This is a genomic window from Aliiglaciecola sp. LCG003, assembly GCF_030316135.1.
In the GTDB taxonomy this organism is placed as follows: Bacteria; Pseudomonadota; Gammaproteobacteria; order Enterobacterales; family Alteromonadaceae; genus Aliiglaciecola.
Genome location: NZ_CP128185.1, coordinates 1,614,803 through 1,672,473, shown reverse-complemented (window position 1 = coordinate 1,672,473; position 57,671 = coordinate 1,614,803). Strand labels below are relative to the sequence as shown.

Below are 57,671 nucleotides of genomic sequence, written 5' to 3'. Positions count from 1 at the left end.
GCGACGCTGGAAGTAGCTCAAATGACCGACCAAATTGTTGGTTTGATTTGGCCCATCCATTCACCAGATGATGGATTAATCCACGGGCTTTGTACTGAGTGACAACACCGATTTGCTTCAGACCAGAGTTAATACAGTTCGATAATGGAAAGTCAATAATTCTGTAATTACCGCCAAACTCTAATCCAGGTTTAGCTCTTGAATGGGTAAGTTCATGCAAACGGCTTCCTTGGCCCCCGGCGAGGATTAGCACCAATGTATCATTGCAAATTTGGCGCATTGAATCGGATAACATATTAGTCATGGGAATTCTCTTTGGCTGAAAAAGATAAGGCAATCCTTGGCAAGTTTTTGTCACTACGATACGAGTCGTTGACTGTTCATTATTTAATCAAGTATATAGATTTGAAACATTGATCTCGGTCAATATCCGGTCAATCAAAATACCCCCCAGTGCAAATAAACTGTCAACTTCCCCTATTAATAGTATGGATGTTAAAAAATAACTCGCCAAAATAAATACTCGGCAAAACAGTGTTTTTTGCCCCTGATTGAGATAGATAAAGCGGCATTTAATTGGGAAAAAAGAAATTATGTTCAAGATTAACTAGTTATCGGCGCAGCCAATTAGGCAACATATTTTGCAAAGTATTGTCCCCCCTAAAATAATGATGATAAAAAGCAGCTAATGTATGCAAGCCAATTAAGTAATAACCAACCGTTCCTACTGTTTGGTGAATTTCTTCGATTGTATGCCCAAGATCTTTATCTGGAGCGATCAAAGTAGGTAATTCTAATCCATAAAATGGCACTACTTTCCCTTCTGCGCTAAGAATTAACCAGCCACCGAGAGGCATACCTATCATTATCAAATAGAAAGCGATGTACATGGTGCTGGCAAGATAGCGTTGCCAGACAGGGGGAGCAGGTATAATTTGCGGTTTAGCAAAAACTAACCGCGCCAATAATCGCAACCATACTAATACAAATACGCTAAGCCCCAACATAAAGTGCCAGGTTTTCAGTAGCTCCCGCGGATCACTGCCCTTTGGATACATTTCTCTTAGTTCTATACAGCCATAAACTGCAGCAAGCAACAAGGCCATCAACCAATGTAATGCAAGCGAGTAACGATTGAATCCATTGAATGCTATTTTATCCATCTTTGAACCTCTGCATAAGCCTTTTGCAGCAGTCTAAAACTTAATGCTTATTGGTTACTTGATTGACATCAAAGTTTAGCTATTAAATCCAACTATGAACAACACCTAACTAATACTTGCCGCTTGTTTGACCTATATCAATTCACCATAGCTGCTGTGGCCTATTCTCATTGTTCTGGGAAAATTAGGAGCAAGCACATGAAAATAAAATTATTGGCGGCGGTTGGCATAGCAATAACGGTGGGAATTGTTGGCTGTGATTCCAGCCCCTCTTCTCCCCGAGGTTTCAGCCTCCCCGAAGGCAATGCTGACATGGGCAAAACGGTATTCCTCAAGCATCAATGCACTTCATGCCATTCGATTGAAGGAATAAATAGCGCAGAGTTAGATCAAGAGCTATCGGCTCCATTGGCACTGGGCGGCGAGTCAACTCGCGTAACTACCTATGCAGAATTGGTCACATCTATTATCAATCCTTCTCATAAAGTTGCTCGTGGATTTAAAGTAAATGGCGTTGACTCTGAAGGGCAAAGTAAAATGCGTAACGTCAATGATGTCATGACAGTGGCTGAGCTCATCGATTTAGTGGCGTTTTTACAACCTCATTATAAAGTCAAACCTGCTACCTACACTCACTATGGTCAATACCGCAAGCTCTAATATCTAGTTGCATGCGTGCTTTTATATAGAAAGGAAACCATTTGGTGCAAGACATCAGCTTAGCGTTACCGCAATTTTTTGTGGGGATTGGCGGCATTTTATTAGTTGGTGCAGCGGTAGATTTTATTGGGCGTCGCAGTATCTTCCCCAGAGTTACCTTATTACTGGTGATGGGGATTTTAATTGGCGATCGCGGACTGGCAATTATACCGCCTTTGCTGACCGAAAATTTTGAATTAGCCGCTAATATCGCCTTGATGGTAGTTGGTTTTTTACTTGGTGCACAATTTGAATTACAAGCATTGAAACTAAGCAGCAAAGATATACTGTGGATTTCGATTATTGCCGCGTTATTTACTCTATTGTTTGTCTCATTTGGCCTGTTATTCACCCATTTGGATTTTGCCTTAATTATTCTGCTGGCCAGCATCGCATCGGCCACCGCCCCGGCTCCCATTGTTGACATCATTTTAGAGAAACAGAAGCCGAGTATATTCTCGAGCTTATTGCTGAAAATCGTCGCCTTGGATGATATATGGGCACTGCTATTATTTAGTATTGGCTTGGCGACTATGACCATGTTTTATCGGGAAGGTAGCGGTTTGGATGCATTATTCCATGCCAGCTATCATTTACTCGGGGCATTATTATTGGGCACCTTGATTGGTATCCCTGCGGCCTATTTAACCGGTCGGATAAGACCGGGGCAACCCACCTTGGTCGAGGCTTTGGGCTTGGTGTTTACCTGTGGTGGTTTGGCGAATTGGCTTGATGTGTCGTTCTTGATAGCAGTAATGACCATGGGCGCGATGATCACCAATATGGCAACACATCATGAATATCCATTCCATGAAATTGAAAATATCGAATGGCCCTTTATGGTTATTTTTTTCGTACTAGCAGGGGCGTCTCTAGACGTTAGTGCCTTGAAAGACGTTACCTGGGTGGCGGTCATTTATGTGGCGTTTCGTTCAGTAGGTAAATATCTTGGTGCTTGGCTGGGCGCAAAAATTAGTGGAGCACCAAAGGTCGTTCGCAATTGGATCGGTTTGGCTATGCTGCCACAAGCAGGAGTTGAAATAGGTATGGCGTTAATTGCGGCTAACCAGTTTGCCGAATATGCGCAAACGATTTTATCTTTGGTGATTAGTTCAACTATCTTCTTTGAGCTAATCGGACCTATATTGACCCGTATAGCTATAGGCAAAGCTGACAACGCATTGGAGCCGCCGAAATAGTCCCATACCTTTTAGCTCAAACCATTAGGATGACAGGCTTGTTTGTCAGTCGTTTGGGTAATTATCCAAATGAAGCTTGGCAATTTGATCTAGGTCAAATTGGTCATCATTTTTAGCCTGATAATACTAGCCTTAACACTAAGGCAGGCTAGATGACCAACCCAACTAACCCACAGAGTGACAAACTGCCCTCGCCAGCATTGGCAGCCCATCAGTTAACCAAAGTGTATAAGAGTGGCGAGCTGCAAATTAATGCCTTAAGAGGCGTAGATTTTGAGCTTTACCCCAACGAAATGGTGGTATTACTTGGAGCCTCAGGCAGTGGCAAATCTACCTTACTCAACATTTTAGGCGGATTGGACACCCCTACCTCCGGACGGGTTATTTATCAAGGACACGATTTAAGTAAAGCCAGTGATAACCAGTTAACCCGCTTCAGGCGGGACCATGTTGGTTTCGTGTTTCAATTCTATAACCTTATCCCCAGTCTAACTGCGTTGGAAAATGTTGCTTTGGTTACCGAAATTGCTCAGCACCCTATTAGTCCGCTGGATGCGCTAGCGCTGGTCAATATGGCTGACCGCAAAGATCACTTTCCTGCACAGCTATCCGGTGGAGAGCAACAGCGGGTGGCGATAGCACGGGCCATTGCCAAACAACCCGATATACTATTGTGTGATGAGCCAACTGGTGCACTTGATCAGCAAACTGGTATCTTGGTCCTCGAAGCCATTGAAAATATTAATCGCCAACTGGGCACGGCCACAGCCGTTATTACTCACAATACAGTGGTGGGTGATATGGCCCATCGTATTGTGTATATTTCAGATGGCTTAATCTCTGGTAGCACAGTCAATACACAGCCTCGCCCGGCCAGTGAATTGGTTTGGTAGTCTTGTGAACGCGCTAAATAAAAAACTATTCCGAGATCTTTGGCGCTTGCGCGGCCAAGTGCTCGCCGTCGCCTTGGTCATCGGTTCAGGCGTAGCAACACTAGTGATGTCGCTAAGTACCATTTCAGCGTTAGAAATAACCACAGAAACCTATTATCAACGATATCGTTTTGCTGACGTCTTTGCCTATGCTAAACGGGTTCCAGAGCGTCTTAGTCATCAAATTGCTGCAATAGAAGGCGTGCAGTCACTGCAAACACGTATCACCACCCTTGCGACCTTAGATATTCAAGGATTTAACCAGCCCACCATTGGTCAACTTGTGTCTATTCCGGCACACGGCCAACCGCTACTCAACCAAATTGTTCTACGACAAGGAAGGTGGATCACTCAAGGAAACAGCGATGAAGTCATTGTGAGTGAGCCCTTTGCCCAAGCGCATAATCTGCAAATTGGGGTGACATTAGGAGTAATAATGAATGGCGCTAAGCGTCAGTTTAGTGTCGTAGGAATAGCACTGAGCCCAGAATTTATCTATAGCATAGGTCCGGGGGCGCTGTTACCTGATGACAAAAGGTTCGGCGTATTATGGCTAAGTCGTGACATTTTAGCCGGCGCATATGATCTAAAAGAATCTTTTAACAATGTGGTACTTAGCCTTTCATTAAACACACCTGAGCAGCCTATATTAGATAAATTGGACGGGATTTTAGAGCCCTATGGAGGGAGCAGTGCGATCCCTCGAAAAGACCAAATATCCAACTGGTTCGTGATGAATGAGATTGCTCAACAGCGCACCATGGCGACTATTCTTCCGACTATTTTCATCGCCGTTTCTATGTTTTTAACTAACATGGTATTGGCCAGATTAATCGCCACTGAACGAGCCGAAATTGGCTTATTGAAGGCCTTTGGCTACGGTAGTCTGCGCATAGGTTGGCACTATACCAAAATGGTATTGGTTATCAGCATCATTGGCATCATTCTAGGCTCGGCGCTGGGCACTTATTTTGGCCACTTAAATACCACGATGTACGCGCAGATGTTTCGCTTTCCATTGCTCATTTACCAACCGGGATTTGATTCGCTGTTAATGGGAGCTGGGGTGAGTATCACCGCAGCAATACTAGGGGCGTTGAGCGCTGTGCGCACTGCGGTGCAACTACCCCCTGCAGCGGCGATGGCTCCCCCGTCACCTCCGATATATCGACACTCACGACTCTCGAGTCAAAGGTGGTTTGCATGGTTAGATCAACCTACCCGGATCGCCCTGCGCCAGATTGGACGTTGGCCATTGCGTTCAGCATTAACCAGTCTTGGTGTTGCCATGGCGATTGGCCTGATCATTTTAAGCATGCAGTGGAGTGATTCATTGAACCATCTTGCCAAGGTTTATTTCTTTGACGCCCAACGGCAAGACGCCATGGTAGGCGTTTACGAGCCTGTAGCCATGCGCAGTATACATGACTTTGCCAAGCTACCTGGCGTACTTAGAGCCGAACCGATGCGTTTTGTCAGTGCCGATTTTAAAGCCTCATCTATTACCCATCGCGGAATGATAAAAGCAATTTTGCCCACTGGAGAATTACAACCTATCTATGACGACAAGCAAGGCAAAATAGTAAATGTACCCAAAGGAGGCTTGGTTATAGCAGCTCGCTTAGCACAAAAACTCAATGTTGCCGTTGGCGATAAGATCTGGGTTGAAGTACTCGAAGGACGCCGTCCTAAAATACACTTACCCATAGTGCACATTTTTGAAGCCTACATAGGCCTTCCTGTCTATATGGACTTAGACAGTTTAAACCGATATTTAGTTGAACCACCAAGTTTTACCTATGCCAATCTTTTACTTGATAAAAGTCAGCAACCGGCCTTGTTTAGTCAATTGAAAGACACCCCGAAAGTGAGCGCTGTTATGTTAAGAGAATCGGCCCTAGATTCTTTCAATCAAACGTTAATAGAGCATTTAATGGTGTTTATCTCAATGTTTACCGGCTTAGCTATACTATTGGCGTTTGGCGTGACCTATAACAGCACTCGAATCGCCTTGTCCGAACGAGGAAGAGAGTTAGCCACCTTGCGTGTGTTAGGATTTTCCAAATCCGAAATATCCTATGTATTGCTCGGGGAAGTGCTGTTTTTGGTCGTGCTGAGTATTCCTTTTGGCTGTTTGTTTGGTTTTGGCCTTGTTTGGTCGATGGCACAATCTTTCGATACCGAGATGTATCGCGTACCGCTGGTGATACATCAATCTACCTATGCCTACGCCATTTTGTTTGTATTAGCAGCCGCTGCGGTATCGGCTGCACTTGTGCGTCGGCGGCTGGATAAATTGGACTTAATTAGAGTTTTGAAAACCCGGGAGTAATTATGCCAAGTCGTCAGTCACGCAGTATTTTATGGCTAAGTATCCTGGTGGTACTTGCCATCTTTATAACATATATGCTTTGGCCGAAAGCGATAGTCGCAGACATAGCGACCCTATCTAAAAATGAATTAAGCATCTCTGTCTCTGATGAGGGCAAAACTCGGGTACGGGATATTTTTTTGCTGTCGGCGCCAGTAACCGGTTATTTGCGCCGCATTAAGGCAGAGGTAGGTGACCCCGTGCTCAAAGGGCAAACGATTATTGCCGAGATTGAACCTCTTGATCCAAGTTTGCTTGACCCGAGAAGCGAATTACAAGCTCAGGCTGATATTGAAACAGCAAAATCATCTAGACAACTGGCATTGGCACAAGTCACTCAGGCCGAAGCTGAGCTTGAGTTCGCAGCATCAGAGCTTGAACGAATGCGCAAACTCAAACAGCAAAATAGTGTTTCTGAGCGAGAGTTAGATGAAGCCAACCGTACCTATAAAACACTGCAAGCAGCGCTAGCCACAGCTAATGCGGCATTACAGATGCGCACCTTTGAATTAAAGCGTGTGGAAGCCCAACTGCTATCCCCTGCTATCACCCAAGCTCAACACGGCAGTTGCAGTTGCCTGTATATTTTTGCGCCAGTAGATGGACGAGTCTTAAAAATAATCAATAAAAGTGAAGGCGTAGTGCAGCAAGGCACTTCATTAATTGAAATCGGCGATCCTAAAGAATTAGAAATTGTGGTTGAATTGCTCTCTTTCGATGCGGTCAAAGTTGAACCTGGGCAACAGGTAAATCTAACCAATTGGGGAGGCGACAAACCACTCAAAGGTATTGTAAATCGCATCGAGCCTATCGGTTTTAAAAAAGTATCGGCCTTGGGAATTGAAGAACAACGGGTGAACGTCATCATTGATTTTGTTCAAGATGACGGATCCTGGTCTAAACTTGGCCATGGTTATCAATTGGATGTTGACATTATTTTATGGCAAGGCACGAATTTGCTAACGGTGCCCATCACTGCCCTCTTTAGAGATAACAAAGACTGGGCTTTGTATGCAGTCGTCAATGACAGAGTCGAAAAACGCTCAGTGGTGATTGGACAGCAAAATGCCTATTTTGCCGAAATTCGCCAAGGCCTGAAACAAGGAGAAAAATTCATTAAATACCCGAATAATCAAATTATAGACGGAGTTAAGGTTATTCCAATCCAAACACTTGAAACCAATACACTGTAACCATGATATAAGCCAGTTTATCACTCACTTTTAGGATGATTTTATGGAGTTTAAAGACTATTACAAAATACTTGGTGTTGCAGAAGATGCTGATATCAAAGAAATAAAAAAAGCCTATCGGAAGCTGGCATTAAAATACCATCCTGACATGAACCCAGAGGCTGGTGGTGATGAACAATTTAAACAAGTATCTGAGGCTTATGAGGTTCTCAAAGACAGCCAAAAGCGGGCCGAATTTGATCAATTAAGAAGTTATTCAAACTCTCAATCAGGTGGATTCGAACCGCCTCCAGGTTGGAGACCTAGAGGAGACGGCAGAGGCGGTGACGGCCATTATTCTTCACAGGATTTTTCCGACTTTTTCCGCTCAGTTTTTGGCGGTGATGGGGGTTATGGTCCGTCCACACAAACCGATGCTGATTTTTTTAAAGGACAAGATCTGAGTCTCGAAGTACCTATATTTTTAGAAGATACCCTGAGTATTGAATCTAAACAAATTGAGTACAGCATCCCGGTTATTGAGCAGGGGCAAACACGACACTTAAAACAAAAATTGAAAGTAAAAATACCCGCAGGGATCACCGACGGTGAACGGATCAGGATTAGAGGCAAAGGAGCGCCCGGCAGAAATAATGCGCCCCCAGGTGATCTCTACTTGCATATTCGATTTGTTCCACACCCATTATTTGATATTGACGGACAAAACGTAGTGTTGACTGTACCTGTTGCACCTTGGGAAGCAGCGTTAGGTACCAAAATTACGGTACCAACGTTAACAGGAAAAATATCACTCAACATACCGCCCAATAGCCAATCTGGACAAAAACTCAGGATAAAAGGTAAGGGCTTGCGTAGCAAAAGTGGATTTGGTGACATGTTAGCTATCCTAAAAGTAGTTATGCCAACTCAAACCTCAACTGAAAGCAAAGCACTATGGGAAAAACTACAACAACAACAAAAGTTTGATCCCCGTACACAATGGAGTTAACCAAAATGACTGACATTACCCTATATATTTCGATTCAAGACCTGTGTGACTCGGAGCGCATTGAACAAGCCGTTGTGGTAGATATAGTTGAATATGGCATTGCTAGCCCTATTCGAGCGGATGAAGACGAAGCCTATGTGTTTGATGTAGAAAACGCTTATTGGTTGAAAAAAGCACTTCAACTTAAAAAAGAACTTGAAATTGATTGGGTAGCAACCGCCCTGGCAATTGAATTAATGAAACAAAACGAAGTATTACGCAGAGAAAATCAAAGCTTGCAGCAAAAACTGCAGCGATTTATCTGAAGTATCACCAACCATTATTGGCTGCGTAATTTTCACGTTACCCTGGTCGTTGTGCGGCTTAATTTAAATAGTTATCCAAGATAAATATTTGTTAACTATTAACTTTGTGTGTTTCCTAGGGGAAGCTTGATCTGTATCAAAATAACTCTCAGCAAAACACATAGAGTTAAGCTATTAATCCATACAGAGAGCACGACAGTGAATACACCTAAAAATATACTCGTTGTTATAAGTGGCAAGAGAAGACGGCACGCGGCATTAGAAAGAGCTCTGGCCTTTGCCAAACATAACGATATCCATATCCATCTTTTTAACTCAATCTATGAACCAGTCATGGAGCTGACGGATGTATTGTCTAGTGAACATCGCAAAGAGATGAAAAGAGAGTATTTAGCTGATCGTCAACTGTATATGGAGTCGGTGGCAAAAGATATCACCGACCAAGGGATTGCCTGTACTATTCATGTAACTTGGCATCGTGACCTTGAAGAAGCAATAGAAACTGCGGCAACAGAACTTGCACCAGATCTAGTAATTAAACGGATCACAGATGACATTAATACCCTCAATCCTTTTGCTATGCCGATTGACCGTCATTTGTTGCGCTTCTGCCCTGCGCCTTTATTATTAGTTAAAAAATCCGTTTGGGACAATGGACCTGTATTGGCTGCAATTGACCCTACAACTTCCGATAGCGAGCATATTCAACTCAATAATAAGGTAATTGCAAGCGCGAAGATGTTGGCTAAGTTAGGCAATAGCAGTGTTCATGTGGTCAATACCTTCGAAACACCCACCCAAGTATATCCAGACGGCTTACCCGACTTTGATTACCCACAAATGAGACAGGCTACCGAGGATTTCCATAAAGATAAAATGACCACATTTTTAGCCACACATGATATTCCCAAGCAGAATATCCACCTATTGGAAACATCAGCCGAAACGGGTATAAATAAGCTGGCAGAAGAGTTGGAAGCACAGCTAGTGGTACTGGGAACTGTGGGCAGAAGTGGTATCTCAGGCGCATTTTTTGGCAATACAGTGGAGAAAGTGTTATCTCATTTGACATGCGAAGTGTTCGCCATAAAACCGGATAAGAGCAAAAAATCTTAGTAAATGAAAATAGATCGTAAAAGCAAGTGTGAAAGAAGCAATGGGTTTTCTCAGAGATCATCTACATCTGGATCCTTTCAACACAGCCTGAATGTTTGTGATCTCGGTGCCTAGTTTAATTAATTGCGCCGTTTACTTTGAAATGAAGGTAAACGGCAAGACACCCTCATTCCTGATCTATTGCTTATTTTTAGGTTCAATATGCACCATCACATCTTTGGCTGCAAAACGCTCGGCTAACAACTCCTCGATTTTATCAGCGATAACATGGGACTCTATAGTACTTGTTGTTGGGTCGACGGTTACGGTTATATCGGCCAGTATCTTTTTCCCATCAAACCGCGATCTAACTCGCAAAACACTACTAACTTCATGAATTTTAACAATTTCATCTGTGACTGCTTGGGTATCAAGCCGCTGTTGATCGACTAAAATGGGGATCGCTCTTCGAAATAAATTGAAAGCAAGATAAAAGATCACCGCGGCAATGGCGACGGCAAATACCGTGTCCAGCCAGTAATATCCATAATAAGCAAGCTGCCATCCAACAATCACTACTAACGTAGTTAGTACATCACTAAAAGTATGACTGGCATCTGCATTTAATATATCTGAATCCAGTTTTTTCGCCCAATGTTGCTCCCACAGGGTTAAGCCGATGTTAGCCACCAAAGTGAATATCATAATAAATAAACCTACAAAGCTTTGCTCAACCGGCTCACCAAAGCGTTTGATGGCATGTAGCAGTAATTCAAATGCCACTATGGTTAACAGTGAGGCGAGAAAAAAAACCGCTAACTGTTCAAACTTTCGATGGCCATATGGATGTTCGTTGTCTGGGGCCTGTTCAGCGATATTATTTGCTAACCAGGCAATACCATTATTAGCTACATCCGTTAACGAGTGCATTGCATCGGCAATGATAGCCGCAGAATTACTTATCACCCCCACGGCAAGTTTGCATAGGGTCATCAGAAGGTTAACCGCCCCTTCAATGAGCAAAACCTGCTTAACGTTCATATTAAATACAGCCTGATAAATAAAATAATAGCACCTTCCATATTGTTAAATACAATATACCACTCTGCATCTTGCGCTTTGTGAGGACAAAGATTCTCATCTCAGAGATAGTAATGTAATCCAAATCGGATTTAATCTGTATCAATTGTTGATTAAATCATGTACGACCAAAGGCTTAGCATTTAATTCTATATTAGCATTGCACACTGAACCCCCTTGTATATAATTGTACTCGAAGTTAAAAATGCAGCGGATGAAAAAGTGCGTTGCGCGTCTTAGGGATAGATTGAATATGCATGGATTGAAAGCTTTCGTTATTTCCCCTTCCAAAGCTGATATTGCAAAAAATAGACACTGTAGTTTAAGCCATTTCATCGATCTAGTAGATGCTTGCGGATTTGATTTACAAATCGGTCAATATCCCCTTTCCCCAGAAAACACCTCTGAATATGATGTGGTCTTTATTGATTCTGATGGGATGGATAAAAACACCTTTTACAAGTTGCCCATTATAAAGCATATCCACAGCACCAAAGTGGTGTTTTTTAACGCCTCGGACGACACCGAGCTGGAAATAAATGCCATAAAACTTGGTGCCTACGGACTATTCTATGCTGCCGATAAACTCGATATAGTGCTGAAGGGTATTTCGAAGATAAAAGCCGCGCAAAAATGGTTTCGCCGTTCCACTATGGAATTAGTCATCAATGAGTTGCTGAAAGATAGCAGCACTGCAGCCGAACAGGTCGACACCCGTAAAAGTGAATTTTGGCGACAATCTTTAACTAAACGTGAACAGACCATTGTCACTTATATCAGTCAAGGTGCGCAAAACAGAGAAATTGCAGATCAATTACATATCAGTGTGAATACTGTCAAAACTCACATTTACAGTATTTTCAGAAAGACCAATTGCAGAAATAGAGTAGAACTGATGTCTTGGTCACAACAGACCGCTAAAACGGCCTGTTAGATGGTGATTTAAAATGGAAAACTCGATTAAGCCCGAGCTTTCCAAACTCCTTTCTCTATGCCTTTTTCAATCAGTTCGGCAATCGCTTTTTCAATACTTTGCTGCACACATGCAAACATAGGTTCATTAGTGGTGTAGCCAGCTTCGATTTCTGCTAATCGTTTGAAACTAATATAGCGAAATAATCCAGCCCTAATTTCTTTGCTAAGCACCTTTTTACTGGTAGAAACCGATACCAGAACTTGCCCGGTTCTAACGTCTATTGCCCGCATATAAACCGATATTTGATCTTCTCGGAACAGCTCAGACGCATTAATACCAAAGTATTCAGCGCCAAAACCACCGGTTTTGATGTTGGAATCATAGCTAATGATCCCGCCTTCCAAAATAATTTTAGCTGTGGTAAGTGGCGGTAGTTCGGGACTTTCCTCCCCTTCACTATCGGCTTGATTAGCCGCCCTGACAATTTTACGCTCGGTTAAAATATTTTGTAAACCTTCACGTTCAACCGGCAAAAACCAATCTGTCTCACTCAATGTCTGCATTAATATAGAAGTGGCACCTTGGGTGACGGCGGTTGAAAACGAACTTGCACCACTACTTGGTTTATACTGACCCGTTTGATCACGAAATGCATAGACAGAAACTGGGATTTTCCCCATTGGTTTAGGTAAGGCTTTTAATTCCCTTAGTGTTGCAGAATCTTCAATTACGATAGCGGCTTCTTCAAATGGGGGGATCACGTTCGATAAAGCGCTACATCCAGATAAAACAACTAAACAAAGTATTACGGCTACTGACTTCATACTTATCCAAACCTTGGAATTTCGACGATTGTGACTTCATCGGTTATTAAATTGGTTATTTCAATCACGATACTATCTGGGTTACTGGTAATTAACCCGACTTGAAAGTCTCCGCTGACAAAGGTTGAATCATCGGCAAAAATACTTTCGATGGGATCACCGTTTTCATCATATTCAACCTCGCCAAATGCTAAATTTGTGACTTCTCGCACAATTCGATTTATATAGGCGCGCTCAAGGGATTCTTGCAGACGCTCTGCATAGGTACGGTCACTGGTAGAGGCTGTATGGGTGTTTTGACTATTCGCTTTATTTAATAAAAAGCTACCGTTGAGGGGATTACCGCCGAAACTTGGATTGATTGGCTCGTAGACTAGTTCAGTTGACTGAGCGCCGACACCAAACAGTCCAAGCGCGATGGCTAGACCCACTCTTGTTATTATTTTTTTTCTCATTTATTTACCACTCATCATCGGCTAAATCTGGATTGTTCAGCTCGATATCTGCTTGTGAAATAGCTTCAATTAGCAAAACGACTGCATTCTCAACCCGCTGTTTAATCGGTGTCTGCCTGCGCCCCATGTAGGTTTGGTAGACGATTCGATTATCGAAGTGAACTGAAAGTTTGGTGCCCGCTTTAGGAACGATTATTTCTTTGATTTGTACATTTTGACCAACTGAGCTCGGAATTTCCCGCCAATATTTACCAAACTGGTTGGCAAATTCATGCCCTTGTCGGCTAATGGTATTGTCCAGTAACAAGCCACTTAAAACGAGTTCTTCTGCATGGACTGGCGTGATTAGTAGGTAGCTAAAAAGCCAAATTATAATCTTATATTTTACTCGCATAACTCACTTCAAAAACACAATATTGAGTTATAAAAGGGGAACGCTCCCCTTTTATAACTGCCTACTTACTATTGCTGTGTAATATCAGCTACGTTGTAATCACCAATTTGTGAAACAGATATACTGCCATCAGAGCCAGTCATACTGCCTGTAACCAAATTGTCATTACCAACTTGTGACACCATTAAGCTCATGTTGTCACCGGTGATGGTCATCGCGAATTCATCTTCACCAACAACCCAGTTACCCATACCTTCTTGCGCAATGTTAATCATATTGTCTGAACCATCAATTAACAAATCAAGAATATTCAGATCACCATCCTGAACCACGTCTAAGGTATTTCTAAAGCTATCAACAGAGCCACCAACACGCACTACTATGTCGTTTTGATCACCGTCTTGGCTCATACTAATAGTATTTTCATCAGTGTAAGTACCACTTGGGCCCTCTTCACCTACACCAAGTTCAGCCAAAAGAATATTATCATCACCGTCTTGCGACAACGAAACCTCATTCTCATAACCATCAAAAATGACGGTGCTGGCAAGGTTGAAGTCCCCGTCTTGCTGTACATCTAAATCATTGTCTCCACCGACGGCACCCGCATAGGCTTCATTGAAGTCACCATTTTGGTCGATTTCAATATAGTTATCGTCACCTATCACATCAATGGTAGCTATGTTGTAGTCACCGTCTTGAGTAATTTCGGCGTTATTTCCGTCACCTTCGAAAATACCAAAACTTGCATTATTATAGTTACCCGTCAATTCAAAATCGACATCGTTGTCAGAGCCTACCATAGCGACACCGATAATATTTCTGTCGCCGTCTGATTCCAAATTAATTTCATTGTCATCACCTTCAACGAAGGAAACATTGGTAACGTTATAATAGCCTTGTTGTTCTACATCTATTTCGTTGCCATCACCATATAGGTCTCTGACGTATGACTCGTGCCATTCACCACTTTGAATAACCTCAATGGCATTGTCGTTACCTTCAATACTATTGTTAGCCCAATGGCCACCATCACCTTGATCAATTACGATAGAGTTTGCATCACCTATCACATCATTTAGTGAACGATTAGTAATGCCAAACGAGCCACCATCTCCGAGTTGGGAAATATCGACTTCATTTAGATTACCTTCAATAATTGCTTCGGCTTCGTTACCATCCCCATCTTGATAAACAGTCAGGCTGTTCTCATCACCTAAGATATTGCCTAATAAGGTATTCTCTTCACCAAATTGTTGGGTATCGGTAACGTTGCCATCACCCACAATAGTAATATCAATACCGTTTAAATCGCCTTCTTGACTAATTGAAGACACATTACCAACGGCATTTCCTTCAGGAGCAGATTGAACCAAGTTAGCTACATTACCTACCGCAGCTATCATAAAATCAGAATTTACAGCTGGATTATCGCCTTTCAGATCTGTGGTCTGTGCGGCATATGCTTGACCAGTCAAAGCTGCAAGTAGTATTGAACTGGCTATCATTGTTTTCTTAAACTTCATGCTTTTCTCCATTGAAGATCATAAATATCTTACTTCTTATATTGGGTAATATTTACAACCATTTCGTTACCAATTTGATGAACGATAAAACTTTGCTCACCTAGTTGATGAATGTTCGCCGAATTAAAATCTCCCTGTTGCATAATCTCAAAGTTATTGCTGCTACCATCTTGAACAAGATCAACGATATTACCAATACCAAGTTGAGATATGGATGCATAGTTGTCATTACCCGATTGGGTGATATTAACCAGGTTTGTTGAATTGGCTGATTGAATTACTAGTGTTGTGTTGTGTATACCGTACTGGTCGATAGTAACCACACTGGAATCAGTATTTATATCGAGAGTTCGGGCTAGACTCAAAGTCAAAGGGGAATCTACTAGGTCCGGAGATGAATCAGCGGCAAAGGCAGGAAGCGCAACAATACTCAACGAACCACTCAGCATTAATACCCTAAATAAGTTGCTACATTTTGATGTAGCTGAACTAAGTATAGGCAAAAGCTGAAAGTGGTAGTGAGTCATAATTTACTGTTCCTTAGTGCACGAAAAACAATCTCCGTAACCTCAACCAAACTGTAAACCTATTCGCCACCTAGCTGCTATAGCCCTAAAGTAGTATTTAAAAATTTCAATTTTATCAATACCTTGCACTTATGAAGTCGAAAACCTCGGCTAGACTGGTACTTTAGTACCACAAGTCGATTCAGGCTAAAAAACAAACAGGGCAAAGTCGGTCGCCAGCCTCACCCTTTAGTACCAATTTTAACCAACAGTCACTTCCGAGTTACCAAAATAGTAGTATTTTTACCCTTTTTGATAGTCAAGGGAGGTCAACATAGGGTAGGTTAATTGTGTTGTGTAAATGTTAGAAAAAAGTCTAGTTGTATCGGAGGATCTCAAACCATTGCTTAACCGTTGGTTAAGTTTACTTGTGTTTATTTAGGATTCTTAAATTATGAAAGCCAAACTTTCTGCAATAACTTTGGCGTTATTGCCTGCTCTTGCCGCGACTCATGCGGTAGCTGCTGATGCGCCTACGTATAAATCAGATTCTGTAATTGTTGTCTACAAAGATAATGCTACGCCCCGTGACCGTGTGTCTGCTCGAAGTGCTGTTAATGCACGTATAACAGATGCAAATCGAGATGAGGTGGATGATCGCTTCAAACATCTATTAAACGGGCGTATGGCTAAATTAAGTTTACGCACTACCTCTGTAAAAGACGCGTTAGAAGCCCTCAATCGCCATCCGGCAGTGCTATATGCAGAACCAAACTATATTGTAAAAGCCGATTTGATCCCAGATGATCCCCAATTTGGTAGTTTATGGGGCTTGAATAACACTGGCCAAAGTGGTGGTGTTGAGGATGCTGATATAGATGCTCCTGAAGCATGGGAAATTAGTACAGGTGATAGCAGTATTGTTGTTGGAGTAATAGATACGGGTATAGACTACACCCACGAGGATTTATCTGCCAACATGTGGATGAACCCCGGTGAAACGCCGAATGATGGCATCGATAATGATAACAATGGCTACATTGATGATATTTATGGTATCGATTCAGTCAACGGTGATTCAGATCCTATGGATGACCAATCCCATGGTTCTCACGTATCAGGTACTATAGGTGCGACGGGTAATAACGGCATCGGTGTGGTGGGCGTTAACCATCAAGTTTCTTTAGCTGGTTGTAAATTCCTTGCCGCAGATGGATTTGGTTCAACGGATGGCGCCATCGAGTGTATCAACTACTTTGTAGCCCTGAAAAATGCTGGTGTAAACATCAGAGCGCTTAACAACAGTTGGGGCGGAGGCGGCTTCAGCCAAGCACTAGAAGATTCCATAGCAGCTGCGGCAGCAGCGGATATCCTCTTTGTTGCAGCAGCAGGTAATAGCGGCGTGGATAATGACGTATCTCCTCACTATCCCTCAAGTTACGAAACTGAAAACGTATTCGCCGTCGCCAGTGTTAATCGCACTGACGGTGACTCTGGTTATTCCTATGGACTAACCTCGGTTGATATGGCTGCACCAGGTTCGGCAATCCTGTCGACTACACCGGGTAATTCCTATGCGTCCTATTCTGGAACGTCCATGGCAACCCCTCACGTTGCAGGAGCGGCAGCCTTGGTTTGGTCAATCAATCCAGATCTAACTGCTGTTGAGATGAAAGAATTGCTGATGAACTCAGGTGATGACAATGCCGTAATGTTAGGCAGAACCGTCTCGGGTAAACGTCTGAACGTCAATCAAGCCATGCTTGACGCCGATCCTACTCCAAGCTTCAGATTCTCAGTTACTCCGACGAATACTGAAATCACGGCGGGTGAATCTGCGGTTTACACCTTTGAAGTTGGTGCAATTTCAGATTGGGAAGGTGAAGTAACTTTATCATTAACCGATGCGTCTGGATTAGGTGAGTTATCCGCTACAACAGTAATGCCGGGTGATACCTTCACTCTAACGGTTAACACCGCAGATGACACACCTTACGGTGACTATGACTTTACCGTGACAGGCACTAGTGGTGAGTTGGTGAAAGAAAAATCCTTAGGTTTATATGTGTTCCCACAAGGGTTAGCTGACTTCACTTATAGCAATAACGAATCTATTCCAACCCTGCCCAATGAAGATGATCCAGATAACATAGGGATTGATTCAATTATCAACGTCCCAGATGCCTTGACCGTATTTGGTACTAGTGCATTTGTGAATATCACCCATACTTATCGTGGTGACTTAATTGTATCTCTTACCTCGCCAGCAGGTACTACAACCATACTAACTGCTAATTCTGGTGGATCTGAAGACGATATTGTTGAAACCTTTGCAACCGGCGCCTTTAATGGCCAAGTAGCAACGGGTGATTGGACCCTAAATGTTGTTGATACTTTCAATGGTGACAATGGCACGCTTAACGGTTGGGATTTAATCATTAACGGCATCGGCGATGTGCTTCCTGCAGCCCCAGTAGCTGCATTTAGCTATGAGTCTGATGGTCTGCAAGTAACCTTCACTAATGAAAGTACAGACGTGAATGGCGACATTGTAAGTCATATGTGGGACTTTGGTGATGGAACAACATCTACCGATACAAACCCAATGCATACTTTCGCCGCCACTGGTAGTTACAATGTGTCGTTAACCACTACTGATGCTGAAGGAATGTCAGATACGGTCACTGTGACAATTGATGTTTCCAGTGTTGATATTGATTTAGTGGTGGATAGAGCCTATCAATCCCGTTTCGGTAACTTACGCATTGATTTGTCTTGGTCTGGATCATCGTCTGAGACCGTAGATATTTATCGCAACGGTGTGTTACTTGAAACGGTAGAGAATAATGGTGTGTATCGCGATAGAGAGCGCCGTGTATCAGGCTCGTCATTTACCTATATGGTATGTGATGAAACTACAGCCTGTTCAGAAGAAGTAACGGTGTCGTTTTAATCGCTAAAATGATTAAGCAACATCAACCCAGTTAGTCTGATTGTCGTACTATATAAATTGATAATCGGCTAAGTGGGTAATCAAAAATAAGCGGTCCTTAAAAGGACCGCTTTTTATTGTGTCTCACGGCAGGTTGATTAGTGATAGGCTGAAGAAGCGTGGTGCCCCCACCAAATCATAGGCTGATCGTTTAAATCGCTGTGGAGCCGCCATCAACGGGTAATGCTACTCCAGTGGAAAAGCTAGCTGAATCAGAACATAGGTACATAACGGCTGCAACCACTTCATCTACCGAACCAACCCGACCGATAGGATGCATAGCGGAAATAGCCTGCTCTTTTCTAGGATCTCCGGCTAAGGCACGACGATACATGTTGGTATCAATAACGGCTGGGCACACCGCATTCACTCTAATACCTTTCTTGGCATACTCAATCGCTGCAGATTTGGTCAGCCCAATAACAGCATGCTTACTGGCACTGTAAATACTCATTTTAGGTGCCGCCCCTAAACCCGCAATAGAGGCAGTATTCACAATGGCTCCCCTGCCCGATTTGAGCATACTTTTTATCTCGTGCTGCATACACAGCCATACACCCTTTACATTAATATTCATAATATTATCAAAGTCAGCTTCAGTGCCATCGGCAAGCTTAGTGGTTTCGATATCAATGCCGGCGTTATTAAAAGCCATATCAATTGCACCAAAATTTTCACTAATAAATGTAAATAAGCGTGCGGTAGAGCCCGTATCAGTTAGATCACAACGCTGAAATACCCCTTGGCCACCTTTAGCTCGAATTTGTTCTGCAACAGTTTCACCTAGGGGATCTATGTCCGCCAGGATTACCTTTGCGCCTTGTTCGGCAAAAGCCAGTGCAGTTGCAGCGCCGATTCCGGCGGCTGCGCCGGTGATCACTACCACTTTATTATCAAATTGATGCTGTTGTTTCATTTAATCTAACCCTTGAATGCTATTTGTAATCTGCTAAATAGCGCATTAGCCTAGCAAATTGACTTTTTTAACAATACTTTTGACAGTGGATGAGGGCCCATAAGTTAAATGAATACCATTGACATAGGATCGTATTAAACGATGCGGCTTTAGAGGATGACTTACTCGATTAAGTTTAGCAACTCTGTGCAGAGCAACTATAATCATTAAGAGCCTAACAGGATAGAGCGATATTTACGCTGCAAGCACACTTATTCCTACTCAATACCTTGACCTCATAGGGTCACCCGTAGGCCAAATAACCATGAGAACATTGAACAAAGACCGCTTACTGGCATTCAATCAAGTGGCAATTTGTAAAAACTTTCACCGCGCTGCCGATAATTTATTTATCACTCAATCAGCATTGTCTCAACGTATTATCAAACTTGAGCAAGAAATTGAAACAACGTTACTGATCCGCGGTGACAAAGAGGTCACACTCACAACTGCAGGAAATATATTGCTCGGCTACGTGCGGGATATGCTCAAAATGGAAGAGGACGTGCTGGAACGTATCTCTGGCCGCCAAGATACAAAAAGCCATGGCATTATCCGCATCGCAACTTACAGCTCAATTTTGCGCTCCGCCATCATACCCGCTCTGCAAGAGCTCATTGCTAAATGTCCTGATTTGCAGGTGGAGTTTTTTTGTCGAGAAATGAGAGATCTACCAGCGATGCTACGATCCGGTGAGGCGGACTTTATTCTATTGGATTATATAAGTGATATCCCCAATTTAGTTAAAATACAGGTCGCAGAAGAAACCATTGTTCACATTCAACACACAGATCACCAGGGCCAAGACCAGCCTTTTCTAGATCATGATGAGAAGGACATGACCACCTATCATTTCTTTCAGCAACAGGCACAACCGAATGTGTGTCTACATCGCTGCTTTTATGACAATATTTACGGCATCATTGACGGAGTTAAAATGCAGTTAGGTCAAGCGGTGGTATCTCATCATCTGATATCAGACATCCCTGAAATAGCCATTATCGAACATCCTAATCAGGTTACCAATCCAGTTGTTATCTATTATCTCGAAGGACAGTACCTCAGTCATCTGCAACAAAAAGTACTTAAATCGATAGTTTCCAATACTCAACACTTCCTCAACAAATCCTCTGTATGCGCTGATTTATAATGCAAAATTGTACCCATAAATAAATTATGTTGCTTTGCATAACATCTCATCACAACGGCTGATTAATTTAGCTAATGGGCTGATTAAATTATTCCATTTCACAAGCGTACTTCGGCAGCGTTAATGTACATCTGTGGTTTACAGACGGAGTCTTGAACCACTACTGAGAAATTGGATCTCAGTATAATATTTGAGCAAGGATAATTATTATGAGTTTATTTAGTAAAATTAAAAGGATAGCTAATAAAGCTAAACATACCGCAACTGGCATTGGTCGAACAGCGGCAAGACGGGCATCTAGCACGGCTCAAAAACACGGAAGAAAACTCCTAAAAAGAGCAGTCATCGCTGGCGTCGCTTCCGGGGGAACGGCCTTTGGCGGACCTATAGCAGGCGCGACTTTGGCCAAGCTAACCCGAGGAGTATTGTGATGACTGATCTTACCAATAATGAAATTGACGAAGTAATGACAGGTATTGGCATGCGTGTCGCAAATCAAGTGGTTGGCAAATCATTGCAGGATGACGATGTGGATGATTTACTTGTCAGTGCCTTACAAAAAGCCAGTGAACCGCAACTTTACGAAGCAGTCGACAACATGATTGATTTGTTGTCAATCTCAGAAATCTTAAACCAAGCTCTGTCTAACGATAGAAAGCTGGACGATCAAGAGCTAGCAGAATTTAAGGAATACCTCTGCGAGCTTGAAAGTGATACCAAATCGCTGATGAAGTCACTTTTAAATTAGTCCCTATCAGGCAATAATTTTGTTGGCTAATCGCAAAAGGTAAGACATTTTTGTAAAGGTGTCAGGCCTTGACTTAGCCAACTTATTCAACGGTTTTTAGTCAAGAAAGGAAGCTTATTATGAGTCATATATTTAGCCAAGATGCCGTAATCGAACTCGGAAAGCAATATCAAACCCAAGTTGCCCCGACCTCCAGAGGGGGATGCATGAAAGCAGTATATATTGGGTTAGGCGCGCTTTTCGGTGAAGATTTTGGATTTAAAGGGCCATTCCATAAATCATTTTTTAGACGGGCAAGACGAAAGGAAATCCAAAGAGGTATAAAAGAAGGTCATCTTAACACCATCGACCGAGTATTTAGAGCACTTGTCCATGAAGGCGTTGTCTTCCAAGAGATGATATTCCGACCAACAAAACACGGGCAGTGGCAAACGGAAGATGGCTCGCAAGTGGATGGAATTGAGCAGGCTCTGCAGCAAAAGGTCAAGAGTTTAGCCGATGGCTCTCACTTCTTTGGAGGAGCAATTAGCGGTGCCATCCATTCTATTTTGCTCAGAGTGGATAAATCAGGCGATGAGGTCTGTATCTATTGGATGGATCAGTTTTCCGACGGATACACTGCCGTCAGACGTCGGGCATTCGTCGATAACCCTAACGTAACTGGGAAATTGGACAGGACCATACGAAAATTCGGCAAAAATAGTACACGGCTCTGGTTATTAAACCCGCTAGGGGCTATCGATGTGGGAGTCGAAATTGATACCGATGGTGATGGTGTCAACGACATGTCTGTACCAGCAGTTGAAAAATCCTAATAGCTCGGCTATTCAAGCAGTTGCATTAAAATATCGCTCGACATCATTTGCCCCATTCAAATGAACGAGCCAAAAACAAAAAAGCCGATAAGGTAACTTATCGGCTTAATCGTATATGGTTGCGGGAGCAGGATTTGAACCTACGACCTAAGATCGAAGAGGTCAAGCAATTAAATGACGTAAGCTATCTGGTGTCTATTATAAGCCGTGTCAACAAGGTCTTTAATCGCACTAATGCAGCTTGCATGGAGCAAATCTTAATTAGACTTACGCAAGATCATTTAGCCGGTCGCTTAGTATAAACTGTGCTTACAGCAGGCAGATAAAATGTGACTAGAAAATCAGGCCCCTGATTTTCGAATCCAAGTGATCCGTTATATTTAGTCGCGATGGCATTCACAATCGACAAACCCAACCCCGCACCTTGCCTCTCTCCTTTGCGCCAGAAGCGGGAAGTCAAATGGGGTATATCTTCTTGATTAACGTTTCCAGTATTTCTCACCTCTATTTTGAGTCCCTGCAATGTGGACTGAGCCGATAAGGTGACCACAGAGTCTGGAACACTGTATTTCAACGCGTTCTCCAGTACATTTCGACAAACAATTGCGATCAAAGGTTTAGGGACGAACTTTATTTCACAATCTGCAGTGACCTGATAGCTTATCTGATGTGTTTCTACACATACTTCCCGTTCCAAATCAATAATCATTTTCCCCAGTGACCAAGATGTAGCAGGTATTAAAACCTGATCTGAATCGACTCTTGCCAACGCCAATAGATTATCTAAGATGCTATGCAGACGATGAGCACTTTTGTGAGCTTGTTTCAGGGCCTTTGCCTGCGCAGTGCCCGTTGATAGTTCTGCTAGCTGGATTTGAGATAAGATCCCAGCTAGCGGAGTTCTAAGTTCGTGGGCTGCACTATTGGTAAACTGTTGTTCTCGTTGCATTCCTTCAGACAAACGCTTCAGTAAAGCGTTCTGGCTGGCAACTAATGGTTGCAATTCTGGCGAAGGTTTATCCAGTTCCACAGGAGACAAGTCATCACTTCCGCGTCTTTCCACTGCAAAAACCAGATTTTTAATCGGCAACAGCCCCCGTCCAACCGCGATCCAAAGTAGCGCTAAAGATGCCAATAGGGCAATAACCGGAGGTAAAAGTGTACTTTTTAACAAATTAAAATGGAGGGACTCTCTCTCACTAATGCTATCTGCGATGGTAATAATGAATTTGTCAGTCTGTAGAGCAAAAGTACGCCATTGAGAATTCTCAGAACTTATCAATGAAAAGCCTTCGTTAATCTCTGTGGTTGCCAGCCGCATTTCGGTATTACTGCTGGCTAAAACGGAGCCGTAGAGGGAACTGATTTGACAAGACAACCCCTTAGCATTGCCGAATTCATTCCCCTGCAATAAGGACGGAATAGTTTTTCCTAATGCATTTTCTGGGACTGTCGCTAATAGATTACTGAGCATAGAAGCCGTAGATTGCAAACGTTGGTCTAATGCGGTGTCCAACTCGCTACGTAAGCCGGCCACCAACCAAATACTCGATACCAACCAAAAGCCAAGAAAAACCGCGGCGACCAAAAGGGTAAGACGTAAACGTAAACTCATAGGGGAGCCGATTCCATTTTACCCAATCGAAATCCAATCCCTCTTATGGTTTCAACTGCTTGGGATCCTAACTTTCTACGCAAATTATAAATGTGCACGTTCAAAGCATTACTCGCTACATCGTCTGAGACGCCATACAACACATCTTTAAGTTGACCTTCGGTAAGAATTCGCTGGGGATTATTCAAAAAAGTAGCAAGTAGTAAATCTTCGTTGCGGGATAAGGAGACCTGGATGCCGTTGAACATGGCGCTGTGTTTTTCCACATCGTAATTTAGCAAACCATGCTGAATAGAATTTGACAAACGATTTGCTGCTCGGCGCTGCAAACTAATTAAGCGCGCAAATAATTCTCGAAGATCAAAGGGTTTTAACAGGTAGTCATCAGCACCTTTTTGTAAGCCGGCTACCTTAGATTCGATTGAGTCCCTAGCGGTAAGTATTAACACAGGTAACGAATATTTTTGCTTACGTAACCACAGCAGCCAATCTATCCCATCGCCATCGGGTAGATAAAGGTCGAGTATGCACATATCAAAATGACTGCTTTTTATAAAGGTCCCTGCCGCATTCAAGGTACTTACGTGATCAACTGCCATTCCCTCAGTGGTTAAATATGTAACAATTGCATCGGCAATTACCTCATCGTCTTCGACTAACAAAATATGCACAGGCTGAACTCTTTTTATACTAGGTTACGCTGCCCAAAGGATACCTTGGGTTGCGCCCTTTGAACAAGGGCTAATCGGCCACATAGGGAAGCCGTAAAAATTTTTTCTATTCTTCATATAGACTTAATCTGATTACTTCAAACTGCGCCAATCAATTGCATAGAAAAGATAAAAGTCAGTCATGTTAAGTATTTCATTCGGGCCAATTGCGGTGTCAGTATCGCTGTTAATAACCACTGTCGGTATCATCATATTCTGGATCTTGTCTCACTGGTTACTACACAACAAACCACCGCACGCACAGGCACTGAATGGAATTTTCAAAGCAGTAGTGGCTGGTTTTATAATTGCTCGAATTGGGTTCATAATTAAGTTGTGGCCAGCTTATCAAGAGCAGTGGTGGCAGATTGTGAATGTTCGCGACGGCGGATTTATACCCTACTACGGTTGGCTTGCAGGAATAGTGGTATTAATTGCCTCGTCCCGGGGTAAAAAAGCCATATCCAAAACCTATCTGCAAGCTAGCATTAGTGCGTTGTGTGTGATCCTTCCATTAAAAATTGCCGTGCATTGGTATAGCTCTGACGTAACAATCCCACAGATCCCAGTGCGTGAAAAAAACGGCACTTTAGTCAATTTACAAACTTATATCGGTAAACCAATAGTAATTAACTATTGGGCGTCTTGGTGTCCTCCTTGCCGCAGGGAAATGCCGGTTTTGCAGGCTGCACAGAAACACCATTCATCTATGTCGTTTTTGTTCATTAATCAGGGCGAAGATCACATAGCGGCCGAGCGCTTTCTTGCGTCAGAAGACTTGCATTTGAACAATATTTTTTATGACCCAGCTAGTCAGTTGAGTCGCGCATCCGGCGCGGCTGGTTTGCCAACGACTCTGTTCTTCGACGCTTCAGGGAAGTTGATAGCCAGCCACATGGGCGAGTTATCGAATGCTAGCCTTTCCCATTATCTACAGCTATTCAAAGCAAATGAGAGCCTAACAAAGGAAAAGCCATGAAATATTTACGATTAGTTACCCTTATACTATTTACTAATACCGCGATCGCAGGAATAGATGATTTACCTGCCCCCCTTAAATTACTGACTCAGCAAGGCGTTGAAATCGTTGATCAGTTCGATGCCCCGTCCGGTGTAATGGGCTATATAGCAGACTTTAGAGGTCAAGCTATGACCCTTTACGTCACTGCTGATAAGAAATATTTATTCACAGGTGCGATGCTTGATGCAACGGGCATTAATCTAGGTGAGCAGGCACTACAAGCCTACATTACTGGCCCTAAGAGTGACAAAGAGTGGAAACAGCTTGAGTCCAGTCACTGGATTGCAGATGGCTCAGAAGCGGCAGAGCGCATAGTTTACACATTTACCGATCCTAACTGTCCCTACTGCAAAAAATTCTGGCAAAGCGCCCGTCCTTGGGTCGCCTCAGGTCAAGTTCAAATCCGCCATATTCTGGTCGGTATCTTGTCCGCAGACAGTCATGGGAAAGCGGCCGCGATATTCACTGCCGACGATCCCTCTGCCATATTGGGCCAGCATGAAGCTGGAAATTTAGACCCTGAGCTTAAACCTTTGCAGAATGCTTCTGCCGAGGTACTCAATAAGTTAACGGAAAATAGGCAAACTATGCAGGATTTCGGTGTCAGCGCCACACCCGCCACCTTTTACCGTAGCGCCTCAGGTGCCGTCAAGCAACAGATGGGCCTCCCTACACAATCTGTATTAAGCCAAATATTTGGGCCTGTGATGCAACGCTAACATGCCATACAGTTAAACTAACTTGGAAATACTCGGATCCTTAATCTGAACTTAATCTAGGTTAGATATCTTTCACTTTGAATTGTTTACGTAACCATTCAATGTTGGTGGACGTAAGTTTGTCCCTTGTCGTCATTTAAAAGGTGTGGATTCCGTGTGGGTTGTTAAATTTGCTTTACGTCAACGTTATACCATTGGCGCTTTAGTTTTGTTGCTGTTGCTAATTGGTGGGCGTTCAATGCAACAGGTCTCGATTGATGTACTGCCGTCTATAGACATACCTTACGTAAATGTCATGTGGACCTATCCTGGGCTCAGTGCTAAAGACATGGCGGCAAAAATTTCTTCATTCAGTGAAATCGCCATCATGAATAATGTTGACGATGTTAAGCAAATATCTTCAGAAAACGGTAATGGTTTTTCCTTGATCCGGGTAGAATTTCATCCTGATGCAAAACTCGAAATGGCATTAACGCAGATTACAGGTGTGTCGCAAACCATATTAAAGCGCTTACCATCTGGCATGACACCACCATTGGTTGTGAATTACACCACCTCCAGTGTCCCAATCTTACAATTAGCCCTATCGTCATCCAATATGACTCAATCTCAATTGTACGACTATGCACGCTTGTCACTTAGACGTCAGATACAATCTATCCCTGGGCTACGTTTAAGTTTGCCGTTTGGAGGGGCACCGCGACAGTTAATGATAGATATAGACCCCCTTCGCTTGCAAGCCTATGGGGTTACGGCTCAAGATGTGGCCCAAGCCATCCATCAACAAAATGTAACTTTACCTTCTGGGGTTTTACGACAAGGGAAGTTGGAATTCACGGTTTCAACCAACGCCAGCCCTAGCGATGAGAGTGAGTTCGCGGACATTCCAGTGAAGTATACCAAAAGCGGTTTAATTCAATTGCGAGATGTAGCACAAATCCGCGATGGAGGAGCTGTCGCAACAAGTATGGCCAGAGTGGATGGGCAAGCCGGTGTCATCGTCTCCGTACTTAAACTAGGTCAAGCATCAACTGTTGATATCATCAATGAAATCAAGCACCGATTGCCACAGATCCGAAAAGACACACCACAGGGCTTAACGATTACTCCCATTTTTGATCAGTCTAAATTCGTGTTGGCATCTCGAGACGCTGTTCTTACCGAGGCGTTGCTGGTGGCCGGGCTAGTCGCAGCAGTCGTATTATTATTTTTGGGCAGTCTACGCAGTACTGTCATCGTTTTGATCTCTATTCCACTGGCATTATTAACGTCTGTAATTGGATTGACTGCATTGGGTCATACTCTCAATCTCATGACTCTCGGCGGACTGGGGTTGGCAATTGGTATTTTGGTCGATAATGCCCTAGTAGAAATTGAGAATATTAACCGTAATATTGACTCCGGCAAGTCTGTTAGAAAGGCCGTAATCGATAGTGCCAGCCAGATAGTATTTCCTGAACTCGTCTCTACTTTAAGTATTTGTATCGTGCTCATCCCTATTTTTTTACTGGGAGGGACAAGCTCGTATATATTTGAACCTTTAGCTTTGGCTGTGCTGTTATCCATGCTTGCCTCATTTATTCTGTCACGAACGCTGGTGCCTACGCTTGCATTTATGCTGTTGCCAGCAGAACGTGAGCTACGAGCAATCCGAACCTCACCGTTACAGCGATTTCATCATCAAATCGAAGAAAAGTTAGATCGTATCATTGACAGGCATACTGCAAATATACGAAAGCTAATGGACTACCGAGGTCGGATTCTACTGCTGACATTATTACTAGTCGCTGTGACCATGGTCGCTGCAGTATCTTCCTTAGGTAAGGATTATTTCCCTAAATCAGATGCGGGTGCTATTCGACTGCACTTGCGCGTGGGTAGTGGTAATCGGCTCGAGGAGACGGCCAAGAAATTTGCTAATGTCCAACGCCTAATTCGTGAAGTGATTCCGGTCCATGAACTTCACACTATTGTGGAGAACATCGGCCCACCAGATCCGATAAACAGAACCTGGATTAACTCAATGATCAGTGCCTCGTCCGAAGGTGAACTACTCATTCAACTGAATCCAGACCATTCACCAACCGAGGAGTACATTCGTAAAATAAGGCAGCAACTTAATATTCGATACCCAACATATGACGTTTTGTTTCGACCTGCAGATATTATCTCGCAAACCCTTAATGGCACGGCAGATTCTGCAATTGAAATTAATATTAAGGGTAGAAACATACCAGAAAATACTCAGCTCGCGAGCAAACTAATAAATGAATTGCTCTCTGTAGACGGCGCAGTCGATGTCATGCTTGGCCAAATTATGGCTTGGCCCGATTTAAATATCAGTGTAGATCGTATCCGTGCGGCACAGTTGGGGGTGAGCGTGACTGATATTAGTCGTGCGATTTTGGTCAGTTTGAGTTCAAGTGCATCGTATTTCCCTAATAGTTGGGCTAATAATGGTATCAGCTATATCGTTGCAGCACAGATCCCCCCTCACCGCTTAGATTCGTTAAATTCACTATTAAATATTCCGTTAAAAACTTTTGCTGATGACATTGTGTTACTACGAAATGTTGTAACGGTAGAGGAGCGTACCCAGCCAGCTATGTTTGAGCGGCAAATGCTCGCGCCTGTTGTGAGTATTTTAGTCAATGTTGAGCAACGGGATTTGGGAGGAGTTTATGATGACGTTGTTGCATTGACTGACAAATTTAGCGCCGAGCTGAAACTAGGAAATTCTATCTCAGTTGATGGTCAGGCGAAAGATATGCTGAATGCATATGGAGAACTGGCCGCAGGTATGATTATAGCCGCACTGCTTGTTTATCTACTCATGACAATCAATTTCCAATCCTGGGCGCTGCCACTAGTGGCACTCAGTGCAATGCCACTTGCTATTACCGGGGCACTTATTTCACTTCTTGTGTCGCAGACCCCTCTTAGTGTGTCTGCGTTTATGGGCATGATTATGGTTATGGGAGTGACCACTGCAAACAGTGTGTTGGTGGTCAGTTTCGCACGCAGTGAAATGTTGCTGAAAAAGTCAGCGAAAATGGCGGTAATAGGTGCCCTACGAACTCGTTTTAAACCGGTGATAATGACTGCGATAGCCATGCTAATGGGAATGATCCCTATGGCATTGGCATTAGGTGAAGGCGCTGAGCAGAATGCGCCATTAGCCAGAGCGGTTATTGGGGGGCTGCTTTTAGGAACCCCTGCAACTTTAACCCTAGTTCCGCTAATACTTAGTATGCGTACTAAATCTCTATTCAATGACGCTGAGGAAAGTTCCCTTGTTTAATTCACATAAAAAAATGCGCCTAAAGCTATATTGTTTTATTCTATTATTGACAGTCAGTATGCACTCTTTGGCGGGCGCTCGAGAGGCTGGCCAGAAAAAAATTGCATCTACATTACGGTCACAAATACAGAATATACAAACAGTGAGTCTTGAAGTCGCTGCTACCGGACAAATAGTAAACCTTCCAACATTGTCGCTACCAATGCACTCTGCAAAATTATTCTCCAGATCCTCCGGATTTATCACCGCAATATTTGCTGATATAGGAGATAAAGTTGGCAAAGGCGAGTTATTGGCCATAATCGATAATCCGCAAATTATGGCTCAGGAAAAAAAAATTCTAGCTGATATAAACGCAGCAAAGGCCGAATTAGAACTTAACCAACTAAATTTCCAGCGAGCTGAGCAATTGATAGCGGATAATTTGATTAGTGGTTCAGATCGAGATCGATTGCGCCTCCAAGTCGCAAAGACGCAAGCCAGTATTACTGGTTTAGAAGCTCAATTGGAAGAAAATCTATCACATCAAACTTTGCTTGAGATCCGCGCGCCGTTTGCAGGCTATATAGTTGCAAAGGGTCTCGAGGTAGGTGATCTTGCTAGTGCAGATAGCTCACAAAACGACAGATACTTTTTTGAAATTGCCAATACCCAACGGCTACGTTTAAGCATTCGTGTCCCCAAAAATGAACTAGGAAACATAGTGGTAGGCAATGAGGTGTTTGCCAATTTCATTGGTTATCAGAGCGTCACTGCTAAGGGGCGTATTATGCGGTTGTCTCAGTTTATAGATGAAAAATCGGGAACTATGTTAGTGGAAGCTGAAATCGATAACCGTGACTATAAATTACCAGCGGGATTGCGCGGGACTGTTGCTATCAACACCAATTCAGATGCAAAGACTAATCCTGTTTGGAGCGCCCCACTTTCAGCTATCAGTTACCATGAAGGTCACGACGCGGTAATTGGCATTAGCAATGGAGAAATAAAATTCCATAAAGTTGAGATCATCTCCAAATCAAGCAACCGTGTCACATTACGGGGTAGTTTGGATCATGTTGATAAAGTGGTTTTGAATCCCAATGCGTTTTTGATGGAATAAAATAGACTCATTCGCTAGTTATGGTAATTTTATATTGTATGCACATCGGTCTTTACTAAAAAGATACATTAAAGGAAGAGATTAAGGCCGTAACCTGCGTAGATATCTAGAGCCGCTTGTGTGGCTAATTAGCTCATGAAACGCTAGGTATTTTCGGCATTCCGGCCAGCTTAGTTTACACCAATCGCATAGGCAACTTATTCATGTCTATTGTACCTCGCGAGGTTCGCAACACCATCGATAGGACGCCCTTCCTTTTTACATGGGCCACTTCTGTGGACCAGACAATATTTACGTCAGTTTCGCTATTTGCAGTGCAGTCCAAAGTTTCTTTATGATGTCTTACGGTGTTAATTTGCATCACAGACCCGTTTGTAATTCAAAATATACTTAGCTACCTTAATAAAAAGTACCCTGCATCAGGGCAGACAAAGACTTTACTGATGTCCAATTTTTTGGCCAGTAACCATGAAAAGTATAAGTTAAATCAGATGAATCGTAGTCGCCCTGTACCCATTCGATGATAAGTATCATCCACATGGCATCAACCCTAAGTTCAGTGCCAAGCCATCTTCAATTTTATCTATGATCTCTTGTATGAGTTCACTTTCGAAACCGGCTAGTAAAGCGGGTTCGCAATGCGGTTATCGCCCAAGTCATTTGCCGGAGCACTGTTTTTAAAGCCAAAGATGAGCATAATCTAAATAGTGGGGTACGAAAAGGGCAATTAGGTCTGCTATGCGATAGCGTGAACCTCATTTCTTGCTAAACCGGCCCAGTGCCAATATCAATAGATGTGAGCTTACACTTGCAGCAAAGGGATTTATAAATTATGCACCGTAAATCAAATGAACGAGCCAAAAACAAAAAAGCCGATAAGGTAACTTATCGGCTTAATCGTATATGGTTGCGGGAGCAGGATTTGAACCTACGACCTTCGGGTTATGAGCCCGACGAGCTACCAGACTGCTCCATCCCGCGTCTGAAATCTTCTCAACGAAAGAGTGCTAAATGTCACTATCCCCTCGTTAGGCAGCGCATTATACATACTCAAGAATATGGTGCAAGGATGATTCGAAAATAATTACCTTTGTGGTGGAAATATATCGGTAATAACCAGAACTATTCAACTCAACAATGGGATAGCAAGAGCACAAGCTAATTGGCTAGCAATTTAGTTCAGGTTGCTTTTCAACCAGGCATTAACCTCTTCCAGATTTATTTCTTTTGAAAAGTGCTTACTAAACACTAAAAATGTAGGTAAAGCATATCCATCATATGTATCTACAGATACACTATTTTCTACTCCCGTCTGTTCCAACAAATATTTACCAGAAGCAGAATTTGTCACAAAGGCATCGAGACGTCCTTTTAACAACATACCCAGTAGGACTTCATTACTGGGGAATTCGCTCACATTGGCACTCGCTAAATGCATTGATAATGACATTGATTCAGGAACCCGAATACCTCGAACTATGCCCAGGTTGTTGATATTTTTCGGTGCAAAATCTTTTCTGTAGAAGAGTCCATATCGGCTGACATGCAGAGGATAGTCGGTGTAATTGATTAGCTCTCGACGATAGGGAAAATCCCCCAAAGAAAAATAACAGTCGTAGGTTGAGGTGCCAAGCATCAACTTAAGACGGCTCCATGGGACATTATCAATTTTCATATTCCAGTTAAAATCGATAGCCAGTTTACGCAGTTTTGTCACATCGCTACCGCGTACCTCATGACCCGGTGTCTCGAAGATAGCGAAAGGCGGATAATGCGTGGTGGCACACCTAATCTTTTTCTCGGTAGTAACTTCCCCCACGTCCTGTGATTGTGCTAAATCTGCAAAGATCAAACATAGAAAAACAGAAAATGATTTTGAGTAGATGTTCATATGTATCGACCTAAAATTATCATCACGTTAATCCCTTTGGAGCAGATTAAAGGATTGAATATTTTTATCTATTACACTTTAGTATAGCCGAGGATCATCCAACGCCCTGAATAACAGCCTATTGCTATTGATCTGTCCTTTGCTTAGCGCCGTATAATTGCGACTCAAATAGTGCTAAATCTGGCGGTTCAGTAAACATCACGGGGGGAATTTGTGGTATAGACTGAATCATTCACCATAGCTTGCAGCTGCCGCGAGCTTATTTTATTAACTGAGCACCTAACGCTGGATATTTATGCATAGTTTACGCCTCATTTTGGGTGACCAATTAAGTCACAGCATATCGAGTTTAGCCGACACGGATAAAAGCACAGATGTGATTTTAATGTGCGAAGTGTGGGATGAAGCAACTTATGTTAAACATCACAAAAAGAAAATCGCTTTTATCTTCTCAGCTATGCGGCATTTTGCCCAAGAGCTGCGAGCAAAAGGCTATCAGGTACATTACACCCAGCTTGATGATGTTGATAATACAGGTTCATTTTCTGGTGAAGTTACACGGGCTATCGAACGCTTTGCCCCCACAGAGCTAATAGTCACAGAGCCTGGGGAATACCGAGTACTGAATGACATCAAGTCTTGGAATTGCAGCGTTCCAGTGCAGATCCGTGCTGATCAGCGTTTTTTGTGCTCACATCAAGGCTTTACGGATTGGGCCAAGGGCCGTAAACAGCTGAGAATGGAATACTTTTATCGGGAGATGCGCAAACAATATGGCATCTTAATGAATGGCCGTGAGCCTGAAGGAGGTGAATGGAACTATGATAACCAAAACCGAAAACCGCCTAAAAACGGTCTCACTATCCCGCCAACCTTTAGCTCCACGCCAGACCCGATCACACAAGAGGTTATGGCCCTTGTAGAGAAACACTTTTCTGATCACTTTGGTGATCTAGAGCCCTTTCATTTCGCTGTGACAAGGCAACAGGCCTTGCAAGCGCTGGATAAATTTATCCAACAACGTTTGTGTAATTTTGGTGACTACCAAGATGCCATGATTCAGGGAGAAGCATGGATGTATCACAGTCATCTAAGCTTTTATATCAATTGTGGACTGCTACTTCCGCTGGAATGTGTAAAAGCGGCGGAACAAGCTTACCGGTGCGGTAATGCGCCGTTGAATGCAGTGGAGGGATTTGTTCGGCAGATCATTGGCTGGCGGGAATATGTACGGGGAATTTATTGGTTGAAAATGCCCGACTACCAATCAGTGAACGTGTTAGAAGCCAAACGTAAGCTGCCTGCGCTGTATTGGGGCGCTAAAACAAGAATGAACTGTCTTAGCCAATGTGTCAAAGAGACTAAGCAAAATGCCTATGCTCATCATATTCAACGACTTATGGTGCTTGGAACCTTTGCACTAATCGCTGGCCTACATCCAGATGAGGTAAATGAATGGTATATGATTGTTTTTGCCGATGCTTATCAGTGGGTGGAATTACCCAATGTAAGCGGCATGATTTTATTCGCTGATGGGGGTCTTTTGGCCTCGAAACCCTACGCAGCAAGCGGCTCCTACATAAATAAAATGTCGGATTACTGTAAAGGTTGTAAGTATAAGGTTAGCAAAAAAATCGGGCCAGATGCCTGCCCTTTTAATTACCTTTACTGGGATTTTTTAATCCGTAATCAAGCTAAACTGCGGGGAAATCATCGGCTAGCAATGATTTACCAAACGCTAGAACGTATGGACAAAGAAAAAATTCTGGCAATACAAAATGATAGCCAACTATTTTTACGAGCTTTAGGGAACAATGAAGGAGTGTGATTTCAGCCAGCTGTCAACAGCTATTCCACTGGCTAAGGTTTGGGTCGATGTAAAAATTTGCACCAGCCAATACAGAGTGCAAACGTACATGAAGCCATTACATCTTTAGAAGACCAAGCAATTCACAACTTGCTTTTTAACGACTCAGCAAGGTAATGCGCGCTTAAGAAAGCGGACTCAACCTGACCTTGCAAACACCAATCACCACATACCCCAAGCTGGAGTTTTTCGTCGATGAAAAAGCCGTCTCCTTTTTCTGCATTCTGATCAATGAGAGTATTGGCATAGCGCCAACGATGCAGGCTTTGGTAGGCGGCATCATGCATATCCCGTCCTAACAACTTTTCTAACTCAGTAAGTAAAACCTCACGGACCTGGCCCTGCTCATCTTCTAGATGAGCCTCGCTCCACTGATTGGTTGTTTGGACAAGCAATGAATAGTCTGGATTACGATCGGGTTTTGATGAGTTGACTGAGATCCATTCTATGGGTGAGTTTTTAACCTTGGCGGCCTGCCAATTTAAGGCCAAGTCATGGTTGAAACCCAACATAAGGCTATAGCAACCTTGCATTTTTGTATTTGCTATTAGTGCATGACCGGAGAACTCCGAGGGCATAAGATTGGCAGCCTGTGGCGATGGCGCAGTGCTGATCACCCAATCAAAGGGGCCATGAGATAAATTTTCACTATCGATTAAATACCAGCCGTGGGCTTCTTGGCTTAGTCGCTCAATCTGGGTTCTGAGGTTAACATTATGCGAAGTGGCTATAGCACGGCATAAGGAATTCATGTTTGGCGAGCCGCTATAGTGCGGTTCAAACCAGTCACGCTTATAATATTTTTTACCATGCTCTAAGGTCATCACTTTGGGCGTCCATTCTTGCACAACCCTTTGTTCAATAAAGGGTTGTAAAAAGTGCTTAAAACCCTTTGAGCGTGCAGTGAAAAATTGTGCCCCATGGTCGAATCGGTATTCGTCAGCGTAACGGGTAGACATACGTCCGGCCACCCCACGGGCTTTCTCGAATAAAGAGATAGTTGCATAATCTTTCATACTTTCGGCAAGGGTTAAGCCTGTTAAACCCGCACCTATGATGGCAATATTTTTAGTCATTAAGATCCGTTAAGCTGCACAAGTTAGATTTCGATATGGGTGACTGAAATTTATATTTAGCCGGTGAGCATGAATACAAAGATTGATCGAACAGTGCAAGGTAGTTGCCTGTCCATAATGTTCAGGCCCTATGTAACAGAATCATCTTAGCACTTTTAGCTATTTACCTTGCTGCCTATCACTAATATGGCAAAGAGAGTTAGAAAGATCATGATTTATAAACACAAAAAAGCCGATAAGGTAACTTATCGGCTTAATCGTTTATGGTTGCGGGAGCAGGATTTGAACCTACGACCTTCGGGTTATGAGCCCGACGAGCTACCAGACTGCTCCATCCCGCGTCTGAAATCTTTATTGAGTGGCTGGTGAATTGCTTACCTGCCTTCTCAAGAGGAGCGTATTATACATAGCGAAACCTACTACGCAATAGCGATATGCATAAAAACACAATAAAACTTCAACATTACTGACCGACTGGTCAATAGATAAGCAGTACGGTCAATTAACGAACCAGCCCCCTTGCCTTAACTAAACAAATCCATTTTGTTTGCCAGTTTAAAGTCCAAATCACTTAGGCCATTCACATCATGAGTGGTGAGTACAACGTCTACCTTATTGTATACATTGAACCATTCTGGGTGGTGGTTAAGCTTTTCTGCCCAAATCGCAATTTGAGACATCCAGCCAAATGCTCTGATAAAACTTTTGAATTTATACGTCTTCACCAGTTTCGCACCATTAACTTGCCACTTCTGCTCGTCGCTTTTACCATTATTAAGCTCAAGTAGTGCGTCCATTATTTGCTGTTGGGTGTATTTTTCTGCCATTAACAAGTGTCCTTTTAGATTGATTAATATCAGTGTGGAAAAAAGCCCTGTGGATTGAAAGCTTTCAGTGAAAAAATGCCTTTGACTATTCGGAAGTGAATCTTTACAAAAAAATCCCCGAACTAAGTCGGGGATTGTTTGATTACTAAATAATAGTATTAGAACTCTACTGCTAATCTCGCGTAGATTTGTCTGCCACGTGGATCGTGTACTTTAGAATCAAAACCACTGTTAGTGAACAGTTGAGGAGGCTCTTCATCCATCAGGTTGATACCACCCACTGATAAAACATATTTCATATCAGTTTCAAGTACCGCACCTAAGTCTAGGTTGTATTGGGCATCGACAGTTACATGGCTGTCGACCTCATAGTAACCCACTGAACACACACCACCAGTAGCTAAGCTTCCATCACTACAGTTTTGATCATCATCATAACCACTTATATAGCGTATAAAAATGTTAGCGGCATGGGCATCTTTCTTCCAATTAAAACCAAGATTCATCCGAAGCTCAGGGGACGATACACCAATGTTAGTAAAGTTACGTCTGCCTGCACCATCAATAACGGCATCGGACTGAGGATCAGCCAACTCGTACTTAGTAATGTAAGTCGCGTTGATAGATGGCGTAAAAGTACCCGCGTCATCTGTCTCAATTTTATAGCTACTGACAAAATCCAAACCAGAAGTTTCTAATGAATTCGCATTCACGTAGGTACTGTTAATCTGCAGAACAGGTCCGGTTAATGGATCACCTGCACGGATAACTCGGTCAGTATTAGTCGGATCACTGTTAAGTATAGCCTGAGCATTTTCTTGTATAATCAGGTCTTTGAACTCAAAGCTCCAATAATCTACTTCAATTGATAGGTTATCAACGGGCTCAAAGGAGAATCCAAGGTTGTAAGCTTTCGATTTTTCAGGGGTAAGGTTTTCATTACCCTCCGCTCTTACGGCCACAAATGCCTGAGCCGCTTGAACAGGATCAACCAATTGCTGTAGCGATGTTGCTCCACCATTACGCAAAAATACCGTCGGTGCTCGGAAAGACGTTGAGATCGAGCCACGGAAAGATAGATCTTCGCTTGCGCGATACGAGAACGCCAATTTCGGATCTAAGGTATCACCCACTACACCGCCGTAGTCTTCGTAACGCAATGCAATTTGCACATCCAAGTCTTCAGTGACCGGCAATGCTAACTCACCAAACGCCGCCCATACATCGATAGCACCTTCAAAATCAGGGTTACCTATAACAAAGGTAAAGCTGTCTTGGTTAGCAAGAGAATCATAATCTTGTGAAAGTTTCTCTTCTCGGTATTGCATCCCTAAAGCAACAGACGCCATGCCACTACCCATTTCAAATGCTTCAAATGAGGCAAAGCCTTCGAACACTTCTAAATCGGACCTTGAATCTATGACTTCTTCACCGGTAAATGAGTCAACAACATATTGTGAATTTGGCGCAGTCGTAAATGAATTAGCAAACGGATTGAAATATTCACAATCCCCTTCACCTGGTGTACCTGTTAATGGATTACATTGTCCGCCACCTAAACCGTTTAAGGCTAGGTTAAACTCAGTATTTAACACATCAGGCACTTTAAATAGGAAGTCATTCACTGCACGAGTGTAGCTAATTTCCCAAAATCCGTTATCCATCTCACCTTGTAAGGCGGTATTAAAGCGGAAAGTATCTGATTCTGTATTGGCTGGGTCGCCCTCAAAACCATTCCCTTCTGCCCGTCCGAAAAATGCAACAGGCGCACCGAACGGATTTTGTGGATGATCAGCAGGTACGATTGGAGAGGTCAAGATTGGAAAACTAGGCGCACCGCCGCGTTCGGCACGATTTCGTGCATAGCCAAACTCGGTTGTCCAAGTTAACTCATCGGTAATTTCAAAAGTCGCTTGGGCGTAGATATTCGTCCGCGACTCATCTGCTACATATGAATAGTAGGGGCCAAAATCAAATCCACAAAGTCCAATTTCGAGTCCCGGTATAGTCCCACTTGGTGCTCTTAAGTCAGGATATCCACCAAACTCTTCACAACCATAAGGGTCAATAATAGGCAATGTACCTACCCCTGGAATCGTTAGAAAGTATGAACCTGGGTTACCTAAAGCACTAGTGTCATCTTGTGGACGACTAAGGCGACGATCACTTATAAATAAGGGCGAGCGATTGGTATAGCTAACCGCAGCCATTACATTACTTTTCTCGCCATCTGCTCCCCAAAGGCCCTGAATGACATATTCTTTGTTATCGCCATGAGCACCGTCTTGGTAATCAAAGCTCATCATCGCGCCGTCATAATTGCGTTTAGTGATAAAGTTAACTACACCTGCAACGGCATCAGAACCATACAATGCTGATGCACCATCTTTAACAACTTCCATACGATTGATAGCGATCATAGGAACTAAGGAGCTGGTATCAACGAAATTTAGACCATCATTGGTAGGTTGAGCATTCACAACCTGACGTCGGTTGTTTAGAAGCACCAATGTAGATGCAACCCCCAAACCGCGTAAGTTAATGTTAGATGTACCAGCGGTTGCATTTTGCGTGAATGCATCTGGGTTATTTTGTGAGCCTGAATTAATCGTCAGGGTTTGGGTAATATCTGCTATGTTTTTCGCACCGATAGCATCAATCGCTACGCTATCTATTACTGCTAGAGGAGAGGGTGATTCAAAATTTTCAGAACGGCGCACGAAGCTACCGGTTACCATAATGAGCTCTATCTCACTATTACCGTCCTGTTCTTGTTCTTGAGCTACCGCGTACTGGGGTATAGCAAGTAACTGCGACGATACAATAGCTGCAATCGCACTTACGCGTGTCTTTAGTTTCATTGTGTGTCCCCTAATCATAATGGCTAACACAACCTCTTGGACATTTGATCCGAACCCATCCAGTCAGGTCATATCTGCATTCGATAAGTTTTAGTTTTATGTTTTGTGCTTTATGCTTTGCGCTGACAAATCAGCGCAGCATGCAGATAAATGGTAGGGGTTGAACAACCATATGTAAATATACTGTTACTTATATGTGAACATTTATTTTTAAGATGGACCGACCAGTTAAATTTTATTCCCCAGAAATCAGCAGCATAAGAAACTTTCCGACCATTGCAGGCTTCTCTCTATTCTCTATTTCTACTTGGCAATCAAAGCGATACAAGATACCGCTGTTTTTTACTTCTGTGCTATCTAACTTCACATGATAGCGAATCCGGTCGTCTACTCTAACTGACTCAAGAAAACGCAATGAGTCCATTCCATAATTCAACAAGGTTTGCTGCTTGGCATCTAATTGGATTAGCTTGTAGAATACTTTGGGCATAAGGGACGTAGATAATAAGCCATGGGCAATAGTTTTTTTAAACGGACTTTGTTCAGCGCATCTTTGAGGATCCACATGGATCCATTGATGATCGCCTGTTGCATCAGCAAATTCATTTATCATCTGCTGTGATATCGTTAGCCAATCAGTGCTACCCAAGTCTTCGCCATCTTCTAGTTGTGATAAATTCTTACCCATACCCTGCCCCTTTGATTAGTTTTATTAACATTTTTTAACATCTTAGCAATCTACATACTATTAACGAAATGAATGTTATGTATAATAAACTATCAAAATATCTAATAGAAATTAACTCGATTTCGTCACTAAAGGCGGCTCAAGTAGCCTATATAGCATAAAAGGGTAACCATGAACCTCAATCGAATAGACTTAAATTTGTTTGCTGTTTTCGATGCAATATATACTGCGGGAAGTTTAACCAAAGCTGCTGATGTGTTGTGTATCACTCAGCCCGCTGTGAGCAATTCTCTGGCTAGATTACGGGAAATGCTGAATGATCCGTTGTTCGTTAGAACCGGACACAGTATGACACCCACACCGGTAGCTCAAAATATCATTGGCCCGGCTCGAAATGCCCTTGGTTTGCTACGCAAAAGCGTACAAGACAGCCATACCTTTGATCCGGAAACCGCGGAAAAATCTTTCCATTTCGCCACCCGGGACTTACTTGAAGCCAGCGTCATGCCGCGTCTTCTAGCCAACCTACAAAGTCGCTCCCCACGTATCACTATTACCAATTATGAAGTGGCCCGCAATACGGTTGTTTCAGCCATGGCCAGTGGTAGTTTAGACTTCTATGCTGATGCCTCAACCTTTACTGATCCACATTTATGCAAGCAAAAAATAGCGGAAGATAGATTTGTGGTGATGGCACGAAAAAACCACCCCGACTTGAAGCAAGGGTTAGACTTAGACACCTTTTTACGTTTAGGTCACATCAATGTGTCCCATAGACGCAGCGGCGCTGGACCGATTGATATCGCGCTGGATAAGATAGGTAAACGTCGAAAAATCGTTATGCGTGGGCAGCATTTCTTAACCGTCCCAAGTACTATTGTAAAAACCGACTTGATCTCTTGTATTCCTTATCACCTAGCTAAACACTACGAGCTATCTATCTATGAGATGCCGTTTCACGTGTCTCCGCTCGAGTATTTTTTATATTGGCATGTTAGTGCCGACCATGATCATGCTCATATATGGATGCGCGAACAAATATCTGAAGTAGCAAACGTTTTTCTCCATCCCCACTGACTTATCAAACTTATTTGGCAAACAGAACTACCTTTCTGTTTGCCTATTGCCCCAGTTATAAGCAACCAGCCGAATAGCGAAGATCTATCACATTTTTCTATTACCTTTAAGGTATAGCTACTAATACTTTAGTATTGATACATAGATTTTAATCCTTTCCTCAATAGTCTTTAATTAATCCCGTTGAAACGCAACCCCTAACATTTAACTTATTCGAGGAATTTAACCATGTTGAAAATTGTTAAAACTTCTATCGCTATCGCAGCAACATCTTTATTGTTCACCACTACCGCTCAAGCTGATATTAATGATGCTTTGCAAAATATCTGCACCATCGTGAAAACCGATGACAAAGGTGAGCTTCGTAAGAAAATGAAAAAAGTTGAGTCTGACTTCAGATTGAAACTTAAAGATTACTATACCGGTGTAAGTTGTGGCGGTAACAGCCTGATTCGCACCGCTATGCTAAATGATGCCGTTGAGACCGGTACCTTGCTAGTCAAGAAAATGCCTAAGTCAGATTTATCAGCACCTGAGCAAGACGGCAAAACCCTGCAAGCCTGGGTAGCAGAAAACGGCCTTGATGGCTCAGCCATTAACGCTGTGATCAATGACCGAATCTAATTATCGATTAACATGAACTCTACCAGTTCAACATGGTAAGTAGACATGCGTTGTCTACGTCCTCGGAAAACAGCCTCTTTTGAGGCTGTTTTTCGTTGTACCTGCCAATTCCTTTAACACTCATCTAGCCCACCTTCCCTGTTCATTATGCTTGGCCCCACAGCGACTCCCATTAACCTTAGCAAAGGTAGATCATTAGGATAAACAGGTTAAATCAAGATTTTTACCCTAGTCATAAATACACCTTAACCCATTGTAATACATAAACTAAATACTATAACGCGGTCAAAATCAGGCGCTATTGGTATAAGAACTCATCCCTAAGTATCAGCTATTAGATTTTAGTTAACCTGAGTTTGGGGTTTAATTGATCTCGTTGAAACGCAACCCCTAACATTTAACTTATTCGAGGAATTTAACCATGTTGAAAATTGTTAAAACTTCTATCGCTATCGCAGCAACATCTTTATTGTTCACCACTACCGCTCAAGCTGATATTAATGATGCTTTGCAAAATATCTGCACCATCGTGAAAACCGATGACAAAGGTGAGCTTCGTAAGAAAATGAAAAAAGTTGAGTCTGACTTCAGATTGAAACTTAAAGATTACTATACCGGTGTAAGTTGTGGCGGTAACAGCCTGATTCGCACCGCTATGCTAAATGATGCCGTTGAGACCGGTACCTTGCTAGTCAAGAAAATGCCTAAGTCAGATTTATCAGCACCTGAGCAAGACGGCAAAACCCTGCAAGCCTGGGTAGCAGAGAACGGCCTTGATGGCTCAGCCATTAACGCTGTGATCAATGACCGTATCTAATTATCGATTAACATGAACTCTACCAGTTCAACATGGTAAGTAGACATGCGTTGTCTACGTCCTCGGAAAACAGCCTCTTTTGAGGCTGTTTTTCGTTGTGTCGACACTGGTCAATCTATGTGGATTCGATAAATGTTAATATATGTTGATTCACTAAGTCGGGAAACTGATGGTGCAGCCAATGATTTGCCTCAGCAAATTTTTCAATTTGAACATCCTTCACATACTCTTCTAAGCCATCCAACAATTGCGGCACAAAAGCCAAATCTTTCTCGCCCCACAACACAAGGGTCTTAGTCGTTATACGAATATTCGGCACTTTCATCTTGCTTAGCTCCACCACAGGACCATTGGTGTTGATATCCTGTTGACTCGGCGCTAACTGCGGCATAGCCTGATAGTATTTCAACATTGAGATCAACACTGCAGGTCTCGCCCAACTTTTTCTATACTCATTTAACTCGTTGTCAGTCAAAACCGAGTTTTGCTGTTCATCGACAAACATATTTGTAAGCAAACTATAGCTATTCTGTACTATGACGGTCTCGGCATCATCAGCAATCAACTGGTGAATATAACCACTTTTTTGCCGTTGCACAGGATTACAGATCATCTCACGGGTAAAGGTGCTCGGGTGAGCCGCATTTAATATAATCAGGTGACTAAAAAGTTCAGGGTTAAACGCGACTAAAGGCCAAGCGATAGCGCCTCCCCAATCGTGGGCGACCAATATTATTTTTTGCTGACTGTGTTGCACAGTCTCAATGAACTGCCTTATTACTTCAATTAAATTAGGTACCGCATAGAACGCCAAATTTTCAGGTTTAGAAGATTGGTTGTAGCCGGGTAAATCAGGAGCGATAACACGATATTCAGCACTAAAAAAAGCAATTTGTTTGCGCCAGGTTTGCCAATTCTCTGGAAACCCATGTAGAAAGACTATGCAACCTTTCGAAGGCCTTTTCGGCAGCGCCTCCATATAATGTATTCGGCATCCATTGACGTGGATGTGTTTGCTTTCCATGTACTTCTCCCCAAAAAAAAGGCGGATGCATTTGCATCCGCCTTTAATATTTTATCGAAAACCGGTATTACCCAACTAAGAAATGGTCTTCTGGCATCGTCATCAGGTTATCAGCACCAGATTCCATCGCCGAAACCAATGAACGAGTACGAGATAGCAAACGGTCAAAGTAGAAGCCAGCAGTCTGTAACTTAGCCTGATAGAAGGCTTCATCAGATGTGCCTTCATCTAGCCTTTGCTGCGCTACAACAGCCATTTTAAGCCACATGTAGCCAACAATAATGTAACCAGAATACATCAGGTAATCGACCGAAGCTGCGCCCACTTCATCAGGATTGCCTGCAGCACGTTTAGAGACTTCTTGAGTGATCTGCACCCACTCATCAATATGAGTTTCAATTGCATTGGACCAAGCATTAAACTGTGCTTTGTCACGCATGCTGACGCAATACTCCTGCACTTCTTTGACAAATACTTTGAGCAATTCACCCTTAGAGCCCATGATTTTACGCCCTAATAGATCAATGGCTTGGATACCTGTTGTACCTTCATACATAGTACAAATACGGGTATCACGAGCCAACTGCTCCATGCCCCACTCTTTGATATAACCATGTCCGCCATAGATTTGCATACCATAGCTGGTTGTCTCTTGAGCAGTCTCAGTTAAAAACGCTTTAACAATAGGCGTCAACAGCGCAAGTTTTGCTTCAGCGATCTGCTTTTCTTGTTCGTTATCGCTGTACAAGGTGTTATCGACCATTTGCATACAATAAATGGCAAGAGCTCGATTTCCTTCTCTGAAGGCTTTCTGGGTTAACAGCATTCTGCGCACATCTGGATGAACAATAATGGGATCAGCTGGACCGTCTGGATTGACCGCTCCTTTAGCCGCGCGAAATTGTAAACGATCTTTTGCATATGCAAGCGCACCTTGGAATGCCGCTTCCGTGCCTGCTAAACCTTCTAAACCCGTTCCGATACGTGCCGAGTTCATGAAAGTGAACATGCAGTTGAGGCCACGATTAGGTTGACCAATCAAAAACGCTTTTGCTGAATCAAAATTAATCACACAGGTCGCGCTGGCTTTGATACCCATCTTATGTTCAATGGAACCACAGCTAACGCCGTTACTAGCAGCGGCTTCGCCATCTTCGCCCACATTAAATTTAGGGATAACGAACAACGAAATACCACGGGTACCCGCAGGAGCATCAGGCAGGCGCGCAAGTACGATATGCACGATATTGTCAGCAAAATCATGTTCACCAGCAGAGATGAATATTTTAGTTCCTGTTACGCTATATGAACCATCATCATTAGGCTCGGCTTTGGTTTTCAGCATGCCTAAATCTGATCCGCAATGGGATTCGGTAAGGCACATAGTGCCTGTCCAGCTACCTTCAATTAATTTAGGTAAGAAACGCTGTTTTAACTCATCAGAACCATGCTCTTTGATTGTGGCGATGCAGCCTTGACTCAAGCCTGGATACATTGCCCAAGAGTGATTTGCACCGGAAAACCATTCGGCAATGGATGAAGCAAGAGAGTAAGGTAAACCTTGACCACCATAACTCTTCTGGATGAGTCAGATTCATCCGAAGCTCAGGGGACGATACACCAATGTTAGTAAAGTTACGTCTGCCTGCACCATCAATAACGGCATCGGACTGAGGATCAGCCAACTCGTACTTAGTAATGTAAGTCGCGTTGATAGATGGCGTAAAAGTACCCGCGTCATCTGTCTCAATTTTATAGCTACTGACAAAATCCAAACCAGAAGTTTCTAATGAATTCGCATTCACGTAGGTACTGTTAATCTGCAGAACAGGTCCGGTTAATGGATCACCTGCACGGATAACTCGGTCAGTATTAGTCGGATCACTGTTAAGTATAGCCTGAGCATTTTCTTGTATAATCAGGTCTTTGAACTCAAAGCTCCAATAATCTACTTCAATTGATAGGTTATCAACGGGCTCAAAGGAGAATCCAAGGTTGTAAGCTTTCGATTTTTCAGGGGTAAGGTTTTCATTACCCTCCGCTCTTACGGCCACAAATGCCTGAGCCGCTTGAACAGGATCAACCAATTGCTGTAGCGATGTTGCTCCACCATTACGCAAAAATACCGTCGGTGCTCGGAAAGACGTTGAGATCGAGCCACGGAAAGATAGATCTTCGCTTGCGCGATACGAGAACGCCAATTTCGGATCTAAGGTATCACCCACTACACCGCCGTAGTCTTCGTAACGCAATGCAATTTGCACATCCAAGTCTTCAGTGACCGGCAATGCTAACTCACCAAACGCCGCCCATACATCGATAGCACCTTCAAAATCAGGGTTACCTATAACAAAGGTAAAGCTGTCTTGGTTAGCAAGAGAATCATAATCTTGTGAAAGTTTCTCTTCTCGGTATTGCATCCCTAAAGCAACAGACGCCATGCCACTACCCATTTCAAATGCTTCAAATGAGGCAAAGCCTTCGAACACTTCTAAATCGGACCTTGAATCTATGACTTCTTCACCGGTAAATGAGTCAACAACATATTGTGAATTTGGCGCAGTCGTAAATGAATTAGCAAACGGATTGAAATATTCACAATCCCCTTCACCTGGTGTACCTGTTAATGGATTACATTGTCCGCCACCTAAACCGTTTAAGGCTAGGTTAAACTCAGTATTTAACACATCAGGCACTTTAAATAGGAAGTCATTCACTGCACGAGTGTAGCTAATTTCCCAAAATCCGTTATCCATCTCACCTTGTAAGGCGGTATTAAAGCGGAAAGTATCTGATTCTGTATTGGCTGGGTCGCCCTCAAAACCATTCCCTTCTGCCCGTCCGAAAAATGCAACAGGCGCACCGAACGGATTTTGTGGATGATCAGCAGGTACGATTGGAGAGGTCAAGATTGGAAAACTAGGCGCACCGCCGCGTTCGGCACGATTTCGTGCATAGCCAAACTCGGTTGTCCAAGTTAACTCATCGGTAATTTCAAAAGTCGCTTGGGCGTAGATATTCGTCCGCGACTCATCTGCTACATATGAATAGTAGGGGCCAAAATCAAATCCACAAAGTCCAATTTCGAGTCCCGGTATAGTCCCACTTGGTGCTCTTAAGTCAGGATATCCACCAAACTCTTCACAACCATAAGGGTCAATAATAGGCAATGTACCTACCCCTGGAATCGTTAGAAAGTATGAACCTGGGTTACCTAAAGCACTAGTGTCATCTTGTGGACGACTAAGGCGACGATCACTTATAAATAAGGGCGAGCGATTGGTATAGCTAACCGCAGCCATTACATTACTTTTCTCGCCATCTGCTCCCCAAAGGCCCTGAATGACATATTCTTTGTTATCGCCATGAGCACCGTCTTGGTAATCAAAGCTCATCATCGCGCCGTCATAATTGCGTTTAGTGATAAAGTTAACTACACCTGCAACGGCATCAGAACCATACAATGCTGATGCACCATCTTTAACAACTTCCATACGATTGATAGCGATCATAGGAACTAAGGAGCTGGTATCAACGAAATTTAGACCATCATTGGTAGGTTGAGCATTCACAACCTGACGTCGGTTGTTTAGAAGCACCAATGTAGATGCAACCCCCAAACCGCGTAAGTTAATGTTAGATGTACCAGCGGTTGCATTTTGCGTGAATGCATCTGGGTTATTTTGTGAGCCTGAATTAATCGTCAGGGTTTGGGTAATATCTGCTATGTTTTTCGCACCGATAGCATCAATCGCTACGCTATCTATTACTGCTAGAGGAGAGGGTGATTCAAAATTTTCAGAACGGCGCACGAAGCTACCGGTTACCATAATGAGCTCTATCTCACTATTACCGTCCTGTTCTTGTTCTTGAGCTACCGCGTACTGGGGTATAGCAAGTAACTGCGACGATACAATAGCTGCAATCGCACTTACGCGTGTCTTTAGTTTCATTGTGTGTCCCCTAATCATAATGGCTAACACAACCTCTTGGACATTTGATCCGAACCCATCCAGTCAGGTCATATCTGCATTCGATAAGTTTTAGTTTTATGTTTTGTGCTTTATGCTTTGCGCTGACAAATCAGCGCAGCATGCAGATAAATGGTAGGGGTTGAACAACCATATGTAAATATACTGTTACTTATATGTGAACATTTATTTTTAAGATGGACCGACCAGTTAAATTTTATTCCCCAGAAATCAGCAGCATAAGAAACTTTCCGACCATTGCAGGCTTCTCTCTATTCTCTATTTCTACTTGGCAATCAAAGCGATACAAGATACCGCTGTTTTTTACTTCTGTGCTATCTAACTTCACATGATAGCGAATCCGGTCGTCTACTCTAACTGACTCAAGAAAACGCAATGAGTCCATTCCATAATTCAACAAGGTTTGCTGCTTGGCATCTAATTGGATTAGCTTGTAGAATACTTTGGGCATAAGGGACGTAGATAATAAGCCATGGGCAATAGTTTTTTTAAACGGACTTTGTTCAGCGCATCTTTGAGGATCCACATGGATCCATTGATGATCGCCTGTTGCATCAGCAAATTCATTTATCATCTGCTGTGATATCGTTAGCCAATCAGTGCTACCCAAGTCTTCGCCATCTTCTAGTTGTGATAAATTCTTACCCATACCCTGCCCCTTTGATTAGTTTTATTAACATTTTTTAACATCTTAGCAATCTACATACTATTAACGAAATGAATGTTATGTATAATAAACTATCAAAATATCTAATAGAAATTAACTCGATTTCGTCACTAAAGGCGGCTCAAGTAGCCTATATAGCATAAAAGGGTAACCATGAACCTCAATCGAATAGACTTAAATTTGTTTGCTGTTTTCGATGCAATATATACTGCGGGAAGTTTAACCAAAGCTGCTGATGTGTTGTGTATCACTCAGCCCGCTGTGAGCAATTCTCTGGCTAGATTACGGGAAATGCTGAATGATCCGTTGTTCGTTAGAACCGGACACAGTATGACACCCACACCGGTAGCTCAAAATATCATTGGCCCGGCTCGAAATGCCCTTGGTTTGCTACGCAAAAGCGTACAAGACAGCCATACCTTTGATCCGGAAACCGCGGAAAAATCTTTCCATTTCGCCACCCGGGACTTACTTGAAGCCAGCGTCATGCCGCGTCTTCTAGCCAACCTACAAAGTCGCTCCCCACGTATCACTATTACCAATTATGAAGTGGCCCGCAATACGGTTGTTTCAGCCATGGCCAGTGGTAGTTTAGACTTCTATGCTGATGCCTCAACCTTTACTGATCCACATTTATGCAAGCAAAAAATAGCGGAAGATAGATTTGTGGTGATGGCACGAAAAAACCACCCCGACTTGAAGCAAGGGTTAGACTTAGACACCTTTTTACGTTTAGGTCACATCAATGTGTCCCATAGACGCAGCGGCGCTGGACCGATTGATATCGCGCTGGATAAGATAGGTAAACGTCGAAAAATCGTTATGCGTGGGCAGCATTTCTTAACCGTCCCAAGTACTATTGTAAAAACCGACTTGATCTCTTGTATTCCTTATCACCTAGCTAAACACTACGAGCTATCTATCTATGAGATGCCGTTTCACGTGTCTCCGCTCGAGTATTTTTTATATTGGCATGTTAGTGCCGACCATGATCATGCTCATATATGGATGCGCGAACAAATATCTGAAGTAGCAAACGTTTTTCTCCATCCCCACTGACTTATCAAACTTATTTGGCAAACAGAACTACCTTTCTGTTTGCCTATTGCCCCAGTTATAAGCAACCAGCCGAATAGCGAAGATCTATCACATTTTTCTATTACCTTTAAGGTATAGCTACTAATACTTTAGTATTGATACATAGATTTTAATCCTTTCCTCAATAGTCTTTAATTAATCCCGTTGAAACGCAACCCCTAACATTTAACTTATTCGAGGAATTTAACCATGTTGAAAATTGTTAAAACTTCTATCGCTATCGCAGCAACATCTTTATTGTTCACCACTACCGCTCAAGCTGATATTAATGATGCTTTGCAAAATATCTGCACCATCGTGAAAACCGATGACAAAGGTGAGCTTCGTAAGAAAATGAAAAAAGTTGAGTCTGACTTCAGATTGAAACTTAAAGATTACTATACCGGTGTAAGTTGTGGCGGTAACAGCCTGATTCGCACCGCTATGCTAAATGATGCCGTTGAGACCGGTACCTTGCTAGTCAAGAAAATGCCTAAGTCAGATTTATCAGCACCTGAGCAAGACGGCAAAACCCTGCAAGCCTGGGTAGCAGAAAACGGCCTTGATGGCTCAGCCATTAACGCTGTGATCAATGACCGAATCTAATTATCGATTAACATGAACTCTACCAGTTCAACATGGTAAGTAGACATGCGTTGTCTACGTCCTCGGAAAACAGCCTCTTTTGAGGCTGTTTTTCGTTGTACCTGCCAATTCCTTTAACACTCATCTAGCCCACCTTCCCTGTTCATTATGCTTGGCCCCACAGCGACTCCCATTAACCTTAGCAAAGGTAGATCATTAGGATAAACAGGTTAAATCAAGATTTTTACCCTAGTCATAAATACACCTTAACCCATTGTAATACATAAACTAAATACTATAACGCGGTCAAAATCAGGCGCTATTGGTATAAGAACTCATCCCTAAGTATCAGCTATTAGATTTTAGTTAACCTGAGTTTGGGGTTTAATTGATCTCGTTGAAACGCAACCCCTAACATTTAACTTATTCGAGGAATTTAACCATGTTGAAAATTGTTAAAACTTCTATCGCTATCGCAGCAACATCTTTATTGTTCACCACTACCGCTCAAGCTGATATTAATGATGCTTTGCAAAATATCTGCACCATCGTGAAAACCGATGACAAAGGTGAGCTTCGTAAGAAAATGAAAAAAGTTGAGTCTGACTTCAGATTGAAACTTAAAGATTACTATACCGGTGTAAGTTGTGGCGGTAACAGCCTGATTCGCACCGCTATGCTAAATGATGCCGTTGAGACCGGTACCTTGCTAGTCAAGAAAATGCCTAAGTCAGATTTATCAGCACCTGAGCAAGACGGCAAAACCCTGCAAGCCTGGGTAGCAGAGAACGGCCTTGATGGCTCAGCCATTAACGCTGTGATCAATGACCGTATCTAATTATCGATTAACATGAACTCTACCAGTTCAACATGGTAAGTAGACATGCGTTGTCTACGTCCTCGGAAAACAGCCTCTTTTGAGGCTGTTTTTCGTTGTGTCGACACTGGTCAATCTATGTGGATTCGATAAATGTTAATATATGTTGATTCACTAAGTCGGGAAACTGATGGTGCAGCCAATGATTTGCCTCAGCAAATTTTTCAATTTGAACATCCTTCACATACTCTTCTAAGCCATCCAACAATTGCGGCACAAAAGCCAAATCTTTCTCGCCCCACAACACAAGGGTCTTAGTCGTTATACGAATATTCGGCACTTTCATCTTGCTTAGCTCCACCACAGGACCATTGGTGTTGATATCCTGTTGACTCGGCGCTAACTGCGGCATAGCCTGATAGTATTTCAACATTGAGATCAACACTGCAGGTCTCGCCCAACTTTTTCTATACTCATTTAACTCGTTGTCAGTCAAAACCGAGTTTTGCTGTTCATCGACAAACATATTTGTAAGCAAACTATAGCTATTCTGTACTATGACGGTCTCGGCATCATCAGCAATCAACTGGTGAATATAACCACTTTTTTGCCGTTGCACAGGATTACAGATCATCTCACGGGTAAAGGTGCTCGGGTGAGCCGCATTTAATATAATCAGGTGACTAAAAAGTTCAGGGTTAAACGCGACTAAAGGCCAAGCGATAGCGCCTCCCCAATCGTGGGCGACCAATATTATTTTTTGCTGACTGTGTTGCACAGTCTCAATGAACTGCCTTATTACTTCAATTAAATTAGGTACCGCATAGAACGCCAAATTTTCAGGTTTAGAAGATTGGTTGTAGCCGGGTAAATCAGGAGCGATAACACGATATTCAGCACTAAAAAAAGCAATTTGTTTGCGCCAGGTTTGCCAATTCTCTGGAAACCCATGTAGAAAGACTATGCAACCTTTCGAAGGCCTTTTCGGCAGCGCCTCCATATAATGTATTCGGCATCCATTGACGTGGATGTGTTTGCTTTCCATGTACTTCTCCCCAAAAAAAAGGCGGATGCATTTGCATCCGCCTTTAATATTTTATCGAAAACCGGTATTACCCAACTAAGAAATGGTCTTCTGGCATCGTCATCAGGTTATCAGCACCAGATTCCATCGCCGAAACCAATGAACGAGTACGAGATAGCAAACGGTCAAAGTAGAAGCCAGCAGTCTGTAACTTAGCCTGATAGAAGGCTTCATCAGATGTGCCTTCATCTAGCCTTTGCTGCGCTACAACAGCCATTTTAAGCCACATGTAGCCAACAATAATGTAACCAGAATACATCAGGTAATCGACCGAAGCTGCGCCCACTTCATCAGGATTGCCTGCAGCACGTTTAGAGACTTCTTGAGTGATCTGCACCCACTCATCAATATGAGTTTCAATTGCATTGGACCAAGCATTAAACTGTGCTTTGTCACGCATGCTGACGCAATACTCCTGCACTTCTTTGACAAATACTTTGAGCAATTCACCCTTAGAGCCCATGATTTTACGCCCTAATAGATCAATGGCTTGGATACCTGTTGTACCTTCATACATAGTACAAATACGGGTATCACGAGCCAACTGCTCCATGCCCCACTCTTTGATATAACCATGTCCGCCATAGATTTGCATACCATAGCTGGTTGTCTCTTGAGCAGTCTCAGTTAAAAACGCTTTAACAATAGGCGTCAACAGCGCAAGTTTTGCTTCAGCGATCTGCTTTTCTTGTTCGTTATCGCTGTACAAGGTGTTATCGACCATTTGCATACAATAAATGGCAAGAGCTCGATTTCCTTCTCTGAAGGCTTTCTGGGTTAACAGCATTCTGCGCACATCTGGATGAACAATAATGGGATCAGCTGGACCGTCTGGATTGACCGCTCCTTTAGCCGCGCGAAATTGTAAACGATCTTTTGCATATGCAAGCGCACCTTGGAATGCCGCTTCCGTGCCTGCTAAACCTTCTAAACCCGTTCCGATACGTGCCGAGTTCATGAAAGTGAACATGCAGTTGAGGCCACGATTAGGTTGACCAATCAAAAACGCTTTTGCTGAATCAAAATTAATCACACAGGTCGCGCTGGCTTTGATACCCATCTTATGTTCAATGGAACCACAGCTAACGCCGTTACTAGCAGCGGCTTCGCCATCTTCGCCCACATTAAATTTAGGGATAACGAACAACGAAATACCACGGGTACCCGCAGGAGCATCAGGCAGGCGCGCAAGTACGATATGCACGATATTGTCAGCAAAATCATGTTCACCAGCAGAGATGAATATTTTAGTTCCTGTTACGCTATATGAACCATCATCATTAGGCTCGGCTTTGGTTTTCAGCATGCCTAAATCTGATCCGCAATGGGATTCGGTAAGGCACATAGTGCCTGTCCAGCTACCTTCAATTAATTTAGGTAAGAAACGCTGTTTTAACTCATCAGAACCATGCTCTTTGATTGTGGCGATGCAGCCTTGACTCAAGCCTGGATACATTGCCCAAGAGTGATTTGCACCGGAAAACCATTCGGCAATGGATGAAGCAAGAGAGTAAGGTAAACCTTGACCACCATACTCTTCTGGATGAGTCATAGAGGGCCAGCCACCTTCCACATAGGTTTGATAAGCTTCTTTGAATCCAGGTGGTGTGGTCACCACGCCGTCTTCCCACTTACAACCCACTTCGTCACCGATAGCGTTAATCGGTGCTAACACGTTATCGGTGAATTTAGCTGCTTCACTACAAATTGCTTCAACCATATCCGGTGAAGCGTCATCAAAACCTAATTTTTTATAATGGGCTTCAAAGCCTAGCAGTTCGTTCATGACGAAAAGTGTGTCACGGACGGGAGATTTAAAATTTTGCATAATTCAGACTACCTTATAATTACAGCTTAATAGACTTCAAACAGACCAGCAGCACCCATGCCACCGCCAATACACATAGTACAAACTACGTATTTAGCGCCACGGCGCTTGCCTTCAATCAGCGCATGCCCCACCATTCTTGCGCCACTCATGCCATAAGGGTGACCAATTGAAATCGCGCCTCCGTTAACATTTAGCAGCTCATCTGGAATACCTAATTTTTGCTGGCAATAGAGTACTTGTACTGCAAAAGCTTCGTTTAGCTCCCACAAGCCAATATCATTCATGGTCAAGCCATGCTGTTTCAGCAACTTGGGAACCGCAAAAATTGGACCTATGCCCATTTCATCCGGTTCACAGCCTGAAACCGCAATACCACGATAAGCGCCTAATGGGGTTAAATTTTGCTGCTCAGCTAATTTACTGTCCATCATCACACTGGCTGAAGCACCATCAGATAACTGACTAGCATTGCCCGCAGTAATGGTTCCGCCTTCAATAACTGGCTTAAGAGATTGTAATCCGGCAAGGGTTGTTTCAGCTCGATTCCCTTCGTCTTTAGTTAATGTTACTTCTTGAAAACTTTGTTCTTTGGTTTCTCTATCAACAATCACTTTTGTCGCCGTAACCGCCACAATTTCATCGTCGAACTTACCGGCTTGCTGGGCAGCGGCGGTACGCATTTGACTTTGATATGCATACTCGTCCATGGCATCGCGACTGATCCCATAACGTTTACCTACTATTTCTGCGGTTTGCAGCATAGGCATATAAATGTCTTTATGCTTGGCAACTAGTGCTTTATCAACCATCCGGTGAGTATTCATATGTTGATTCTGAACCAAACTAATTGAATCAAGACCACCAGCAACCATGACTGGTACATTATCAGTAATAATGTGTTTAGCGGCGGTGGCAATTGCGTACATACCAGAGCTGCATTGGCGATCAAGTGTCATACCTGAAACAGTTACCGGTAATCCACCGGCTAAAGCGCCTAAACGGCCGATGTTCATTCCACCAGAACCTTGGGTCAAGGCACTGCCTAAAATAACGTCATCGACACTGGCAGGATCAATACCAGCACGCTGCACTGCGGCGCTGATGGCATGCCCGGCTAGGCTTGGTGCTTCTAAGTTATTAAATGCACCTTTGTATGCTCTGCCGATTGGCGTGCGAGCGGTGGAGACTATTACAGCTTCTTTCATGATTTATTCCTCAAATTCTGTGTTAAGCGCAAACTTTTCGCACTGTTATTAGTTTTTATAATCGACAAAACGTTTGCCTTGCTCTGCTAATTTTTTGAGTAATGGGGCAGGTTCGAACCACATTTTTCCATAATCGCCCAACTCATCACGATACTTACACATCGCATCGTATATTTTATCTAGTCCAATTTCGTCTGCATACTGCATAGGGCCACCGCGGTAGACTGGAAAGCCATAACCATAAACATAGATCACATCAATATCGCTAGATTTAGCAGCTATCCCTTCTTCGAGAATACGAGCACCTTCATTGATAAGTGGAAAAATACAGCGTTCTAAGATCTCTTGTTCGCTATGCTCACGTTGTTCTATATCTAACTTTTGCGCTTCTTGTTTAGCGACCTCAAGCACCTTAGGATCAGGAATCGGTTTGCGATTGCCTGGTTCATACAGATACACACCCTTACCCACTTTCAGGCCAACGCGACCATCTTCAACTAGACGATTGGCGACCACGCAGTAACTTGGGTCTTGGGAGATGAACTCATGTCTTGATTGACGCACGAAATAACCGATATCCAACCCCGCCATATCACCCATGGTGAATGGCCCCATTGGCATACCAAAATCATAAATGATTTTATCAACATGCTCAGGTGATGCCCCTTCAAGTAGTAATCGGTTAGACTCACGACCATAAGGTTCGATCATACGGTTGCCCACGAAGCCGAAACATACCCCGACCAAAACGGCAACTTTGCGGATCTTCTTCGCCATTTGCATACAGGTTTTAATCACATCTGCAGAGGTTTTTTCGCCTTTGACCACTTCAAGTAGTTTCATTACGTTGGCAGGACTGAAAAAGTGCAGGCCAATCACATCTTGTGGACGTGAAGTACAGGCTGCAATTTCGTTTAAATCAAGGGTCGATGTATTTGAAGCTAATATTGCCCCTGCTTTACACACCTCATCTAACTTGCTGAAGACTTGTTTCTTAACTTCCATTTTTTCAAATACTGCTTCAATGACTAGATCCACGTCGGCCAATTCTTGATAGTCAGTCGCACCGACCAATAAAGCCATCCGTTCTTCAACATCTTGCGGGGATAACTTACCTTTTTTGGCTGAGTTCTCGTAATTACCGCGGATAACAGCAAGGCCTTTATCTAATGCTTCTTGCTTAAGCTCTAGCAACACTACAGGGATACCAGCATTGGCAAAATTCATTGCGATCCCCCCCCCCATGGTGCCAGCCCCAATGATCCCTACCTTTTTAATCTCTCTAACAGGTGTCGCTTTATCAAAATCGGCTACATGCCCCGCTGCTCTTTCAGCGAAGAAAAAATGTTGTTGAGCACGGGCTTGAGGTGATCTCATACATTCCATGAACAATTCAGATTCTCGTTGCAGGCCTTCTTCCAGAGGTAACTCCACCGCAGCTTCGACCGCTTGAATACAACGCTCTGGCGAAAAGAATCCTCTGGCTTGCTTGGCAATGCCCTGACGGTATTGCGCAAATAACTCAGCCGGTGCCGAAGCCGGATCAATATTAAGATCTTTAGTCCGTCGAATCTTTTCGCCATTGACAATTAGTTTTTGGACAAAGGCCATTGCTTTATCGAGTAACTCCTGTGGATCTTCGACCAGAACATCAAACACACCTTTGACACTGCTTGCGGCTACCGGTTTACCAGATACAATCATGCTCAGGGCTGTTTCAACACCGGCAAGACGGGGCAACCTTTGGGTTCCCCCTGCCCCAGGTAAAATCCCTAAATTCACTTCAGGTAAACCTACTTTATTGGCCGAAAATGTCACTCTGTAGTGGCAAGCCAAAGCGACTTCAAGCCCACCACCAAAGGCTGGCCCGTTCAATACTGCAACGATAGGTTTACTGGCATTTTCAATTAAATCCAACACTTCAGGTAATGGCGGCTCGAAGTCATTGCCTGAGAATTCGCTGATATCTGCTCCGCCAGAGAACAAAGCCTGCTGGGAAGAAATAACGATAGCTTCGATTGATGGGTCAAGCAATGCCGCTTTAATTTCGGAAATCAACCCCACTCGAACTGCTTTTGATAACGCATTAACCGGTGGATTTTGCATCAGTACTATAGCGATATTGCCTTGATTTTGGCTTACTACTGCAGCAGACTTTTCAGCGCTCATATTAACCTCAAATTGAATCAGTAAAATGATTAGACAGCAGATACTAGGACAGCTGGCCCAATCAGCCAAATTTATTGGTTTTATCCGGACAAATAAATCAAATTGATAATACTCCTATCCTTTGAATTACTTGAATTTATGCTCTTTGCCCTGCATCCGGCCCATCTAATTATATTGACTTTAGCAAACTCATCTGATTTTCTAAGGTACACATAAAGTTAACATTGATTTAACAGGTTAGACATTTTGGAATTTTTACGCACACCTGAAACCAGATTTGAGTGCTTAACGGATTTTCCCTTCTCGCCGCATTATTTAGATATTGATGACACTGAGCAAGGCAGCCTGCGCATGCACTATGTTGATGAAGGGGATAAATCGTCTGCAGTGGTACTGTTACTTCACGGTGAACCGTCTTGGTCTTATCTATATCGTAAAATGATCACTCCTTTGACGGAGGCAGGTTATAGGGTTATTGCGCCGGATCTAATTGGCTTTGGTCGTTCAGATAAGCCTACTCGCCAGCAAGATTATACTTACCAACGTCATTTACTGTGGTTACAAAACATCCTTACCCAACTTGATTTAAATCAAATCACCTTAGTATGCCAAGATTGGGGGGGGCTGCTAGGCCTACGCTTGGTAGTGGAAAATCCACAGCGATTTGCTCGAATTTGTGTTGCCAATACGTTTTTACCCACTGGTGATGAGCCTTTGG

At 43.1% G+C, this 57,671-nt stretch carries 48 protein-coding genes, 2 tRNA genes and 1 pseudogene (2 of these 51 running past the window's edge); 26 read left to right on the top strand and 25 right to left on the bottom strand.

Annotated elements, in window-relative coordinates; genetic code table 11:
* Together glgC and QR722_RS07055 are read right to left on the bottom strand one after the other, a co-directional pair.
* A protein-coding gene (gene glgC / locus QR722_RS07060; protein WP_502872457.1) for a glucose-1-phosphate adenylyltransferase crosses the window boundary here: on the bottom strand, positions 1-304 show its start. Its footprint begins 1,082 nt before the window's first position; the window shows 304 of its 1,386 coding nt (coding positions 1-304); its start codon is at positions 302-304; its stop codon lies beyond the left edge, outside the window.
* 307 nt (positions 305-611) lie between these two features.
* Positions 612-1,163 carry a cytochrome b gene (locus QR722_RS07055; RefSeq protein WP_286286583.1) on the bottom strand — a complete coding sequence of 184 codons (552 nt, stop codon included), beginning with the start codon at positions 1,161-1,163 and terminating at the stop codon, positions 612-614.
* Positions 1,164-1,361: 198 nt separating this feature from the next.
* Here QR722_RS07055 and QR722_RS07050 point away from each other — a divergent pair, with 198 nt between their 5' ends.
* The 8 genes from QR722_RS07050 (at position 1,362) to uspE (ending at position 9,966) form a co-directional block, all read left to right on the top strand.
* A complete protein-coding gene (locus QR722_RS07050; RefSeq protein WP_286286580.1) occupies positions 1,362-1,823 on the top strand; it encodes a c-type cytochrome in 462 nt (153 codons plus the stop codon).
* A gap of 44 nt (positions 1,824-1,867) precedes the next feature.
* A complete protein-coding gene (locus QR722_RS07045; RefSeq protein ID WP_286286579.1) occupies positions 1,868-3,061 on the top strand; it encodes a cation:proton antiporter in 1,194 nt (397 codons plus the stop codon).
* 152 nt (positions 3,062-3,213) lie between these two features.
* Complete coding sequence (locus QR722_RS07040; protein WP_286286576.1) at positions 3,214-3,954, top strand: ABC transporter ATP-binding protein; 741 nt, start codon at positions 3,214-3,216, stop codon at positions 3,952-3,954.
* A gap of 4 nt (positions 3,955-3,958) precedes the next feature.
* Entirely contained in the window at positions 3,959-6,325 is a 2,367-nt protein-coding gene (locus tag QR722_RS07035; protein WP_286286574.1) for an ABC transporter permease, read from the top strand.
* Positions 6,326-6,327: 2 nt separating this feature from the next.
* On the top strand, positions 6,328-7,557 hold the full coding sequence (locus QR722_RS07030) for an efflux RND transporter periplasmic adaptor subunit (RefSeq protein ID WP_286286572.1): 1,230 nt from the start codon (positions 6,328-6,330) through the stop codon (positions 7,555-7,557).
* A gap of 43 nt (positions 7,558-7,600) precedes the next feature.
* Entirely contained in the window at positions 7,601-8,545 is a 945-nt protein-coding gene (locus QR722_RS07025) for a DnaJ C-terminal domain-containing protein (RefSeq protein ID WP_286286570.1), read from the top strand.
* 5 nt (positions 8,546-8,550) lie between these two features.
* Positions 8,551-8,850 carry a chaperone modulator CbpM gene (locus QR722_RS07020; protein ID WP_286286567.1) on the top strand — a complete coding sequence of 100 codons (300 nt, stop codon included), beginning with the start codon at positions 8,551-8,553 and terminating at the stop codon, positions 8,848-8,850.
* A 198-nt stretch (positions 8,851-9,048) separates the two neighbouring features.
* On the top strand, positions 9,049-9,966 hold the full coding sequence (gene uspE, locus QR722_RS07015) for a universal stress protein UspE (protein WP_286286565.1): 918 nt from the start codon (positions 9,049-9,051) through the stop codon (positions 9,964-9,966).
* A gap of 177 nt (positions 9,967-10,143) precedes the next feature.
* On the opposite strand, the gene QR722_RS07010 is transcribed toward uspE, so the two are convergent.
* On the bottom strand, positions 10,144-10,986 hold the full coding sequence (locus QR722_RS07010; RefSeq protein WP_286286564.1) for a cation diffusion facilitator family transporter: 843 nt from the start codon (positions 10,984-10,986) through the stop codon (positions 10,144-10,146).
* Between the two features lie 292 nt (positions 10,987-11,278).
* On the opposite strand from QR722_RS07010, the gene QR722_RS07005 reads away from it, so the two are divergent.
* Positions 11,279-11,959 (top strand): response regulator transcription factor, encoded by a 681-nt coding sequence (locus QR722_RS07005; protein ID WP_286286562.1) that lies wholly within the window; start codon positions 11,279-11,281, stop codon positions 11,957-11,959.
* Positions 11,960-11,985: 26 nt separating this feature from the next.
* Here QR722_RS07005 and QR722_RS07000 read toward each other — a convergent pair whose 3' ends face one another.
* The 5 genes from QR722_RS07000 to QR722_RS06980 form a co-directional block, all read right to left on the bottom strand.
* Positions 11,986-12,765 (bottom strand): CsgG/HfaB family protein, encoded by a 780-nt coding sequence (locus tag QR722_RS07000; RefSeq protein ID WP_286286560.1) that lies wholly within the window; start codon positions 12,763-12,765, stop codon positions 11,986-11,988.
* A gap of 2 nt (positions 12,766-12,767) precedes the next feature.
* The gene (locus tag QR722_RS06995) at positions 12,768-13,220 is read right to left on the bottom strand and encodes a curli assembly protein CsgF (RefSeq protein WP_286286558.1); all 453 of its coding nucleotides are present in this window, start codon (positions 13,218-13,220) and stop codon (positions 12,768-12,770) included.
* A 4-nt stretch (positions 13,221-13,224) separates the two neighbouring features.
* Positions 13,225-13,614: a CsgE family curli-type amyloid fiber assembly protein gene (locus QR722_RS06990; protein WP_286286557.1), complete on the bottom strand. Its 390-nt coding sequence runs from the start codon at positions 13,612-13,614 to the stop codon at positions 13,225-13,227.
* A gap of 68 nt (positions 13,615-13,682) precedes the next feature.
* Positions 13,683-15,140 (bottom strand): curlin, encoded by a 1,458-nt coding sequence (locus QR722_RS06985; protein ID WP_286286554.1) that lies wholly within the window; start codon positions 15,138-15,140, stop codon positions 13,683-13,685.
* Positions 15,141-15,169: 29 nt separating this feature from the next.
* Positions 15,170-15,589, bottom strand: coding sequence for a curlin subunit CsgB (locus QR722_RS06980; RefSeq protein ID WP_286286551.1), 420 nt, complete (start codon positions 15,587-15,589; stop codon positions 15,170-15,172).
* Positions 15,590-16,100: 511 nt separating this feature from the next.
* Here QR722_RS06980 and QR722_RS06975 point away from each other — a divergent pair.
* Positions 16,101-18,599, top strand: coding sequence for a S8 family serine peptidase (locus QR722_RS06975; RefSeq protein ID WP_286286549.1), 2,499 nt, complete (start codon positions 16,101-16,103; stop codon positions 18,597-18,599).
* A gap of 190 nt (positions 18,600-18,789) precedes the next feature.
* Here the strand turns inward: QR722_RS06975 and QR722_RS06970 are convergent, their stop codons facing one another.
* Positions 18,790-19,554 carry an SDR family oxidoreductase gene (locus tag QR722_RS06970; RefSeq protein ID WP_286286547.1) on the bottom strand — a complete coding sequence of 255 codons (765 nt, stop codon included), beginning with the start codon at positions 19,552-19,554 and terminating at the stop codon, positions 18,790-18,792.
* A gap of 304 nt (positions 19,555-19,858) precedes the next feature.
* Here QR722_RS06970 and QR722_RS06965 point away from each other — a divergent pair, with 304 nt between their 5' ends.
* The 4 genes from QR722_RS06965 (at position 19,859) to QR722_RS06950 (ending at position 22,306) form a co-directional block, all read left to right on the top strand.
* A complete protein-coding gene (locus QR722_RS06965; RefSeq protein ID WP_286286545.1) occupies positions 19,859-20,743 on the top strand; it encodes a LysR family transcriptional regulator in 885 nt (294 codons plus the stop codon).
* A gap of 209 nt (positions 20,744-20,952) precedes the next feature.
* Positions 20,953-21,174 (top strand): hypothetical protein, encoded by a 222-nt coding sequence (locus QR722_RS06960; RefSeq protein ID WP_286286543.1) that lies wholly within the window; start codon positions 20,953-20,955, stop codon positions 21,172-21,174.
* Positions 21,174-21,491, top strand: coding sequence for a hypothetical protein (locus QR722_RS06955; RefSeq protein WP_286286541.1), 318 nt, complete (start codon positions 21,174-21,176; stop codon positions 21,489-21,491). The genes QR722_RS06960 and QR722_RS06955 overlap by 1 nt, the downstream gene beginning before the upstream one ends.
* A gap of 119 nt (positions 21,492-21,610) precedes the next feature.
* Positions 21,611-22,306, top strand: coding sequence for a hypothetical protein (locus tag QR722_RS06950; RefSeq protein ID WP_286286539.1), 696 nt, complete (start codon positions 21,611-21,613; stop codon positions 22,304-22,306).
* Positions 22,307-22,583: 277 nt separating this feature from the next.
* Here QR722_RS06950 and QR722_RS06945 read toward each other — a convergent pair whose 3' ends face one another.
* Together QR722_RS06945 and QR722_RS06940 are read right to left on the bottom strand one after the other, a co-directional pair.
* Entirely contained in the window at positions 22,584-23,921 is a 1,338-nt protein-coding gene (locus QR722_RS06945) for a sensor histidine kinase (RefSeq protein ID WP_286286537.1), read from the bottom strand.
* Positions 23,918-24,592: a response regulator gene (locus QR722_RS06940; RefSeq protein WP_286286536.1), complete on the bottom strand. Its 675-nt coding sequence runs from the start codon at positions 24,590-24,592 to the stop codon at positions 23,918-23,920. The genes QR722_RS06945 and QR722_RS06940 overlap by 4 nt, the downstream gene beginning before the upstream one ends.
* A gap of 181 nt (positions 24,593-24,773) precedes the next feature.
* Between QR722_RS06940 and QR722_RS06935 the strand changes: the two genes are divergently transcribed.
* The 4 genes from QR722_RS06935 to QR722_RS06920 all read left to right on the top strand — a co-directional run bounded on the left by QR722_RS06935 (position 24,774) and on the right by QR722_RS06920 (position 30,774).
* The gene (locus QR722_RS06935) at positions 24,774-25,610 is read left to right on the top strand and encodes a TlpA disulfide reductase family protein (protein WP_286286533.1); all 837 of its coding nucleotides are present in this window, start codon (positions 24,774-24,776) and stop codon (positions 25,608-25,610) included.
* Positions 25,607-26,371 (top strand): thiol:disulfide interchange protein DsbG, encoded by a 765-nt coding sequence (gene dsbG, locus QR722_RS06930; RefSeq protein WP_286286530.1) that lies wholly within the window; start codon positions 25,607-25,609, stop codon positions 26,369-26,371. Before QR722_RS06935 ends, dsbG begins: the two co-directional genes overlap by 4 nt.
* 154 nt (positions 26,372-26,525) lie before the next feature.
* Positions 26,526-29,672 carry an efflux RND transporter permease subunit gene (locus tag QR722_RS06925; protein ID WP_286286529.1) on the top strand — a complete coding sequence of 1,049 codons (3,147 nt, stop codon included), beginning with the start codon at positions 26,526-26,528 and terminating at the stop codon, positions 29,670-29,672.
* Positions 29,665-30,774, top strand: coding sequence for an efflux RND transporter periplasmic adaptor subunit (locus tag QR722_RS06920; RefSeq protein WP_286286527.1), 1,110 nt, complete (start codon positions 29,665-29,667; stop codon positions 30,772-30,774). The genes QR722_RS06925 and QR722_RS06920 overlap by 8 nt, the downstream gene beginning before the upstream one ends.
* A gap of 904 nt (positions 30,775-31,678) precedes the next feature.
* Here QR722_RS06920 and QR722_RS06915 read toward each other — a convergent pair.
* Both QR722_RS06915 and QR722_RS06910 read right to left on the bottom strand, forming a co-directional pair.
* Positions 31,679-31,755, bottom strand: a tRNA-Met gene (locus QR722_RS06915).
* A gap of 193 nt (positions 31,756-31,948) precedes the next feature.
* Positions 31,949-32,665, bottom strand: coding sequence for a substrate-binding periplasmic protein (locus QR722_RS06910; RefSeq protein ID WP_286286525.1), 717 nt, complete (start codon positions 32,663-32,665; stop codon positions 31,949-31,951).
* A gap of 295 nt (positions 32,666-32,960) precedes the next feature.
* Here QR722_RS06910 and QR722_RS06905 point away from each other — a divergent pair, with 295 nt between their 5' ends.
* A complete protein-coding gene (locus tag QR722_RS06905) occupies positions 32,961-34,493 on the top strand; it encodes a cryptochrome/photolyase family protein (protein ID WP_286286523.1) in 1,533 nt (510 codons plus the stop codon).
* 122 nt (positions 34,494-34,615) lie between these two features.
* On the opposite strand, the gene QR722_RS06900 is transcribed toward QR722_RS06905, so the two are convergent.
* The 5 genes from QR722_RS06900 to QR722_RS06880 all read right to left on the bottom strand — a co-directional run bounded on the left by QR722_RS06900 (position 34,616) and on the right by QR722_RS06880 (position 39,984).
* Complete coding sequence (locus tag QR722_RS06900) at positions 34,616-35,608, bottom strand: NAD(P)/FAD-dependent oxidoreductase (protein ID WP_286286521.1); 993 nt, start codon at positions 35,606-35,608, stop codon at positions 34,616-34,618.
* A gap of 264 nt (positions 35,609-35,872) precedes the next feature.
* Positions 35,873-35,949 (bottom strand) — tRNA-Met (locus tag QR722_RS06895).
* Between the two features lie 183 nt (positions 35,950-36,132).
* On the bottom strand, positions 36,133-36,435 hold the full coding sequence (locus tag QR722_RS06890) for a 4a-hydroxytetrahydrobiopterin dehydratase (RefSeq protein ID WP_286286519.1): 303 nt from the start codon (positions 36,433-36,435) through the stop codon (positions 36,133-36,135).
* Between the two features lie 158 nt (positions 36,436-36,593).
* Positions 36,594-39,296, bottom strand: coding sequence for a TonB-dependent receptor plug domain-containing protein (locus QR722_RS06885; RefSeq protein WP_286286517.1), 2,703 nt, complete (start codon positions 39,294-39,296; stop codon positions 36,594-36,596).
* 235 nt (positions 39,297-39,531) lie between these two features.
* Entirely contained in the window at positions 39,532-39,984 is a 453-nt protein-coding gene (locus tag QR722_RS06880; protein ID WP_286286513.1) for a MaoC family dehydratase, read from the bottom strand.
* A 171-nt stretch (positions 39,985-40,155) separates the two neighbouring features.
* Between QR722_RS06880 and QR722_RS06875 the strand changes: the two genes are divergently transcribed.
* The 3 genes from QR722_RS06875 (at position 40,156) to QR722_RS06865 (ending at position 42,502) form a co-directional block, all read left to right on the top strand.
* The gene (locus QR722_RS06875) at positions 40,156-41,061 is read left to right on the top strand and encodes a LysR family transcriptional regulator (protein ID WP_286286511.1); all 906 of its coding nucleotides are present in this window, start codon (positions 40,156-40,158) and stop codon (positions 41,059-41,061) included.
* A gap of 228 nt (positions 41,062-41,289) precedes the next feature.
* Positions 41,290-41,685: a DUF3718 domain-containing protein gene (locus QR722_RS06870; protein ID WP_286286509.1), complete on the top strand. Its 396-nt coding sequence runs from the start codon at positions 41,290-41,292 to the stop codon at positions 41,683-41,685.
* 421 nt (positions 41,686-42,106) lie between these two features.
* On the top strand, positions 42,107-42,502 hold the full coding sequence (locus QR722_RS06865; protein WP_286286509.1) for a DUF3718 domain-containing protein: 396 nt from the start codon (positions 42,107-42,109) through the stop codon (positions 42,500-42,502).
* Between the two features lie 115 nt (positions 42,503-42,617).
* Here QR722_RS06865 and QR722_RS06860 read toward each other — a convergent pair whose 3' ends face one another.
* From QR722_RS06860 to QR722_RS06845, 3 genes and pseudogenes are all read right to left on the bottom strand, one after another.
* On the bottom strand, positions 42,618-43,526 hold the full coding sequence (locus tag QR722_RS06860) for an alpha/beta fold hydrolase (RefSeq protein ID WP_286286505.1): 909 nt from the start codon (positions 43,524-43,526) through the stop codon (positions 42,618-42,620).
* A gap of 67 nt (positions 43,527-43,593) precedes the next feature.
* A pseudogene (locus tag QR722_RS19390) lies at positions 43,594-47,479 on the bottom strand (TonB-dependent receptor domain-containing protein).
* Between the two features lie 235 nt (positions 47,480-47,714).
* Positions 47,715-48,167 carry a MaoC family dehydratase gene (locus tag QR722_RS06845; protein ID WP_286286513.1) on the bottom strand — a complete coding sequence of 151 codons (453 nt, stop codon included), beginning with the start codon at positions 48,165-48,167 and terminating at the stop codon, positions 47,715-47,717.
* 171 nt (positions 48,168-48,338) lie between these two features.
* On the opposite strand from QR722_RS06845, the gene QR722_RS06840 reads away from it, so the two are divergent.
* The 3 genes from QR722_RS06840 (at position 48,339) to QR722_RS06830 (ending at position 50,685) form a co-directional block, all read left to right on the top strand.
* Complete coding sequence (locus QR722_RS06840; protein ID WP_286286511.1) at positions 48,339-49,244, top strand: LysR family transcriptional regulator; 906 nt, start codon at positions 48,339-48,341, stop codon at positions 49,242-49,244.
* A gap of 228 nt (positions 49,245-49,472) precedes the next feature.
* Positions 49,473-49,868 (top strand): DUF3718 domain-containing protein, encoded by a 396-nt coding sequence (locus QR722_RS06835; RefSeq protein ID WP_286286509.1) that lies wholly within the window; start codon positions 49,473-49,475, stop codon positions 49,866-49,868.
* 421 nt (positions 49,869-50,289) lie between these two features.
* Positions 50,290-50,685 (top strand): DUF3718 domain-containing protein, encoded by a 396-nt coding sequence (locus QR722_RS06830; protein ID WP_286286509.1) that lies wholly within the window; start codon positions 50,290-50,292, stop codon positions 50,683-50,685.
* 115 nt (positions 50,686-50,800) lie between these two features.
* On the opposite strand, the gene QR722_RS06825 is transcribed toward QR722_RS06830, so the two are convergent.
* From QR722_RS06825 to QR722_RS06810, 4 genes are all read right to left on the bottom strand, one after another.
* Positions 50,801-51,709, bottom strand: coding sequence for an alpha/beta fold hydrolase (locus QR722_RS06825; RefSeq protein ID WP_286286505.1), 909 nt, complete (start codon positions 51,707-51,709; stop codon positions 50,801-50,803).
* 67 nt (positions 51,710-51,776) lie between these two features.
* Entirely contained in the window at positions 51,777-53,576 is a 1,800-nt protein-coding gene (locus tag QR722_RS06820; protein WP_286286503.1) for an acyl-CoA dehydrogenase C-terminal domain-containing protein, read from the bottom strand.
* 26 nt (positions 53,577-53,602) lie between these two features.
* Positions 53,603-54,784, bottom strand: a complete 1,182-nt coding sequence (locus QR722_RS06815; RefSeq protein ID WP_286286502.1) for an acetyl-CoA C-acyltransferase — start codon at positions 54,782-54,784, stop codon at positions 53,603-53,605.
* 48 nt (positions 54,785-54,832) lie between these two features.
* The gene (locus QR722_RS06810) at positions 54,833-56,953 is read right to left on the bottom strand and encodes a 3-hydroxyacyl-CoA dehydrogenase NAD-binding domain-containing protein (protein ID WP_286286500.1); all 2,121 of its coding nucleotides are present in this window, start codon (positions 56,951-56,953) and stop codon (positions 54,833-54,835) included.
* A 246-nt stretch (positions 56,954-57,199) separates the two neighbouring features.
* Between QR722_RS06810 and QR722_RS06805 the strand changes: the two genes are divergently transcribed.
* A protein-coding gene (locus tag QR722_RS06805) for a haloalkane dehalogenase (protein ID WP_286286498.1) crosses the window boundary here: on the top strand, positions 57,200-57,671 show its 5' portion. 437 nt of this gene lie beyond the right edge of the window; the window shows 472 of its 909 coding nt (coding positions 1-472); its start codon is at positions 57,200-57,202; the stop codon falls past the right edge of the window.

Excerpts from the sequence above, each read along its gene's own strand:
- QR722_RS06960 (WP_286286543.1), top strand. The coding sequence starts at position 20,953 with ATGAGTTTATTTAGTAAAATTAAAAGGATAGCTAATAAAGCTAAACAT.
- QR722_RS06965 (WP_286286545.1), top strand. The coding sequence starts at position 19,859 with ATGAGAACATTGAACAAAGACCGCTTACTGGCATTCAATCAAGTGGCA.
- QR722_RS06985 (WP_286286554.1), bottom strand. The coding sequence starts at position 15,140 with ATGAAGTTTAAGAAAACAATGATAGCCAGTTCAATACTACTTGCAGCT.
- QR722_RS07005 (WP_286286562.1), top strand. The coding sequence starts at position 11,279 with ATGCATGGATTGAAAGCTTTCGTTATTTCCCCTTCCAAAGCTGATATT.
- QR722_RS06990 (WP_286286557.1), bottom strand. The coding sequence starts at position 13,614 with ATGCGAGTAAAATATAAGATTATAATTTGGCTTTTTAGCTACCTACTA.
- QR722_RS06890 (WP_286286519.1), bottom strand. The coding sequence starts at position 36,435 with ATGGCAGAAAAATACACCCAACAGCAAATAATGGACGCACTACTTGAG.
- QR722_RS07025 (WP_286286570.1), top strand. The coding sequence starts at position 7,601 with ATGGAGTTTAAAGACTATTACAAAATACTTGGTGTTGCAGAAGATGCT.
- QR722_RS06870 (WP_286286509.1), top strand. The coding sequence starts at position 41,290 with ATGTTGAAAATTGTTAAAACTTCTATCGCTATCGCAGCAACATCTTTA.
- dsbG (WP_286286530.1), top strand. The coding sequence starts at position 25,607 with ATGAAATATTTACGATTAGTTACCCTTATACTATTTACTAATACCGCG.
- QR722_RS06865 (WP_286286509.1), top strand. The coding sequence starts at position 42,107 with ATGTTGAAAATTGTTAAAACTTCTATCGCTATCGCAGCAACATCTTTA.
- QR722_RS06815 (WP_286286502.1), bottom strand. The coding sequence starts at position 54,784 with ATGAAAGAAGCTGTAATAGTCTCCACCGCTCGCACGCCAATCGGCAGA.
- QR722_RS07040 (WP_286286576.1), top strand. The coding sequence starts at position 3,214 with ATGACCAACCCAACTAACCCACAGAGTGACAAACTGCCCTCGCCAGCA.
- QR722_RS07055 (WP_286286583.1), bottom strand. The coding sequence starts at position 1,163 with ATGGATAAAATAGCATTCAATGGATTCAATCGTTACTCGCTTGCATTA.
- QR722_RS07050 (WP_286286580.1), top strand. The coding sequence starts at position 1,362 with ATGAAAATAAAATTATTGGCGGCGGTTGGCATAGCAATAACGGTGGGA.
- QR722_RS07030 (WP_286286572.1), top strand. The coding sequence starts at position 6,328 with ATGCCAAGTCGTCAGTCACGCAGTATTTTATGGCTAAGTATCCTGGTG.
- QR722_RS06970 (WP_286286547.1), bottom strand. The coding sequence starts at position 19,554 with ATGAAACAACAGCATCAATTTGATAATAAAGTGGTAGTGATCACCGGC.
- QR722_RS06980 (WP_286286551.1), bottom strand. The coding sequence starts at position 15,589 with ATGCTGAGTGGTTCGTTGAGTATTGTTGCGCTTCCTGCCTTTGCCGCT.
- QR722_RS06830 (WP_286286509.1), top strand. The coding sequence starts at position 50,290 with ATGTTGAAAATTGTTAAAACTTCTATCGCTATCGCAGCAACATCTTTA.
- QR722_RS06875 (WP_286286511.1), top strand. The coding sequence starts at position 40,156 with ATGAACCTCAATCGAATAGACTTAAATTTGTTTGCTGTTTTCGATGCA.
- QR722_RS06860 (WP_286286505.1), bottom strand. The coding sequence starts at position 43,526 with ATGGAAAGCAAACACATCCACGTCAATGGATGCCGAATACATTATATG.
- QR722_RS06835 (WP_286286509.1), top strand. The coding sequence starts at position 49,473 with ATGTTGAAAATTGTTAAAACTTCTATCGCTATCGCAGCAACATCTTTA.
- QR722_RS06885 (WP_286286517.1), bottom strand. The coding sequence starts at position 39,296 with ATGAAACTAAAGACACGCGTAAGTGCGATTGCAGCTATTGTATCGTCG.
- QR722_RS06910 (WP_286286525.1), bottom strand. The coding sequence starts at position 32,665 with ATGAACATCTACTCAAAATCATTTTCTGTTTTTCTATGTTTGATCTTT.
- QR722_RS06975 (WP_286286549.1), top strand. The coding sequence starts at position 16,101 with ATGAAAGCCAAACTTTCTGCAATAACTTTGGCGTTATTGCCTGCTCTT.
- QR722_RS06945 (WP_286286537.1), bottom strand. The coding sequence starts at position 23,921 with ATGAGTTTACGTTTACGTCTTACCCTTTTGGTCGCCGCGGTTTTTCTT.
- QR722_RS06880 (WP_286286513.1), bottom strand. The coding sequence starts at position 39,984 with ATGGGTAAGAATTTATCACAACTAGAAGATGGCGAAGACTTGGGTAGC.
- QR722_RS06840 (WP_286286511.1), top strand. The coding sequence starts at position 48,339 with ATGAACCTCAATCGAATAGACTTAAATTTGTTTGCTGTTTTCGATGCA.
- QR722_RS06825 (WP_286286505.1), bottom strand. The coding sequence starts at position 51,709 with ATGGAAAGCAAACACATCCACGTCAATGGATGCCGAATACATTATATG.
- QR722_RS06905 (WP_286286523.1), top strand. The coding sequence starts at position 32,961 with ATGCATAGTTTACGCCTCATTTTGGGTGACCAATTAAGTCACAGCATA.
- QR722_RS07010 (WP_286286564.1), bottom strand. The coding sequence starts at position 10,986 with ATGAACGTTAAGCAGGTTTTGCTCATTGAAGGGGCGGTTAACCTTCTG.
- QR722_RS07000 (WP_286286560.1), bottom strand. The coding sequence starts at position 12,765 with ATGAAGTCAGTAGCCGTAATACTTTGTTTAGTTGTTTTATCTGGATGT.
- QR722_RS06955 (WP_286286541.1), top strand. The coding sequence starts at position 21,174 with ATGACTGATCTTACCAATAATGAAATTGACGAAGTAATGACAGGTATT.
- QR722_RS07020 (WP_286286567.1), top strand. The coding sequence starts at position 8,551 with ATGACTGACATTACCCTATATATTTCGATTCAAGACCTGTGTGACTCG.
- QR722_RS06995 (WP_286286558.1), bottom strand. The coding sequence starts at position 13,220 with ATGAGAAAAAAAATAATAACAAGAGTGGGTCTAGCCATCGCGCTTGGA.
- QR722_RS06935 (WP_286286533.1), top strand. The coding sequence starts at position 24,774 with ATGTTAAGTATTTCATTCGGGCCAATTGCGGTGTCAGTATCGCTGTTA.
- QR722_RS06900 (WP_286286521.1), bottom strand. The coding sequence starts at position 35,608 with ATGACTAAAAATATTGCCATCATAGGTGCGGGTTTAACAGGCTTAACC.
- QR722_RS06820 (WP_286286503.1), bottom strand. The coding sequence starts at position 53,576 with ATGCAAAATTTTAAATCTCCCGTCCGTGACACACTTTTCGTCATGAAC.
- QR722_RS06950 (WP_286286539.1), top strand. The coding sequence starts at position 21,611 with ATGAGTCATATATTTAGCCAAGATGCCGTAATCGAACTCGGAAAGCAA.
- QR722_RS06810 (WP_286286500.1), bottom strand. The coding sequence starts at position 56,953 with ATGAGCGCTGAAAAGTCTGCTGCAGTAGTAAGCCAAAATCAAGGCAAT.
- QR722_RS06845 (WP_286286513.1), bottom strand. The coding sequence starts at position 48,167 with ATGGGTAAGAATTTATCACAACTAGAAGATGGCGAAGACTTGGGTAGC.